Source organism: Enterococcus silesiacus, assembly GCF_001886225.1.
In the GTDB taxonomy this organism is placed as follows: Bacteria; Bacillota; Bacilli; order Lactobacillales; family Enterococcaceae; genus Enterococcus_L; species Enterococcus_L silesiacus.
Genome location: NZ_JXLC01000030.1, coordinates 1 through 53,901 on the forward strand (window position 1 = coordinate 1; position 53,901 = coordinate 53,901).

The 53,901-nt window shown below is 36.9% G+C and carries 58 protein-coding genes and 1 riboswitch; of the genes, 14 read left to right on the top strand and 44 right to left on the bottom strand.

Annotation, left to right across the window (positions count from 1 at the left end; translation table 11 throughout):
- Positions 1 to 36 precede the first annotated feature (36 nt).
- The 5 genes from rpsA to RV15_RS15965 all read right to left on the bottom strand — a co-directional run bounded on the left by rpsA (position 37) and on the right by RV15_RS15965 (position 5,331).
- Positions 37 to 1,248, bottom strand: coding sequence for a 30S ribosomal protein S1 (gene rpsA / locus RV15_RS15945; RefSeq protein WP_071879003.1), 1,212 nt, complete (start codon positions 1,246 to 1,248; stop codon positions 37 to 39).
- Between the two features lie 211 nt (positions 1,249 to 1,459).
- Positions 1,460 to 2,128 carry a (d)CMP kinase gene (gene cmk, locus RV15_RS15950; protein WP_071879004.1) on the bottom strand — a complete coding sequence of 223 codons (669 nt, stop codon included), beginning with the start codon at positions 2,126 to 2,128 and terminating at the stop codon, positions 1,460 to 1,462.
- A 125-nt stretch (positions 2,129 to 2,253) separates the two neighbouring features.
- On the bottom strand, positions 2,254 to 2,781 hold the full coding sequence (locus RV15_RS15955; protein WP_071879005.1) for an SAG1386/EF1546 family surface-associated protein: 528 nt from the start codon (positions 2,779 to 2,781) through the stop codon (positions 2,254 to 2,256).
- Positions 2,782 to 2,860: 79 nt separating this feature from the next.
- The gene (locus RV15_RS15960; RefSeq protein WP_083429222.1) at positions 2,861 to 4,303 is read right to left on the bottom strand and encodes a RecQ family ATP-dependent DNA helicase; all 1,443 of its coding nucleotides are present in this window, start codon (positions 4,301 to 4,303) and stop codon (positions 2,861 to 2,863) included.
- Positions 4,300 to 5,331: a YpbB family protein gene (locus RV15_RS15965; protein WP_071879006.1), complete on the bottom strand. Its 1,032-nt coding sequence runs from the start codon at positions 5,329 to 5,331 to the stop codon at positions 4,300 to 4,302. The genes RV15_RS15960 and RV15_RS15965 overlap by 4 nt, the downstream gene beginning before the upstream one ends.
- Positions 5,332 to 5,370: 39 nt before the next feature.
- Here RV15_RS15965 and RV15_RS15970 point away from each other — a divergent pair, with 39 nt between their 5' ends.
- Positions 5,371 to 5,583 (top strand): ferredoxin, encoded by a 213-nt coding sequence (locus RV15_RS15970; protein ID WP_071879007.1) that lies wholly within the window; start codon positions 5,371 to 5,373, stop codon positions 5,581 to 5,583.
- An 80-nt stretch (positions 5,584 to 5,663) separates the two neighbouring features.
- Here the strand turns inward: RV15_RS15970 and RV15_RS15975 are convergent, their stop codons facing one another.
- From RV15_RS15975 to RV15_RS16020, 10 genes are all read right to left on the bottom strand, one after another.
- Positions 5,664 to 6,386 (bottom strand): alpha/beta hydrolase, encoded by a 723-nt coding sequence (locus RV15_RS15975; protein WP_071879008.1) that lies wholly within the window; start codon positions 6,384 to 6,386, stop codon positions 5,664 to 5,666.
- A 138-nt stretch (positions 6,387 to 6,524) separates the two neighbouring features.
- Entirely contained in the window at positions 6,525 to 7,133 is a 609-nt protein-coding gene (locus RV15_RS15980) for an ECF transporter S component (protein WP_071879009.1), read from the bottom strand.
- A gap of 515 nt (positions 7,134 to 7,648) precedes the next feature.
- A riboswitch (FMN riboswitch) is annotated at positions 7,649 to 7,773 on the bottom strand.
- Positions 7,774 to 7,930: 157 nt separating this feature from the next.
- Complete coding sequence (locus RV15_RS15985) at positions 7,931 to 8,647, bottom strand: pseudouridine synthase (RefSeq protein WP_010761429.1); 717 nt, start codon at positions 8,645 to 8,647, stop codon at positions 7,931 to 7,933.
- Positions 8,648 to 9,265, bottom strand: a complete 618-nt coding sequence (gene scpB, locus RV15_RS15990) for an SMC-Scp complex subunit ScpB (RefSeq protein ID WP_071879010.1) — start codon at positions 9,263 to 9,265, stop codon at positions 8,648 to 8,650.
- Positions 9,262 to 10,041 carry a segregation/condensation protein A gene (locus RV15_RS15995; RefSeq protein WP_071879055.1) on the bottom strand — a complete coding sequence of 260 codons (780 nt, stop codon included), beginning with the start codon at positions 10,039 to 10,041 and terminating at the stop codon, positions 9,262 to 9,264. The genes scpB and RV15_RS15995 overlap by 4 nt, the downstream gene beginning before the upstream one ends.
- Before the next feature lie 44 nt (positions 10,042 to 10,085).
- On the bottom strand, positions 10,086 to 10,448 hold the full coding sequence (locus RV15_RS16000) for a GNAT family N-acetyltransferase (RefSeq protein WP_071879011.1): 363 nt from the start codon (positions 10,446 to 10,448) through the stop codon (positions 10,086 to 10,088).
- Positions 10,449 to 10,480: 32 nt separating this feature from the next.
- Complete coding sequence (gene xerD, locus RV15_RS16005; RefSeq protein WP_071879012.1) at positions 10,481 to 11,371, bottom strand: site-specific tyrosine recombinase XerD; 891 nt, start codon at positions 11,369 to 11,371, stop codon at positions 10,481 to 10,483.
- A 163-nt stretch (positions 11,372 to 11,534) separates the two neighbouring features.
- Positions 11,535 to 12,467: an alpha/beta hydrolase gene (locus RV15_RS16010; RefSeq protein WP_071879013.1), complete on the bottom strand. Its 933-nt coding sequence runs from the start codon at positions 12,465 to 12,467 to the stop codon at positions 11,535 to 11,537.
- A 126-nt stretch (positions 12,468 to 12,593) separates the two neighbouring features.
- Positions 12,594 to 13,223, bottom strand: coding sequence for an NUDIX hydrolase N-terminal domain-containing protein (locus RV15_RS16015; RefSeq protein WP_071879014.1), 630 nt, complete (start codon positions 13,221 to 13,223; stop codon positions 12,594 to 12,596).
- A 131-nt stretch (positions 13,224 to 13,354) separates the two neighbouring features.
- The gene (locus RV15_RS16020; RefSeq protein WP_071879015.1) at positions 13,355 to 14,446 is read right to left on the bottom strand and encodes a DUF871 domain-containing protein; all 1,092 of its coding nucleotides are present in this window, start codon (positions 14,444 to 14,446) and stop codon (positions 13,355 to 13,357) included.
- A 177-nt stretch (positions 14,447 to 14,623) separates the two neighbouring features.
- Between RV15_RS16020 and RV15_RS16025 the strand changes: the two genes are divergently transcribed.
- The 3 genes from RV15_RS16025 to RV15_RS16035 all read left to right on the top strand — a co-directional run bounded on the left by RV15_RS16025 (position 14,624) and on the right by RV15_RS16035 (position 16,315).
- Positions 14,624 to 15,379 (top strand): peptidylprolyl isomerase, encoded by a 756-nt coding sequence (locus tag RV15_RS16025; protein ID WP_071879016.1) that lies wholly within the window; start codon positions 14,624 to 14,626, stop codon positions 15,377 to 15,379.
- 106 nt (positions 15,380 to 15,485) lie between these two features.
- A complete protein-coding gene (locus RV15_RS16030; protein ID WP_071879017.1) occupies positions 15,486 to 16,010 on the top strand; it encodes a P-loop NTPase family protein in 525 nt (174 codons plus the stop codon).
- A gap of 89 nt (positions 16,011 to 16,099) precedes the next feature.
- Positions 16,100 to 16,315, top strand: coding sequence for a hypothetical protein (locus RV15_RS16035; protein ID WP_025869005.1), 216 nt, complete (start codon positions 16,100 to 16,102; stop codon positions 16,313 to 16,315).
- Between the two features lie 80 nt (positions 16,316 to 16,395).
- Here RV15_RS16035 and RV15_RS16040 read toward each other — a convergent pair whose 3' ends face one another.
- Both RV15_RS16040 and RV15_RS16045 read right to left on the bottom strand, forming a co-directional pair.
- On the bottom strand, positions 16,396 to 16,770 hold the full coding sequence (locus tag RV15_RS16040; protein ID WP_071879018.1) for a YxeA family protein: 375 nt from the start codon (positions 16,768 to 16,770) through the stop codon (positions 16,396 to 16,398).
- A gap of 207 nt (positions 16,771 to 16,977) precedes the next feature.
- Complete coding sequence (locus RV15_RS16045; protein ID WP_071879019.1) at positions 16,978 to 17,508, bottom strand: TetR/AcrR family transcriptional regulator; 531 nt, start codon at positions 17,506 to 17,508, stop codon at positions 16,978 to 16,980.
- 302 nt (positions 17,509 to 17,810) lie between these two features.
- Here RV15_RS16045 and RV15_RS16050 point away from each other — a divergent pair, with 302 nt between their 5' ends.
- Positions 17,811 to 19,139 carry a DUF1576 domain-containing protein gene (locus RV15_RS16050; RefSeq protein WP_071879020.1) on the top strand — a complete coding sequence of 443 codons (1,329 nt, stop codon included), beginning with the start codon at positions 17,811 to 17,813 and terminating at the stop codon, positions 19,137 to 19,139.
- Positions 19,117 to 19,455, top strand: coding sequence for a hypothetical protein (locus tag RV15_RS16055; RefSeq protein WP_071879021.1), 339 nt, complete (start codon positions 19,117 to 19,119; stop codon positions 19,453 to 19,455). Before RV15_RS16050 ends, RV15_RS16055 begins: the two co-directional genes overlap by 23 nt.
- 57 nt (positions 19,456 to 19,512) lie before the next feature.
- Here the strand turns inward: RV15_RS16055 and RV15_RS16060 are convergent, their stop codons facing one another.
- The 4 genes from RV15_RS16060 to RV15_RS16075 form a co-directional block, all read right to left on the bottom strand.
- Complete coding sequence (locus tag RV15_RS16060; RefSeq protein WP_071879022.1) at positions 19,513 to 20,058, bottom strand: TIGR01440 family protein; 546 nt, start codon at positions 20,056 to 20,058, stop codon at positions 19,513 to 19,515.
- Between the two features lie 109 nt (positions 20,059 to 20,167).
- The gene (locus RV15_RS16065) at positions 20,168 to 20,413 is read right to left on the bottom strand and encodes a KH domain-containing protein (protein ID WP_010761444.1); all 246 of its coding nucleotides are present in this window, start codon (positions 20,411 to 20,413) and stop codon (positions 20,168 to 20,170) included.
- Positions 20,414 to 20,424: 11 nt separating this feature from the next.
- Positions 20,425 to 20,700 (bottom strand): 30S ribosomal protein S16, encoded by a 276-nt coding sequence (rpsP, locus tag RV15_RS16070; RefSeq protein WP_010761445.1) that lies wholly within the window; start codon positions 20,698 to 20,700, stop codon positions 20,425 to 20,427.
- A 515-nt stretch (positions 20,701 to 21,215) separates the two neighbouring features.
- On the bottom strand, positions 21,216 to 21,809 hold the full coding sequence (locus RV15_RS16075) for a DNA-3-methyladenine glycosylase I (protein ID WP_083429223.1): 594 nt from the start codon (positions 21,807 to 21,809) through the stop codon (positions 21,216 to 21,218).
- Positions 21,810 to 21,948: 139 nt separating this feature from the next.
- Between RV15_RS16075 and RV15_RS16080 the strand changes: the two genes are divergently transcribed.
- From RV15_RS16080 to RV15_RS16090, 3 genes are read left to right on the top strand one after another with little or no spacing between them, the layout of a single operon-like run.
- Positions 21,949 to 22,329, top strand: a complete 381-nt coding sequence (locus RV15_RS16080) for a GntR family transcriptional regulator (protein ID WP_071879024.1) — start codon at positions 21,949 to 21,951, stop codon at positions 22,327 to 22,329.
- A gap of 2 nt (positions 22,330 to 22,331) precedes the next feature.
- On the top strand, positions 22,332 to 23,231 hold the full coding sequence (locus RV15_RS16085) for an ATP-binding cassette domain-containing protein (RefSeq protein ID WP_071879025.1): 900 nt from the start codon (positions 22,332 to 22,334) through the stop codon (positions 23,229 to 23,231).
- Positions 23,228 to 24,397, top strand: coding sequence for an ABC transporter permease (locus RV15_RS16090; RefSeq protein ID WP_071879026.1), 1,170 nt, complete (start codon positions 23,228 to 23,230; stop codon positions 24,395 to 24,397). The genes RV15_RS16085 and RV15_RS16090 overlap by 4 nt, the downstream gene beginning before the upstream one ends.
- A 63-nt stretch (positions 24,398 to 24,460) precedes the next feature.
- Here the strand turns inward: RV15_RS16090 and ffh are convergent, their stop codons facing one another.
- The 4 genes from ffh to RV15_RS16110 are packed head-to-tail and all read right to left on the bottom strand — an operon-like array spanning position 24,461 to position 27,387.
- Positions 24,461 to 25,879, bottom strand: coding sequence for a signal recognition particle protein (gene ffh, locus RV15_RS16095; protein WP_071879027.1), 1,419 nt, complete (start codon positions 25,877 to 25,879; stop codon positions 24,461 to 24,463).
- Between the two features lie 4 nt (positions 25,880 to 25,883).
- Complete coding sequence (locus RV15_RS16100; protein WP_071879028.1) at positions 25,884 to 26,222, bottom strand: putative DNA-binding protein; 339 nt, start codon at positions 26,220 to 26,222, stop codon at positions 25,884 to 25,886.
- Between the two features lie 50 nt (positions 26,223 to 26,272).
- The gene (locus tag RV15_RS16105; RefSeq protein WP_071879029.1) at positions 26,273 to 26,917 is read right to left on the bottom strand and encodes an NUDIX hydrolase; all 645 of its coding nucleotides are present in this window, start codon (positions 26,915 to 26,917) and stop codon (positions 26,273 to 26,275) included.
- Between the two features lie 2 nt (positions 26,918 to 26,919).
- Positions 26,920 to 27,387 (bottom strand): 2-thiouracil desulfurase family protein, encoded by a 468-nt coding sequence (locus RV15_RS16110; RefSeq protein WP_071879030.1) that lies wholly within the window; start codon positions 27,385 to 27,387, stop codon positions 26,920 to 26,922.
- Positions 27,388 to 27,532: 145 nt separating this feature from the next.
- On the opposite strand from RV15_RS16110, the gene RV15_RS16115 reads away from it, so the two are divergent.
- Entirely contained in the window at positions 27,533 to 28,246 is a 714-nt protein-coding gene (locus RV15_RS16115; protein ID WP_071879031.1) for a response regulator transcription factor, read from the top strand.
- Complete coding sequence (locus RV15_RS16120) at positions 28,243 to 30,000, top strand: sensor histidine kinase (protein WP_071879032.1); 1,758 nt, start codon at positions 28,243 to 28,245, stop codon at positions 29,998 to 30,000. Before RV15_RS16115 ends, RV15_RS16120 begins: the two co-directional genes overlap by 4 nt.
- Positions 30,001 to 30,062: 62 nt before the next feature.
- On the opposite strand, the gene RV15_RS16125 is transcribed toward RV15_RS16120, so the two are convergent.
- Positions 30,063 to 30,971: a phosphate ABC transporter substrate-binding protein PstS family protein gene (locus RV15_RS16125; protein ID WP_071879033.1), complete on the bottom strand. Its 909-nt coding sequence runs from the start codon at positions 30,969 to 30,971 to the stop codon at positions 30,063 to 30,065.
- A 136-nt stretch (positions 30,972 to 31,107) separates the two neighbouring features.
- On the bottom strand, positions 31,108 to 32,277 hold the full coding sequence (locus RV15_RS16130; RefSeq protein WP_071879034.1) for a pyridoxal phosphate-dependent aminotransferase: 1,170 nt from the start codon (positions 32,275 to 32,277) through the stop codon (positions 31,108 to 31,110).
- Positions 32,278 to 32,472: 195 nt separating this feature from the next.
- On the opposite strand from RV15_RS16130, the gene hisC reads away from it, so the two are divergent.
- Entirely contained in the window at positions 32,473 to 33,531 is a 1,059-nt protein-coding gene (gene hisC, locus RV15_RS16135) for a histidinol-phosphate transaminase (protein ID WP_071879035.1), read from the top strand.
- 93 nt (positions 33,532 to 33,624) lie between these two features.
- Here hisC and RV15_RS16140 read toward each other — a convergent pair whose 3' ends face one another.
- From RV15_RS16140 to RV15_RS16220, 17 genes are all read right to left on the bottom strand, one after another.
- On the bottom strand, positions 33,625 to 34,515 hold the full coding sequence (locus RV15_RS16140) for a LysR family transcriptional regulator (protein WP_071879036.1): 891 nt from the start codon (positions 34,513 to 34,515) through the stop codon (positions 33,625 to 33,627).
- 14 nt (positions 34,516 to 34,529) lie between these two features.
- Entirely contained in the window at positions 34,530 to 35,231 is a 702-nt protein-coding gene (locus RV15_RS16145; RefSeq protein ID WP_071879037.1) for a carbonic anhydrase, read from the bottom strand.
- Between the two features lie 185 nt (positions 35,232 to 35,416).
- On the bottom strand, positions 35,417 to 36,052 hold the full coding sequence (pyrE, locus tag RV15_RS16150; RefSeq protein WP_071879038.1) for an orotate phosphoribosyltransferase: 636 nt from the start codon (positions 36,050 to 36,052) through the stop codon (positions 35,417 to 35,419).
- Positions 36,049 to 36,768: an orotidine-5'-phosphate decarboxylase gene (gene pyrF, locus RV15_RS16155; RefSeq protein ID WP_071879039.1), complete on the bottom strand. Its 720-nt coding sequence runs from the start codon at positions 36,766 to 36,768 to the stop codon at positions 36,049 to 36,051. The genes pyrE and pyrF overlap by 4 nt, the downstream gene beginning before the upstream one ends.
- A complete protein-coding gene (locus RV15_RS16160) occupies positions 36,765 to 37,694 on the bottom strand; it encodes a dihydroorotate dehydrogenase (RefSeq protein ID WP_071879040.1) in 930 nt (309 codons plus the stop codon). The genes pyrF and RV15_RS16160 overlap by 4 nt, the downstream gene beginning before the upstream one ends.
- Positions 37,691 to 38,473, bottom strand: coding sequence for a dihydroorotate dehydrogenase electron transfer subunit (locus RV15_RS16165; RefSeq protein ID WP_071879041.1), 783 nt, complete (start codon positions 38,471 to 38,473; stop codon positions 37,691 to 37,693). Before RV15_RS16165 ends, RV15_RS16160 begins: the two co-directional genes overlap by 4 nt.
- A gap of 95 nt (positions 38,474 to 38,568) precedes the next feature.
- Positions 38,569 to 41,748, bottom strand: a complete 3,180-nt coding sequence (gene carB, locus RV15_RS16170; protein ID WP_071879042.1) for a carbamoyl-phosphate synthase large subunit — start codon at positions 41,746 to 41,748, stop codon at positions 38,569 to 38,571.
- Entirely contained in the window at positions 41,748 to 42,827 is a 1,080-nt protein-coding gene (locus tag RV15_RS16175) for a carbamoyl phosphate synthase small subunit (protein WP_071879043.1), read from the bottom strand. Before RV15_RS16175 ends, carB begins: the two co-directional genes overlap by 1 nt.
- A 2-nt stretch (positions 42,828 to 42,829) precedes the next feature.
- Positions 42,830 to 44,113 carry a dihydroorotase gene (locus RV15_RS16180; protein WP_071879044.1) on the bottom strand — a complete coding sequence of 428 codons (1,284 nt, stop codon included), beginning with the start codon at positions 44,111 to 44,113 and terminating at the stop codon, positions 42,830 to 42,832.
- 9 nt (positions 44,114 to 44,122) lie between these two features.
- Positions 44,123 to 45,049: an aspartate carbamoyltransferase catalytic subunit gene (locus RV15_RS16185; RefSeq protein WP_071879045.1), complete on the bottom strand. Its 927-nt coding sequence runs from the start codon at positions 45,047 to 45,049 to the stop codon at positions 44,123 to 44,125.
- 236 nt (positions 45,050 to 45,285) lie between these two features.
- The gene (locus RV15_RS16190) at positions 45,286 to 46,572 is read right to left on the bottom strand and encodes a solute carrier family 23 protein (RefSeq protein ID WP_071879046.1); all 1,287 of its coding nucleotides are present in this window, start codon (positions 46,570 to 46,572) and stop codon (positions 45,286 to 45,288) included.
- 33 nt (positions 46,573 to 46,605) lie between these two features.
- A complete protein-coding gene (gene pyrR / locus RV15_RS16195) occupies positions 46,606 to 47,163 on the bottom strand; it encodes a bifunctional pyr operon transcriptional regulator/uracil phosphoribosyltransferase PyrR (protein WP_071879047.1) in 558 nt (185 codons plus the stop codon).
- A gap of 423 nt (positions 47,164 to 47,586) precedes the next feature.
- Positions 47,587 to 48,492, bottom strand: coding sequence for an RluA family pseudouridine synthase (locus RV15_RS16200; protein ID WP_071879048.1), 906 nt, complete (start codon positions 48,490 to 48,492; stop codon positions 47,587 to 47,589).
- Complete coding sequence (lspA, locus tag RV15_RS16205; protein WP_071879049.1) at positions 48,479 to 48,955, bottom strand: signal peptidase II; 477 nt, start codon at positions 48,953 to 48,955, stop codon at positions 48,479 to 48,481. Before lspA ends, RV15_RS16200 begins: the two co-directional genes overlap by 14 nt.
- A gap of 6 nt (positions 48,956 to 48,961) precedes the next feature.
- Positions 48,962 to 49,663, bottom strand: coding sequence for a CBS domain-containing protein (locus tag RV15_RS16210; protein WP_071879050.1), 702 nt, complete (start codon positions 49,661 to 49,663; stop codon positions 48,962 to 48,964).
- The gene (locus RV15_RS16215; RefSeq protein WP_071879051.1) at positions 49,663 to 50,046 is read right to left on the bottom strand and encodes a hypothetical protein; all 384 of its coding nucleotides are present in this window, start codon (positions 50,044 to 50,046) and stop codon (positions 49,663 to 49,665) included. The genes RV15_RS16210 and RV15_RS16215 overlap by 1 nt, the downstream gene beginning before the upstream one ends.
- Before the next feature lie 139 nt (positions 50,047 to 50,185).
- On the bottom strand, positions 50,186 to 51,856 hold the full coding sequence (locus RV15_RS16220) for a formate--tetrahydrofolate ligase (RefSeq protein ID WP_071879052.1): 1,671 nt from the start codon (positions 51,854 to 51,856) through the stop codon (positions 50,186 to 50,188).
- 183 nt (positions 51,857 to 52,039) lie between these two features.
- Here RV15_RS16220 and RV15_RS16225 point away from each other — a divergent pair, with 183 nt between their 5' ends.
- Positions 52,040 to 52,240, top strand: a complete 201-nt coding sequence (locus tag RV15_RS16225; RefSeq protein ID WP_025869040.1) for a cold-shock protein — start codon at positions 52,040 to 52,042, stop codon at positions 52,238 to 52,240.
- A 257-nt stretch (positions 52,241 to 52,497) separates the two neighbouring features.
- Positions 52,498 to 53,712 (top strand): IS110 family RNA-guided transposase, encoded by a 1,215-nt coding sequence (locus tag RV15_RS16230; RefSeq protein WP_071879053.1) that lies wholly within the window; start codon positions 52,498 to 52,500, stop codon positions 53,710 to 53,712.
- The last annotated feature ends 189 nt before the right edge of the window (positions 53,713 to 53,901 follow it).

A 53,901-nucleotide genomic window follows, 5' to 3' on the forward strand; every position in this document is an offset into this window, starting at 1 on the left:
CTTTACCAACATTAGTTGACAAAGAGCCATTAAAAATTATTCTGAATCAGTATCTTGTGCTTTTAGAGCATCACCTAAGATATCACCCATTGTGAAGCCAGTATTTTCTTCTGGTAACTCATATTCTTGAACATCTTTGGGTTCTTCTTGAGATTCTGGTTTTGCTTCTAAAGCTTTAATACTTAATGCAATACGGTGTTCATCAGGATTAACTTCCAATACTTTCACTTGAATTGCATCACCTTCTTGTAGGACTTCATGAGGTGTTGCAATATGTTTGTGTGAAATTTGAGAAATGTGAACTAACCCTTCAACACCTGGGAATACTTCAACAAATGCTCCAAAACTAGTTAAACGTTTGACTGTTCCATCAAGAACAGATCCAACGGCTGCTTTGTTTTCGATATCCTCCCATGGTCCAGCTAAAGTTTCTTTGATTGATAGAGAAACACGTTCTTCGTCAGGATTGATTGAAAGAATTTTGACTTTTACGTCATCCCCTACTGTCAACACGTCACTTGGTTTCCCAACATGTTGATGTGCAATTTCAGAAACGTGGACTAATCCATCAATACCACCTAGATCAATAAATGCTCCAAAATCAGTTAGACGAGCGACTTTTCCTTCTACGATATCGCCATCATGAAGAGTTGCTAAGATATCTTTTTTCTTCGAGTTTTTCTCTGCAGCTACAACAGCTTTATGAGATAAAATCAAACGGTTTTCTGAAGGTTCAATCTCAATAATCTTAAATGTTAATGTTTGTCCTTTGTATTCTGAAAAATCAGCAACAAAATGGTCTTCTACCATTGATGCCGGAACAAATCCACGCACACCAACATCAACAACTAAACCGCCTTTTACAACATTTGTAACGGGGGCTTCGATGATTTTACCAGCTTGGAAATCTGCTTCGATTTCTTCCCAAACTTTTTTAGCATCCAAACGACGTTTAGAAAGTAAATAACTGCCATTTTCTTTATCTTTACCAATTGATGTAATGACAACTAAATCTAAGATGTCACCAACTTTTACTAATTCGTTGATATCTTCTACTTGTGTAGTTGATAATTCTTTTGCTGGTACAACCCCTTCAATGCCTGCACCTTCAATACCAACAACAACTTGTTTGTCCTCAATTGCAAGTACTTCACCTTTAACGATGTCGCCAACACTTACTTCTTGGACACTATTCATTGCATCTTCCATTGTTTCGTTGCTGATTTCCACTTTTTTGTCTTCTGTCATGAAATTATCCTCCTATGCCACCAAAAAATTCGTAAAAAACTGACCTACTCCTTTAATAGTACGGGATTTTGGTCAAAAAATAAAGCGATTTCTCTCATTTTCTTTTTTTTCTTTGAAATAAGAAGTTATTTTCTTGCTTTAAGACAAAGAAAGTATCACTTTCACTCAGTCATACTTTCTTTGCAGCTATTTTATTACAACATATAAACCTTTAACTTTTTGCTGCGATGACTTCTTCGATCGCTAGTACAACCTCTTCTATGTTCATTCCAGTTGTATCGATTTTCACAGCATCTGCTGCTTGTTTTAAAGGCGATACTTCTCTAGTTGAATCGAGATAATCCCGATGTTCGATTTCTTTTTTCAAGGTGTCAAAGTCAGTCGTAATTCCTTTTTCTTGATTTTCCTTAAAGCGTCGTTCAGCGCGTTCTTCTACACTGGCAACTAGAAAAATCTTAACCTGTGCATCAGGCAATACTGCTGTGCCAATATCTCGACCATCCATAACGACTCCGCCTAAACGTCCGATTTCTTGCTGTATTTCCACCATTTTATTTCGAACAGCCGCATGTTTTGCAACAATAGAAACTGCATTTGTCACATTTGGTTGTCTAATCGCTTCCGTCACTTCGATTCCATCAATAAAAACGAGCTGCTCTTTTTCCGCTTGCTTGAACGAAATCGTATGTTCAAGACATAGTGTTGCTAATTCTTGTTCATTTTCAAAATCGACGTTTTGTTGGATTGCCAGATAGGTTAGTGCGCGATACATCGCCCCTGTATCACAATAAATGTAATGCATTTTTTTTGCTAAAATCTTAGCTACTGTACTTTTACCAGAAGATGCTGGCCCATCGATGGCAATACTGATCTTTTTCATAACGAACTCCTTTGTTTATCACATAGTAAAAGAGTCTGGTACAAAACATCGAGTGTTTTGCTTCAGACCCTTAAAAGGAAAGACTGAGCGAAAAATTGGTACCGTCTCACTCTTTACTTAATTTGCTATTTAATACGCAATGATTGTCCGGGTTGTAACATTGAATCCATGCTTAACCCATTCAATTGTAATAATTCTTCTGTTGTGATACCATTTCTTGCTGCAACTTGATTTGGTCCTTCTCCATTCAGAACTTCTGTGTAAGCTTCAGCTACTTCACTTGTTGGCGTTGTTTCTTGTATTACACTGCTTTGTCCCTCAGCTACAGATTCTGACGACGCTGATGTTGATGCTTGTGATGATGGTTGCGTTGAACTGTTTTTTGTTGATGATTGTACCACGACAGATGATGATGGCTTACTTGTTTCTTTGTTGTCGTTAGGTTTGTCTCTCATCACATAAAGATACGTTCCCACGGGTAAGGTGATGATCAATAGTAATAAGATAACTAAAATTGTCAGAAAAACCGTATTGCCTTTTTTTTGTTGACGTTTTTCTGAACGGGAACCTCCACTGTTCTTATCCGTATCATAAATTGATTGCTCCCAAGGTTCACGAGCTCCTGATGGCTTTTTCTTATCTTTTTTACTCACGTATCGTTCCTCCTAAAATTCTCTCGTTTGCTATTATACCACAGCTTTTTGTCAACTGCAGTCTAAAAAAAGATTATTTTCATTCTTTAAATAATCTTATCAAAATGTCCTCCCATTGTTCGGAGATTTCGTTTTCTTCTGGTGATTGTACTATTTGCTCTTTGTAATTGTCAAAGGATAAGCCGCATCGATCACAACAATTTTCTTGTTTAGTTTGATCTATTTTTTCTGAAAAATACTGCTGAATGAATGTACGACGGCACTTTTCTTCGTTAATATAGTTTAACATAACGCTTAACTGCTGCTGACGTTCTTTCTCTTTTCTTAATAATCTCTGTTCCAACTCTTCGATTGTGTATTCTTTTTCTAAGTATCCTTGTAGCCATTTTTGTTGAATTTCATTTAATTCAGGTAATAAATTTTCGTGTTTTTGCAAATTGTTGACATTCAGCTCATTTAAAAGTTCTCGATCCAAACGACTTTCTGATTGAAAGTAGTAATGGATGGATTCATCCCCTTTTTGATAAAGCAAAATCGCTAAACTTGCTTGCCCATCGCGCCCTGCACGACCAATTTCTTGAACATAGTTTTCTAGACTATCAGGGCAATCATAGTGAAGCACAAAACGTACATCTGGTTTATCGATCCCCATACCAAAAGCATTTGTTGCGCATAAAACATCTAATTGATTCGAGACAAATTGCTGTTGTAAAAGACTGCGTTCATTTGCTGTTAAACCGCCATGGTAAAATGCCGATTTTACATTTGTCGTATCTTTGATTAATCGATGGATCTTCTCAGCTGTTTTTCTTGTTGCGCAATAAATGATGCCTTTATTGCGTAGTTGTGTCAGATAAGAAATCAACCTATCATCTTTTTCCGCGATTTGTTCCACAATCAAACCAATATTCGGCCGATCGACTGAGAAAATCACTTCAGAAATTTCCTTACGCTGCGTAAATACTTGCTGAAGTATCTCTTTTTTTACGGCGGGCGTCGCGGTTGCTGTCAATGCCAGAGTCAATGGATAACCGCATTCTTCTTGTATTCCAGCCAACTTGGTATATTCTGGTCTAAAATCGACGCCCCATTGGGACACACAATGAGCTTCATCTATTACAAACAAAGCAATTTTCAAGCTGGCGATTTTATGTCTGACCTCTTTTTGTGTCAAGGTTTCTGGACTAATTAAAACAAACTTATACTCGCTTAAATGAGCTAATACATATTGCTTTTCTAAAAAAGACAGGCTACTATTTAATGCGATTACTCGTGTCTCACCCTTTTTTTGTAGTTGAGTCACTTGGTCTTCCATTAATGATAATAATGGGGAAACAATCAGCACAGTTCCTTCGATCATTTGACCAACAAATTGATAACATAAAGATTTTCCCGTTCCTGTAGGCAAAACCGCTAGTGTGTCTTGCTTTTTTAACAGATGCTCGATGACAGCTTTTTGACCTGGCTTAAATGTGTGAAAACCAAAATTTTCAAATAGTCGTTGCTCTAAATCCATCTTCATCGGTTCGCTTCTCTTTCTTCTCTCAGTTTTTGGATTTGATATAAACGAAACTCAAAATAATCTAGTGCAGGATTGAGTTGTTTTAACGATCGATAGGACCAGTCTTGATAAGGAGGTGAACATTCTAATAAAAAATCAGAGGTCTTTGTTGTTATAAAAGAGTCAAAAGGAAAGTCACCTGTTAACGCTAGTTCCATCAGATGATCTTTGATCGTGCTGACTTTTATTTTTCTCTGTTCAGCTAGCTTTTCTACTGAATCTAGCCGCTCTAGATACGCTTTTGTTTCGTTCATACTTTTATTTTCATTTTGCTTAATCATTTGTAGGATTAATGCTTTTAAAAAACTACCATCTGGCATCTGTTCGATTGTAGACAATAAATGATGTAGTTTTTCTTTTGAAAACATAAATCGGTCAAACGGATTCCCCTGATCATCAGCTAATTGAAACGCTGTTTTGCCGATTTGTTGATAACCAGAGAATTGCTTTACAAAATAATTTGCTTCTTCATCAGATAAACAAGAAAAAATTTGAGTCCATTCTTGCTTGACCGTTTTAATCAATTCGACTTTTGGCATTGATTTTATATACATTTTTACTTGTTTTTGGTACAATGGCGATTGCTCAAGAGGGATATAGTTTTTATTTGTATAGGATAAATGAGAGACGACTTGTACCGTAAATTGTAGCAATCGCCAAATCATTTCGTCTGTCTTACCAAAATGATAATTGTTGATCCAAGAAAAATTGGTTAGATACCGATGCGTGTCTAGCTGCCCTTTGGTTGTGATTTGAACTTCGCCATCGACCGTTTGTCGCAATAATTTTTGCTTAATCAGGTCAGCGATTATATTATTGAATTGCACTTCTGATAACGCTGGAAAAAGCTGAAAAAAATGTAAATTTTCATATAAAAAACCATATAGTAACACTGAACTAGTCCGTTTGCCTTTTAAAAGATGATACAATGTTGAGGTTCGTGCCTTGTATCCGTGCTGAAATAACGCTAAAATAAAGAAAGGTTCCATATTTCCACCTCTTTCAATGATAGAATAGGATGTGCTCATATGTTATGTAAAATAATTCCTGAAAAATGTATTGCTTGTGGTCTGTGCCAAGTATATGCACCAGAAATTTTCGATTATAATGATGATGGAATCGTCATTTTAAAAAATGATAACGAAGCTTATCAGGAGTTTGTTCCTGAAAGTGAAAGAAACAATGCCTTAACAGCGTACCGCAAATGTCCTGTTCGTGCAATAGAGATTACAGAAAAATAATGAAAATCAGCTTGTTTCTTAACTCAATAGTAAAAGGAGAAAATACTTATCGAAAGACTTTATTTTCTCCTTTTATTGTTTTATTTGATCGTTTTTAGCCATTCAATCAACAGATTGGCGACTTCTTGTTGTTGCTCGTCGTTATTAATCTGAGCTGGCTTGTCGCCTTTTTGTTCACCGTAACTGCCGAATCCAGCATGGTTTCCACCTTTGATTTCTTCAAAAATAGTTTGTTCAGGTAAGTCTTTTTTTGCCTGATCATAGGATTGCCAATTCAAAACACCATCAACAGAACCTGTCACTGACAGTACTTGTCCTTTAAACTTTGTAAGACTGCCTTTTTCGTCAGGATAACTTGCTAGGAAAAATACACCTTTTAATGCATTATTGTCTTGCTCAGCAGCAAAGCGACTAGCCATAACACCACCTAGTGAATGTCCGCCAATCACGTAACTGGTTAGATGATTAGAGCGAATAACTTCTTCTGCTTTATTTTGGCCTAAAACAGCTAGATTCAACGGTTCTTTTACTAGGTAGACTGAAAATCCGGCCTCTGCTACCTTTTCAGCCCAAATGCTATAACTGGCACTTTCAACCAAAGCTCCCTGATAAAAAATCAGAGCGGGTTTCTCTTTATCCCCTTTGAAAAATAGTGTACCATTTTCATTGCTTGCTTTTTGAGATGCTTCTACAGCCATTGTCGTAGGTGTATAGGTAATGGTTTTTATGTAGAATAATCCCACCAAAATCACTAATACAAATACTCCTAAAAACCAAAGTAGTCGTTTTTGCCATTTTTTCATTTTATTTCTCCTTTCGTTTTTGATTCATTTATTTTATCAGAAATTTTTCTATAACTAGAATTTTTTGTTTTGACAATAAAAAAACATAGCGCAAAACAAATCGTTCTACTCTATGTTTATTCAGTTTATATGCATGTTCTATTTCGTTATTGTCTTTTTATTACTCAGCTGATATTGTTTTCTGGAAAGCCAAGGTAAAAGCTTTGCATGCAGGACTAAGAAAACAGCACTCACAATTGCACCTTTGATCAGGTTAAAAGGAACAATGCCAATCGTAACATATTTTGCTAACGACATTCCTAAGAATTGACCTGCTGATACGCCAAACAGTTTTAAATAAAGAGGTGTGATCACAAAATAATTTGCGACACCCATGAAAACAGTTAAAGCGATTATTCCTGTAGCGATACCTAAAATTTTATTTGAAAGCTTGTCGCTTCCTCGTCTGAAAAAATAATACATTGGTAATGTGAAGACAATCGTTGCAAAAAAGCTAGCGGTGTCCCCTACTAAATTTTGTGGTGATGCTCCAGTTGTAAATAGATGCAGTGCAGATCTTATAAAAGCCGTACTGATTCCAGCTAATGGCCCAAATAAGAACATACTGATCATAACGGGAATGTCGCTAAAATCAATTTTCAAAAAACTTAACGACGGTATGATCGGAAACGCTACAAACTGTAATACCACACCGATTGCTGCTAACATTGCTACACTTACCATTTTTTGTACCTTGTTGTTTCGCATATGAAATCCTCCTGTTTAAGGACCCATCTTCAAACGAACTTCTCTAAATTGACTTTTCAGTGATTGCTCTTGATTTGCTGTGAGATGTTGCTTGGTCGAACGATATGATTTGTATCGCTATAGATTGCAAAGCTATTCCCAATTTTATTGGTAAGTGCTTAACAGTTATTGAACGTACGACAACTCACCCATATTTAGTTTTAGTTAAGTATGGTGTGTCAATACGAAGGAAACTTCTCTCACGTTGTACGCCTTGTACTGTTCAACATCTGCTCTGTCCTTTGGTCAATCGCGGTCCTTCAATTCTTAGAGCTTTAGCTCTTAGAGATTGATGAGATCGAAACGAAGTGCAGTGTTTCAGTATGAAGGTGACTTCTCTCGCTTTGCTCGCCAAGTACTGTTCAACATCTGCTCTGTCCTTTGGTCAATCGCAGTGTTTCACAGCAAAAACTCTATTTTCCAGCAGGGAAAATAGAGTAGAGTTATCTTATCTGAAAAATGCCAATTCAAATAAGCCCTATCTTCTTTATCCAGACTTTACTGTCGGTATTGGAATTTCACCAATTCAGCCACTTCAAATGAAGTAGGTCGTGGACTATAACCACCGGTCGGGAATTGCACCCTGCCCCTGAAGACGAACCTTTATTAAATTTTTGTACAACTCAAGTATACAACCTTTTTAGAAAAAAGCAATATTTATGTTCAGAACGTCACATGTAAATGATCTGTACTCGCTGTTTTTATTGCAAAAAAGAGTACGTTAAAACGAACCTATCGTCTTAACGCACTCTAAAAAATTATTTTGATTGATTCATTAAAACACTGATTTCTTTTTTATTTAGATTACGGTATTCACCTGGACGTAATCCTTTTAACGTTAGATCGCCATATTTTTCTCTCTTTAATTTTTGAACTGGGTAACCCACAGCCTGTAGCATTTTTTTCACTTGATGGTTACGCCCTTCATGAATTGTCAATTCCACTATGCTTGTGTTTGTTTTAAGGTCAACGGATATGATCTCAAAAGCCGCTGGCGCAGTTTTATACCCTTCGATTTTCATGCCCTTAGTCAGCGGAAGTAAATCATGTTTCTTAGCTAATCCTTTAACTTTTGCTACATACACTTTATCGATTTCGTGACTTGGATGCGTCAATTTTTGAGAAAATTCACCATCATTCGTTAGTAATAACAATCCTGAAGTATCATAATCCAATCTACCAACAGGATAAATCCGTTCTTTAATGTGAGAGAAAAAGTCCGTAACAACTTTCCTACCCTTATCATCAGAGACAGCCGAAATAACCCCTTTAGGTTTATAGAATAAATAATAACCATACTCTTCCTTATAAATCGGTACATCGTCTACTTCAACCTTGTCGTTTTTTCCGACTTGAGTTCCTAATTCACGAATGATTTTCCCGTTTACTTTTACACGTCCATTGACAATATACTCTTCTGCTTTTCTACGTGATGCAATTCCTGCATGCGCAATTACTTTTTGAAGTCTTTCCATTTAGTTTTCTTCCTCCGCTTCCTTTGTATCCGTTGTTGGTTCTTCTTTATTTAATTCTTTGTAACGGTCGAAAAAGAGGTCTAAAGGTAACTCTTCTGCGATTTCTTCTTCCATTTGATGGATGTCCGGCAACTCTTCTAAAGATTTCAAGCCAAAATAATCCATAAAATAAGGTGTTGTTCCATATAAAATAGCTCTGCCGGGACCATCTACTCGCCCCTTTTCTTCAATCAATTGACGAGCAACTAATTTTTGCATGGAGCCAGCTGACTGTACTCCCCTGATTTCATCTACTTCTACTCTTGAAATTGGTTGCTTATAGGCAACAATCGACAAGGTCTCAAGAGCTGCTTGAGATAGAGAATTAGAAATCGGTGATTGCGCATATTTTTTCAACAATGGTGCAAATACCTTTTTAGTAGATAGGACAAAATGATTGCCAACTTCTAAAATATTTAATGCTGCTTGTTTATCTGATGCATAGCGTTCTTTTAAAGCGGTCAAGGCTTCATATGTTTTGGCAGTGGATAATTCTAGTAAATAAGATAACTCTTCTAAACCGATTCCTTCTTCACCAACAACAAATAAAATCGCTTCGATTTGACTGATTGTGGTCACGCTGTTTCCTCCGTACTTGATTCAATTTCTTCAGACGTATTGTATAATAAAATAGTACCGTAATTGTCCTCTTGCTCTACGTGAATAACTCCTTTTTTCATCAATTCCAACAAAGCCATAAAAGTAGTAACAACCTCTTGCTTAGAATATGAAGTGAAAAATGATTCAAAATTTATTGGTGTATCACGAGCAATTTGTCGCATTTTTTGTGAAATTACTGTAATTTTTTCTTCAATCGATACATCATCACCCGCAACTGTTGTCTCAACTGGTTGTCGGCTTTTTTTCTTTTCCAACATTGCATGAAACGCTAAGAATAAGTCAATCGTATTTAATTGATTCGGCGTAAGTAAAGGATTGTCGTCCTTATACTCATCAATATCCATTGGTTCTTTTGTATAATACAGACTTCTTTCCGATTCTTTTTCATGTAAAAGGCCCGCTGCATATTTGAATTTACGATACTCTAATAACTGGGCAACCAAAGCATCCCGTGGGTCTTCGCCATCAAAGATTTCATCGTCTTCTGTCATTTCCAACTCTTGTTTGGGCAAAAGCATCTTACTTTTAATGGCCATCAAGGTTGCTGCCATTACGATATATTCTCCAGCAATCTCTAGCTCCAACGTTTTCATCGTATGGATATAGTTCATATACTGTTCCGTCACTGCAGCAATCGGGATATCGTAAATATCTATCTCCAATTTTTGGATTAAATGCAAAAGAAGATCCAGCGGTCCTTCGAATACATCTAATTTTACATTAATTTCCTGCAAGTTCATCCAACTTTCTTTTTCAGCTCTTTAGTTTACCATAAAATTCATGACTTGTGTTCTTTCCACTTAGATAAATAAGCAGATGTGGCTAAGGTCCCGTAAATTTTCATTTCTGGGTACAGTTCTACCACTTCATTTAATAAATCAAAGCCCACCTTTTCACCTCTAAAAGAAGGATTGATCGATATATCATGTATAATCATTGCTTCAGACGTTTCTACTTCAATTCCCACAATCCCCTGAATATTTTGTTCGCCCGCAGGTATCCAAAAAAGCAAATGCAAATCAGCTTCTGTTTCATACATATCTATTTCTTTCAACTGTGACTGATATTCAGTCAGTTTTTGATGGAAGCTTAATAATCCCATTGCAATTTTTCGTTGCTCTTTTCGATAATACGTTAACATGATCTCACCTTCTTTCTTCCAATTTTTACAAGTTAGGCTCTTGGAAAGTGCTGTTTATACACGTCAGCCATTCGCTGTTTGGTAATATGCGTGTAGATTTGAGTTGTAGATATATCAGCATGGCCCAAAAGCTCCTGAACAATTCTCAAATCAGCACCATTTTCCAATAGGTGTGTGGCAAAGCTATGCCGTAACGTATGCGGTGTAATATTCTTATTGATTCCAGCCGCTTGAACGATTTGTTTCAAATTTTTCCAAACCCCTTGACGAGACAAAGGTTTGCCGTGGTGATTGACAAATAAATGCGTTTCATTTTGATTTTTTTTAATTAAAAAAGGGCGTGCTTCCTCCAAGTACTTTTCGATCCACTGAATGGCATAATCACCTAAAGGAATGATACGTTCTTTATCGCCCTTGCCGATTGTTTGAAGTAACCCCATTGCTAAATGCAGGTCACCAATTTTCAAGTCTACCAATTCAGTCACTCGCAAACCAGTTGCGTACATGACTTCTAAAATCGTTCGGTTTCTTACCCCTAAAGGTTTTGTGGTATCAGGTGTTTCGATCAATAAAGTAACTTCTTCAACTGAAAGTGTACTTGGAAGCTTTTGAGCTTTTTTTGGTGAATCAATATGCTGCATCGGATCGTGATCCGTGATTTGTTCTTGTCGTAAAAATTGATGAAAACCTCTTAAACTGGAAATCATACGGATGATTGTTGCCGACGAGTTATTCTCATTATGTAGTATCTGCAGGTATTCCATAATAATATAGCGATCAATCAGTTGCCAAGAGTCGATTTTTTGCTCTATAAGAAAAGCTATATATTTATATAAGTCCCGTTCATAGCTTTTTCTTGTATTAAGAGAAAGCCCGCGTTCTATTTGTAAGTAATGCAGATAGTCAATCACTTGTTCTTCCATCTATTTTACCTCATTTCTTTTTATTATCATATCAAAGAATTCTAACAAATGTATAGTAAAATCAGTGAGAATATTTTTTAAATAAAATTTTCTTTCTAAAACAATTAAACTTCTCTGCTTGAAAAAATCGCCACCAGCTGTTTAAACTGTGTGACGATAATGGTTAATCTACATATTGTGTTAAAAAGCTCTCAACTTTCGCTTTATACGCTTTTGGATCAACGGTATAGGCTTTTGCATGAGCAGCACCTTTTACAACCAATTTTTCTTTTGGTACATCTGTAGCATTATAGACTTCATCCAACATTTCAAATGGCACAAACTTATCTGCATCACCATGGATAAATAGCATTGGAACTTTATTTTTTTTCAGTTGCGCAACTGAGCTTGCTTCCCCGAAGAAATAACCAGCACGAATTTTAGTGATCAAACTTGTAACAGGAACTAATGGAAATGAGGGAAGATTAAACATATCTTTTAATTGATAAGCTAATTCCTCATTTACGCTAGAATAGCCACAATCTTCAACGATTGCTTTGACATTTTTCGGCAACTTCTCGCCACTTGTCATCATCACTGTGGCACCACCCATACTAATACCGTACAAAGTAATTTGTGCATCATTACCGTTTTCAGTTAGCACTTGATCGATCCACTGAAGGTAGTCTTTTCGCTCTGGCCAACCAAAACCAATATAATCTCCTTCACTTTCTCCATGTCCTCTAGCATCCGGCACTAAAACATTATAGCCCCAATCATGGTACATTTTAGCAAAACTGGCCATTGTTTCAGCACTACCCATATAGCCATGAGCCATAATAACATTTTTATCTGTTTTTTTATCAGCTGGTAAATAGATTGCTTTTAGCTTTAAATCGTCTTTGGATGTCATTGTCCAATAGGTTCGATTATTTTTGTCTTTAAACCATTTTTCCTGTGGTGTTTTCGCTTCAACATCTGTTCCAGGAGTACCACCTGCTAGAAAATCTTTTTCTGATGGAACAACTGCGTAATTGTAGAAATACATCCCAGCTCCCGTCAACACAATTACAACCAATACGACTATAGCTATCAAAATTTTTACGATTCGATTCATCCCACTGCTCCCTATTTAATAGTATTATTTGATCAAATGGGCTTAGTCTAACTCAAACACCATAAATAATACTAACTTTTTTCAAATTCTTAAATAGTATAATGTTTTATTGGGATTTTCGCAATATTAATCACAAATTATGGTCTTTTTCTCGTTTTGATAATCAGCAAAAATCATTTCAAAATTGTCAATGATATTTCGATGTTTAGAAAGAGAAAGCAAATAAATTTCTTGTAGTGAAAAGTACCCCACATCATTGGTCTCGACACCTGTGGCTAATAGTTCATTTTGAGGTTCACATCGAATGAAAAACTTATAAGTATACGTCAGTGCTGGCGGAAAGTCATGTTTTGATTTATCCAATACAGCAATGAGCCTCTTCGCCTTAACCGTTAAACCCGCTTCTTCTAAGGTCTCCTTTTCAGCAATCTCGCTTGGTGAATAACCAATATCAGCCCAGCCGCCTGGCAAAGACCAAGCGTTATCACTTTTTTCTTTTACTAATAATAATTTTCCTTCTTGATTGAAGACAACTGCTCGAATATCTACTTTTGGCGTAGCGTACCCTTCATCTTGATCAACAAGAATTGCTAAATCCTGATTTGATAGATTAAGATACAATATACTCATTAGTTCTTTGGTTACTTGAGATAGTTCTTCGTAGCGTTCTTGATCAAAAATATCTTTTCCATACTTTTTACCTGTTTGTGCAATACCTTGAAGCTTTGCTACTAGCAGACTTAATTCTTTTTCCATCGATACACCTCGTTTTCTTCTATTTTAGCGATAGAGTAATTATTTAAAATAGTTTAGGAAAAATCTTAAGAAAGAAAAAAGAGATTAAGTAAAAGGATTAGCTCCTTTCACTCAATCTCAAACTTACTTTATTATTTATTTTCAATCAATTTAAAACTAGACCAAGGTTTTAAGAAGTCTAATAAGAATAACTCATCTTCAGAGATACGACCCACAACATTCACTCGTCCGTCATTTTTCATTTCCTTTAACGCGATTTGGGTTTCGCCTTTATATTGACCATAATCAACATTATCAATCAATACGTCTCCTTTTGTCATATCATTTGTATTATGAGCTGGAAATGCACGATCTTTAAAATGAATCCTTGTCATAGTAGAACGTAAAATATATTCTGAACGATCACCACGATAAGAATGAAGACTTGTGAACAAGACTTCTCTTTCGTCGGCTGTAATGTCTTGTGCAACATCGACTTTTACAGATGGGTATTCCGCATTAAATGCCTCTGCCATTGCCTTAAGTTCTGCTTCTGATGCATAAGCATTTCCAACTAAGATATCATCGATTAAACCTGTCAATACTAAATGTTTCACTTGAGTAGCGATTTCTAGATCACGATGGTCTTCTAATGAACATAATCCATCTTGTGTTGGCCAAGGACCAAAAGTTGCATCATGAGAGTTCACAAAAGCCATAGTATTCAAGTTATATTTCCTGAATTTTTCAGAACAAAAAACAAAATGATCGTAGCCTAAACCAGAATAACGATGCGGATAAAAATTGTGCGAACCTAATAAATTATCCGTATTCGGTGAATAGCTCATAATATTATCAACATAGCTTGTTCCTGTACTCATGTTAATTTCGATTTTAATGCCAAAAGGATTACGTGTCATTTTTGCTTCTTCGGCGCCAGTAAAGCCAACATCCAAACGTACGCCGTAAGCGCCCATCTCGTCAAAAAATGATAAGTCATCATAAGAGATTTCTAATTGTTCAAATAAGGCAGGATTGATATCAACCATGACTTCCATTCCAAGACTATTGGCATAATCAACAACTTTTTTAAACTCTGCTAATACCTTTTCTTTGTCTTCTGTAATTTGAAGTAAACTTGTAAAGACACGTTTAAAACCATATTTATGTGCTAAGTCTAGATAAGCTTTGTCCTTTTCAAAAGTTGAACGTTCTGGATAAATAGAAATACCTAATTTTCCCATTATTACTGCCTCCTAAGATTTGTATTGATTATAATGTATCCATTTTCATTATAGCAGAATAAGAAAAAGTGGTCTACACCTTTTATGAATCTTAAAAATTTCCCATTTTGGCTGGCAGTTCGATAGATGATTTGTTATTATGAGATGTAACTATTTTTGAAAGGAAGACTTAACTTTATGAAAACAAAAAAATTCATTGCTGCAACAGCTCTTTTAGCAACATTAGTATTATTTGCAGCTTGTGGACCTAACAAGGAAAAAGCAGCAGATTCTTCTGCTACCTCTTCAACTGAAACAAAATCATCTGAATCGGTTGATTTGAATTCCCTAGAATTACCACAACTATCAGATACTGTTAACGAAGATGAAGATTTAGTTGAGATGGTCACGACTGAAGGAACTATTGAAATCAAACTATTTCCTAAACAAGCACCGAAAACCGTTGAAAACTTTATGACACATGCCAAAGATGGTTATTATGACAATGTTCTTTTCCATCGTGTTATCGAGAATTTTATGATTCAAGGTGGCGATCCTAAGGGGGATGGAACTGGTGGAGAGAGCATTTGGAATGGTTCGTTTGATGATGAAATCTCAAATCAACTTTATAATATCCGTGGTGCATTATCAATGGCCAATGCTGGTAAAGATGAAAAAGGAAATGGTACGAATGGCAGTCAATTCTTTATTGTACAAAATACTGATGACATGTCCGATGGCTTACTAAAAGATGATTATCCAGAAAAAATCATTGATGCTTACAAAAAAGGTGGTACACCCCACTTAGATGGTAAACACACTGTTTTTGGTCAAGTAACAAAAGGGATGGACGTTGTAGATAAAATCGCTTCAGCTGAAACTGCTGATCAAGACAAACCTAAAAAAGACATCCGAATCGAAAAAATCAATATTTTACAAGAAGCAAAAAAATAGAGTAATAAGTAGCTAGAACAAAAGCATTTATTCGGATATAGAGCCCTGGACAAAACTGACGTTTAGTTTTATTCAGGGCTTTTTCTTTAAAGTATGGAGGAAAGCTATGAAAAAAATCTTGATCGCTGGACCTGTTGGCAGTGGTAAAACAAGCTTTGCCAAACAACTATCGACAGAAAAAAAGATTACCTACTATGAATTGGATAATCTTATTTGGAATCGTCAGCCAACTGGAGATAAACCTTACTCAGAATTAGAGTCTACCAAACAGCTGCAGACTATTTTGGCGAAAGAAAGTTGGATCATCGAAGGGACGGCAACGAAAGAGTGGATCAAACCGGCGATAGATGATGCAGATATTGTTTTATTATTGCTACCACCTTATTTCACTCGAGTTTACCGAATCTTCAGTCGCTTCATCAAACAAATAACGAATAAAGAAGTAGCTCATTATAAGCCTACACTTAATTTATTGAGAATGATGTTTGTTTGGAATCACCATTTTGAAACAAAAAATATTTTTGAATTAAAAAAATTGGCCGACCTATCGGATAAAAAATTGACCATTTTAAGAGACTCTGATGCCTATTCTTGCTATAAACGTGAGATTCTTAAAACAAATGAATTGTGAAATTTTTTCTTTCCATATCTTCATATATCACTGAAATGCTATCCATTCTGATGATAACGTGGTACTGTTAACAAAAGAGGTGAAAGCTAGTGACGTTTAATCCACAAATTGAAACGCTCATTCTTGAGGCTTCCAATCGGAAATCCCCTCACTTTGTAGCAAACGTAATCAATTTCCAGCAATTTGACCAAGAAGACGTAAAAGACACTGCACAAAAATTAATTGATGATGGACGAATTCAAGCTACAATCCATTTTCATTATAATGATTTATGTACAATTGACTTTATACCTCAGGCTATTTGAACAAATTGATTGCAAAAAAAAGACTGCCCATTTATATTCCGACAAAACAAGTTCGGATTGTAAGTGGGCAGTCTTTTCGTTTATTTATTCAATTGTTGTAGTGCCTTTTTAGGAATAGTCTCTTCAGTAACTTCCTCATAGGTTTCTACGTGTGCACCTTTATTGTAAATTTTCAAATAGCGATCCGTTGTTAGTTCATGATCTGCAGTAAAGGTCAGCTCTTTACTATTGCCATTCTTGTCAACTGTTTGTTGTGTGTAAGTTGTAATCCCATATTTATTGATACTATCAGCTCTTTTGGTTTTGACATAAACTTCTCCATTTGTGACTAAAGGGTTTAATTGATCGATGGTGCCTGAAAGCTCATCTGATTTATTTTGCGTGTATAGTTTAGCTCCAAAAAGAGCAGCACCAGAAAGTATAGCTAGTACAACGATTGCTTTGATTATTTTCAAGTTATTTCCTCCAAAATTCATTTAATAAACTTATTTTAGCAACAAAATAACTAAAACAAATCAGTCAAATATACGAACTCTTCTTAATACTTTTGGCATAGAAAATTATCGGTCGCTGTATATAGAATGTAGTTATATCAATGATTTCCGTCCTACATTGTATCTGCTAAACACCTCATGCTCTGCTCTTAACACTAACATATCTTCTCACTCAACAGCCTCAAATGCTGAAATCAATTGCTCTTTTGATAACGTTAATATGCCTGAAATACTAAGTGAGGCCATTCCAGTTGCTACAATCCATAACTTCATATGAAGCTTCTCCAACAGTTCTTTGGATGTTGCAGCATACTTCTCATCTGCTTGAATGAGTCTCTGAAATGAATCAAACGATAATTTTTGTAATTCCTGTCCATAAGAATGATGGTCGACAAATAAAAATAGATATAAATTGGTATTTGTTTGTGCAAAGTCAATATAGTTCAATCCAAAATTTGCTAAGTTATTTGAGGTTTGCTTTTTAGAAAAGAATTCAGTGTCTAAAAACTCATGTATGTTTTCCAATAACGTCAACTTCAACTCTTCCATGTTTTTAAATTCAAGATAAATAGGTTGCGTCGAGATTCCCATATGCTCTGCTACGTTTCGCGCTGTGATCGCTGAAAAACCTTTTTCTGTTAATAATTCTTGTGCAGACGCTAAAATGTGCTGTTTTTTATATACTTTTTTTCTTACCAAAATAAACCCTCCTTTTTATTTAAAACCTAAACGAGCTTTGCTATCCTTTCGGAGAAATTGAGCATACGTTATGTCACGAAACCAATGTTCATTTTTCCAGAGATCAGCTGGTAAAGCTAAACAATGATTTTTAATTTTGTATTTATTCTTTCATTTTACACTCTTTTAGTAGTTCGTTTTCTCAATAATTATGTGTATCTGTAAAAAACATGATAATTTGTCAAACTTCATCGGAATTTTATTGACCAATGCTTGTTTCACGGGCTATAGTTATATTATTGATAGAAAACGGGGGTATTTTTATGGCTAAAAATAACAGCCAAAGACTTTTATTACATACTGACAAAAAACAGTTGGAAATAATGGATACGAATAAAAATTATTTTTTACTGATAGGATATTGTTTTATTTTAATTATTATTGGGCTTCTTAGTGAACCTATCTCAACTTTATTAGCTGGTATGGTTCGAATTTTAACTTCGCCTAGTAATTTATTGACTGATTATATTGAACTTGGCACATTTGGCAGTGCATTTTTAAATAGCGGTCTACTTACACTCATCAGTGTTCTGCTGGCAAAAAAAGAAAAAATTCCGATCAACGGCCCTATGATCGCCGCTTTATTTACTGTATCTGGCTGTTCTTTTTTTGGGAAAAACTTGTATAATTCAATTCCAATTATTATTGGTGGACTATGCTATGCAAGAATTGTGAAAAAACCATTTTCACAATTTATCGTCGTTAGCCTGTTTGGTAGTGCTCTCTCCCCTATTATCAGCTATCTCACCTTTGGTCTTTCTTTGCCCTTAGTTCTTTCGTTTCCTTTAGGCTGTTTCGTTGGTATTTTCATTGGCATGATTTTACCACCTTTGGCCTCACATGTTCTGACTTTTCATCAGGGCTTCTCATTGTATAATGTTGGCTTCACTTCTGGCCTTATTGCAATGATGTTTACAGGGATTTTAAGAATGTTTGGTTGGAAAATCGAAGGTAAGAACTTAGTTTCAGTTGATTATCATTCAAAACTGCTTATTTTTCTATTATTTTTGTTTTTATTACTGTTTTTCGTTGGTTTTTTGGTCAATCATTTTTCACTGAAAGGCTTAAAAGAAATCAGCAAAACTTCTGGGAAATTAATCACTGACTTTATTTCTATCGCAGGTGTTGGAGCCACTATGATGAATATGGCGCTGATGGGGTTGTTACTTGTTGGTTATACGCAGATTAGTCACTCGACACTCAACGGACCGATCGTAGGTGCCATTTTATCTGCAGTTGGCTTCAGTGCTTTCGGTAATCATCTTTTAAATAGCTTACCATTATTGGTGAGTGTCTTTTTAACGGCCCAGTTGTCTTCTGTTTTCGAAGTAGATCAAACGACTGTCGTACTTGCAGGAATCTTTGGTACAGGTCTAGCCCCGATTGCTGGATATTATGGTATTACTTTTGGTTTGCTTGCAGGATTTTTACATATGTCGCTGGTCACAAATGTTAGCTATCTCCACGGTGGACTGAATCTTTATAATAATGGGTTTTCTACTGGTTTTGTGGCGGCTGTCATGGTACCATTACTTGATAATATTTTACAGATTAGAAAGGTGAAACAACATGCAAGAAAGAGAAAAGGCTAAACGAATTGTAGACGAATTATTGACTTACTTTTTTTCGAATGATATAACCAAGATTCAGATTGGACTGGATTTTACTTCTGAAGGTTTTCGTATCAAAATTAAAGGTAAAACTGAAGAAGAACCAGAGAATGTCCTACATTTATTAGAGTTATTAAATACACCCAGAGATCTAAGTATTGAGTGTTATTATGATGAATTACTCGGTATTACCCATCATGAAGAAGAAGATTATCACCTGCTAGGTTTAATGATTGACGAAGCAGAAATTAGTTTTGATTCACCTGATTTTGAAATTAACGTATTTAGAAAAAAATAACCATTGAATAAAAAAAGACGAGATAACCTGTGAATGGATCGGCTATCTCGTCTTTTTTCATTCGTAAACCGCACGAGTGCCGCCAATTAATTTAGGCCGTGTGCGTAAATAAGTAGTATGAGCTCCACCTATTTCTTTGATTGAAGTGCGGACTGGCACTTGGACATGTTGGATATGCATACCGATCGAGGTGTCTCCAATATCTATGCCACCTTGCGCCGTGACTTTTTCTATAACGACAGGATTTTGGAATAGTTTAAACGCGGCAACTGCCGCAGCTCCTCCTGCGTGAAGAGCAGGTACAACCGAAACGATCTCAAACTGATGGCGTTTGGTGATTTCCTTTTCAACAACGAGCGAACGATTGATATGCTCGCAACCTTGCACTGCGAAATGAATCCCTTTTTCATCTAAAATATCTTTGATTATTGAAACAATCATTTTGCCGATCTCCAAATTAGAGTTTTTACCAATCATGCCTCCAGCAACTTCACTGCTGCTACAACCAAGTACAAAAATGTCACCTGTTTCTAATTCTGTTTGTGCAAAATATTCCTCAAGACCTTGTAATAGTTGTTCTTGATAGCTTTTTAAGTCACTCACTTACTTTTCCTCCATTCTGTCCTCTATTTTAATCTATAGTAGCTGATATTTAACAATTCGTCAAAATGGATAAAAAAACACCCAAAAAATTTGGGTGTTTTACTTTGTGCTATTTACCATCGACGATATTCAAACGAACTTTTTTCGGCCCATCCACACGTACACTGTATACAATCGTACGAATTGCTTTTGCAACACGTCCTTGTTTGCCAATGATACGACCAATATCTTCAGGTGATACAGTCAAATTATACTCTAGAAAAACATCAGATTCTTCTATTTCTAATTTAACTAGCTCAGGTTGACTGACTAATGGGCGAACGATAGTTAAGACTAACTCTTTCACATCTGTCATCATCGGTCACCTTATTTCTTTTCAAGTTTAGCTTCGTGGTGTTTTTTCATAACGCCTTCTTTTGAAAGGATGTTACGAACAGTATCTGAAGGTTGAGCACCTTTAGACAACCAGTCTAAAACTAAATCTTCTTTTAAAACTACTTCTGCAGGATCTTTTAAAGGATTGTAAGTTCCAACAGTTTCGATGAAACGTCCATCACGAGGAGAACGAGAATCTGCGACTACAATACGGTAAAAAGGACTCTTTTTAGAACCCATGCGTTTTAAACGAATTTTTACTGACATTTTATATATTACACCTCCATTAACTTAATCACAAATGTTAGTTTACCAGATTTAAAGCAAGCTGTAAAGAGTTTTTTCTTTACACCCTAAAAAAAGCATTAAACCGCTGAATTTTGGCACTTTAAGCTAAATATGCTATACTTATTTTACCTTGGCAGGGGCAATCAACAGTTGCTTAACAAAAATAAGCTATGAACAATATTGAAGTTTTTTTTCTCTAGTTCATAGCTTATTTTTTATCCGTTCTTATTTGATAGCTCATAGACATAATAATCAAATAACGTCTGCTCCTCAAAACCTATGGAGCGATAGAGATGAAATGCTACTTCATTCGTTGATTCAACTTCTAACTAACTGTTGTTGCTTGTTCTTTTTTAGCCGCTATTTTTTTATTAGGGGAATCGATTAATTCATTTAAATCGCACTGTCTACCTCATCGGTTTTATCTATGTTAATATCGAATAATTGGTTTGTAATACAGCCGTTAGCGTAATTTTTAAACTCCCCTCTTTTGATCACTTTGTACCATCCTCGTCTAAAATATGGGTGCTATTTTCATATCTAAAGCAACTCGTCACATGATCATTGATGACCCCAACCGCTTCCAAAAAAGCATAGATAATCGTGCTGCCAACAAACTTAAAGCCTCTTTTCTTTAAATCTCCCGTGATTCTATCAGATAAATCATTCGTTGTTGGAATATCTATTTGGTCATGATAAGAATTTTTTAAAACACTATGATTATTGAACGCCCATAAATAGTTGGAAAAAGTCTCAAATTCATTTTGGATTTCAATAACTTTTTGAGCATTATGGATTGTTGCTTCGATTTTTCTGCGATTACGGATGATTCCTGGGTTATCCAACAATTCCTCAACCTTTTTTTCATCGTAAGCAGCAACTTTTTTTATGTCAAAATAATCAAAAGCTTCATCAAAATGACCTTCTTTATTTAAAATAGTTTGCCAGCTTAGTCCAGCTTGGTGAATATCTAAGATTAGTTTTCTAAATAAACGCTGGTCGTTATGTATTGGAACGCCCCAAACTGTATCATGATAGTGTTTCATTTCGTCGTTAGCTTCTGCCCAAGAACATCTTTGTTTCACCATTTCCCCTCCAACCATTCAGCCTCAATTTTTTATGCTACTTCTTTATTTTAACAAAATTTCTGAAATAATGTTTACAACCTCAACTGTACTATGTATACTAGTACACAACAAACACACTTTTTTTAGAAAGGAGACATTTATGGTTTCTATTGATAAAACAAGTAGTAAACCTTATTATGAGCAACTCATGCTAGGTATCAAAGAAGACATTTTAAGTGGAATACTTCAGTCTGGTGACCGCCTACCTTCTGTCAGAGAAATGGCCCGCCAACTCATGATGAATCCTAATACAGTCAGCAAAGCTTATAAATTATTAGAAACACAAGAAGTGATCGTTACTGTCAAAGGTAAAGGAACTTACGTGAAAAAAATCGATACCGAGCTCCGCGATGACTATCAGATTCAAAAAATAAAAAAGAAATTTAATGAGTTGATTATTGAAGCAAATTATTTAAACGTTTCTAAACATGAACTAAGTCAATGGTTGGATGAAAGTGATCAGCACTTGAAGGGGGAGTAAATATGAAAATAGAGAATTTAGAAAAAAGAATTGATCAAAAAGTTATTTTGAAAGAGCTCAACTTGACATTCAATAAAGGAGAAATCACTGGCTTGATTGGTCGAAACGGTTCTGGTAAAACCACTTTTTTTAGATCCGTTGCAGGACATTATGAATTGGATCACGGGAAGATTCTTATTGACCAGGAAGACATTCAAGAAAATAAATTACTCAAGCAAAAAATTTTTTATATTGATGAACAATACAATTTTCTTTCAGGCTATACATTGAACAAATTGCTGCTATTTTACCAAAATGCCTATGCTGGTTTTAATAAAGAAAAATATTTAACTTTAACTAAAAAAAATAATCTGAATCCTCGTTTTAAGTATCGTTCGATGTCTAAAGGGATGCAAGGACTTTATAAGATGATTTTAGCTATCTGTTCTAATGCAGATTACTTGTTACTAGACGAGCCTTTGGATGGATTAGATATTATTGTTAAAAAGAAGGTTTTAGGCATTCTTTTAGATGATGTCAGTGAAAATAGTCGTTCAATCATTATCTCTTCTCATAATTTAAATGAGCTGGAAAGTATTATTGATCGTGCGCTAATTTTGAAAAGAAACCACATCCAACTTGATTATCACTTAGAAGTTCTAAGAGAACATGCTCGCAAAATACAAATGGTCTTTAAAACAAAGAAAGTGCCTCAACTTGTTAAAGAAAATAGCCGCCTGCTTCACTTTCAAGGACGGGTCGTTACAGCGATCTTTGAAAACTATACCCACGAATTAAAAACGTTGATTCAAGCAGAACAACCGATTTTATTCGAAGAACTGCCTTTAACCTTAGAAGACGTCTTTGAAGCGAACCTTGCCAATGAAGAAACCGACTACTCTTTACAAGGAGAAACGTTATGAATAAACAATTAATGACTATTTTGAAAAAACGTTATGGACTGGTTCTAATGATTACAAGTCTTTCAATTATTTTGTTTTATACCTATATGGGTGTCAGTGATCTTAATCATTGGAAGGATACGAACACTTATTATAACTCCGAGCAATACTTAGATGATTTGAGAGGCATGTCAGAAGATGATAATCCAAGATATACTGGACTATCGCTTAAAGAGCGCCAAGAGTTAGATAAAAAAGAAGGATTGAATTTATTTTATCAAGTAGATTCGTATGATGAACAGGGAAAACTAGAGACTACTTCTCCAAACGATGATTCTTACTTTACAATGTACTTCAATGAAAATCCGCTTCTTTTGCTAGCGATTGTTGTAGCTGCAGGATTTTTTGTATTTTTTGTTGATTTAAGAACATCCTTCAATGAATTTCTTTTTTCACTAGGTGTCTCCAAACGTAGAATCTATTTCTCAAAGTTTGCCTTGATCTCACTACCGCTATTAGGCAGCATACTTCTAGCTAAGATTTTGTTTGTTAGTATTATTACAACAGGAATTCCAGCTGAGTATGTCAATATAAGTATGATGGATTTGTTAGCGAATGTTTTAGCTAGTTGGACGACATACATTCTTTACTTCTTTATCGCGGCATTTATCGGTTTGGTAACAGGCAATCTGATTTTAGGTCCTCTTACTGCTCTTGGCTTCTGTTTATCATTAGAATTTTTCATTACAGCTGTCATCAATGCATGGTATTATTTTACCAAGACAACAACGGATCTCTATGTAACGAATAAATTCTTTGTATATACTGTAGAAAAGGCCCCTATATCGATATTGCCAGTTATTGTGGCTATTGTCTTGCCATTGTTGGTACTCGCTGTTGGTTCATATCTGTTTCCTACGCTTACTTTGGAGAAAAAAGGAAACTATTTGCTGTTTGACACGCTTAAAATCCCAGTTGTTATTGCTATGGTCATTTATGTTCCTATTGTTCTTGTATTTAACCACGGATACTATAGCTATGAAAATGGCGCTTCCCCAATTCCTGGTTTGTTGATTTACGGAATAATTACTGCTTTAATCGGAAGCTACCTTGTTTTTAGGAAAGAAATCCACGGATCAATCAATCGGAGAAGACAGGTGAAAAATAGCAGTAACGTTAAATCATAGCGTTACAGTCACATTCATAAAAAAGTTGAGCAAAGTCATTAGACTTTGCTCAACTTTTTTGTATTATTTTTTCTTCTTTTTCTTCTTCTTGTTTTTCTTCACCATACGATTCATGGCCATTTTTCCTAATTTACCTTTGATACCGCCACCAAGCATTTGATCCATACCAGGGATATCCATATTCCCTTTAGACATTTGCTGCATCATTTTTTTAGATTCTTTAAATTGTTTGATCATCCGATTGACTTCAACAACATTATTACCAGAACCAGCAGCAATTCGACGACGGCGACTTGGATTCAAAAGATCCGGATTTTCTCTTTCAGCTGGCGTCATTGAAAGAACCATCGCTTTTTTACGAGCCACATCTTTTGGATCGACTTTGACATTTTCTAAACCAGGCATATTATTCATACCAGGAATCATCTTCAAGAGATCTTCGATTGGTCCCATGCCCATTACTTGATCGAGTTGTTCAATAAAATCATTAAAGTCAAAGCTGTTTTCTTTCATTTTTACTGCAAGTTCTTCAGCTTTTTTCTCATCATAATCTTGTTGGGCTTTTTCAATCAATGTCAGCATATCGCCCATGCCTAAGATTCGGCTAGACATACGATCTGGATGGAAAATTTCTAAATCTGTTAGTTTTTCACCAGAACCGATAAATTTGATTGGTGCACCCGTCACAGAGCGAATAGAAAGTGCCGCACCGCCTCGAGTATCCCCATCAAGTTTTGTGATTACAACCCCTGTAATCCCTAATTGTTGATTAAAACTATCTGCAACGTTGACCGCATCTTGCCCTGTCATTGCATCAACAACAAGTAAAATATCATCTGGTTGTGCTACTTCTTTAATTTGTTTTAATTCATCCATCAATGCCTCATCGACATGCAGACGCCCTGCCGTATCAATCAAAACATAATCATTTTTCTTTTCTTTAGCTAGTGCCATTCCTTGACGAACTATTTCAACTGGACTAACATCAGTACCCATATCAAAAACAGGTACATCTAATTGTTGTCCTAACACCTTTAACTGATCGATCGCCGCTGGACGGTATACATCGGCTGCAATCATCAGTGGACGGGCATTTTCAGTTTTAATCAAATGGTTCGCTAATTTACCACCAAAGGTCGTTTTACCAGCCCCTTGCAAACCAACCATCATGATCACGGTCGGAATCCGTTCAGACTTGTTCAACCCAACAGTTTCGGTACCCAATGTCGCTGTTAATTCTTCATCGACGATTTTAACGATTTGTTGCGCTGGTGAGAGGCTCTCTAGCACTTCCACCCCTATTGCACGTTCACGTACACGTTTAGTAAAATCTTTGACTACTTGTAAATTTACATCGGCTTCTAATAAAGCCAAACGTATCTCTCTCATCATTTCTTTTACGTCAGCTTCAGATACTTTTCCTTTACGACGTAATTTGCTCATTGCCTGTTGCAGGCGATCTGTTAAACTTTCAAAAGCCATAATCTCATTCCTCTACTTCTTGTATTTGTTCTATATAACGGGCAATCGTTGTATCTTTCGGATAGGTTTCGTTTACGTAGCTTTTTAATGTCTCTAGTAATTCTCCGCGTACGATATAGTCGGAAAATAAATGAAGTTTTTTTTCATACTCTTCCAAAATTTTTTCTGTCCGTTTAATATTATCATAAACCGCTTGGCGACTGATATCATATTCTTCAGCAATCTCACCTAAAGAGAAATCATCCGCATAATACATCTCCATATAATTCATTTGTTTTTCTGTCAACAAAGTGGAGTAAAATTCAAATAATGCGTTCATTCGATTGGTTTTTTCAATTTCCATAGTTGTTGCTCCTATCTTCAATCCCTTTTAGGTTACCGATTTCAGAGTGATTAGTCAATAGTTCTTATTTGATTTTCAAGGATTTTTTCAAAAGATTCGATCAATCGATCATAATAACTTTGCGCATTTACGCAAAAATCTTTTTTAGAGAAGTGTTCTGTTATGATTTTTTGCTGTTTATTTTCCTGAGTATAGCCTGTCAAAGTAGCTTCAGCGCTTGGATCAGTGAACAATTTCTTTAAAAGCGTTAAAGAGATCGGAAATAAACTTGCTACTTCCTCTTCCTGAAGTTTAAATTCTCCTAATAAAATTTCTCGTTCTACCAAATAAACATTCGTAAATTCATTATCAATAAAATTCTCCAAATGGATTTCTACAGGGAAAATACCTAAAAAATGAGCCTGATCACTCGAAATATCCATTCCTAATTCTTCTTGTACTTCTCTAAAACCATCAATCACAGTTTCTTGCGCTAATAAGTGTCCAGCAGCTGTAATGTCCAATTGATTGGGAAAATCTTTCTTTACGGATGAACGTTTTTGAAAATAGATAATCAGCTCATTTTCTTTCATTGTATAAAACCAACAATGAAAGGTTTCGTGCCAAAGGCCTTGGGCATGAGTCTCTTGCCGTGTTGCCGTGCCGATTAGCTGATAATTTCTGTCAAAAATTTTTAGTACTTCACTTTCTGACATCCTTATTCCTCACGATCAATCACAGATTGCCAATCATTTTCTGAAATCACTTCAAGTCCTTGGGAGACAAAATAAGCCGTAGCAACACCTATCCCATCACGATGATTTCCTGAAAAGGTACCATCATAAATACTCTTACTGCCACAGGACGGACTGTTTTCTTTTAAAATAATTGTTGTGATATTGTATTCAACCAGTTTTTGATAGGCAATGATCGCTCCTTGTTTGAATGATTGGGTCATATCTTCCCCTGTTTTAGTGAGGACTACGGCTTTATCATTCCAGACATCAAACCCATCTCCCCCTTTGATTTCAGCAGGTTCTCTAGGAATTGGTAAACCACCTAGAACTTCAGGACAGACGCTGATTGCTTGACCGTTCGCTATTAATTGTTTTAAGGCAGTGATTTCTTTTGCTTGTCCATCATAGCGGCAGCAAACCCCACCAAGACATGCACTGATTCCTATCATTTGCTTCCCTCATTTCAATCTTTATTATTATACCATTTCTTTGGCTTTGAAAGTAGTTTTAGAAACATTCCATAAAGTTTTTGATACCTGTGAATCTGTGCTAAAATAACCTTGTGTTTATTTCGTATTTAAAGGAGCTAAATAGATGAAGAAAGTACTAGTCGTTGATGACGAACCGTCAATTGTCACGCTATTGACATTTAACTTAGAAAAAGACGGCTATGAAGTAATGACAGCTGTTGATGGAGCAGTCGGTTATGAGTTGGCTTTGTCTAACCAATTTGATTTTATTATTTTAGATGTTATGCTGCCGAATATGGATGGCTTAGAAATCACGAAATCACTGCGCAGAGAAAAAATCGATACACCCATTTTGATTTTGACTGCTAAAGATGATCAAGTTGATAAAATCATTGGACTAGAAATCGGTGCGGATGACTATCTAACCAAACCATTTAGTCCCAGAGAAGTTTTAGCCCGAATGAAGGCTATTTTCCGAAGATTAAAACCTGTTTCAAATAAATCTGAAGAAATGACGGAAGCCACTAAAGCACCACTGGTCTTAGGTGAAATCAGTGTAGACGAACAAAATTACGAAGTGACAGTCCGAGGTCAAAAAATCGAGCTGACGCCAAAGGAATTTGAATTACTTGTCTACTTTATCAAACGGAAAGATCGTGTGATCGATCGTGATACTTTGCTAGACCGAATTTGGAATTATGATTTTGCAGGTCAAAGCCGCATTGTTGATGTGCATGTCAGTCATTTAAGAGATAAAATAGAAATCGATCCAAAGCGTCCGGCTTACTTGACCACAGTTAGAGGATTTGGCTATCGTTTTCAGGAGCCTAAAAAATGAAAAAACGGCAACGTTTTGAATATTGGATCGTCGGAATCGTGATGTTTGGCCTGTTTGTCGGCAGTATTTTTTTAACAAATTATTTTTTCAAAAAAGAATTATTATCACAGCAAGAAGAGTACTTACAAAAAAAGGGAACCTTGATTCTCGATCAGCTCTCACCCGACTTGTTTTTAACGCAACACTTTTCAGAGCAAGAAAAAAAGCTCATTGAGCATTATTCAACAGACAAAAATGAGCGGTTGACGTTAATGAACGGGAAAGGAACGATTTTCTATGATAGTATCGATCCAACACTGCATGACTCAAGAAATAACAGACCTGAAATAAAAGCGATTCTTTCAGGGGCTGATTTTGGTTCTGCTTTGAGAAAAAGTACGACTTTAAAAGAAGAATTGCTCTATTTAGCTTTGCCAGTTGATAAAGACGGACAACTGGTCGGTATCTTACGCATGTCAGAAGAAACAACACAGTTTTCCAATAGTATCCAATCATTCAAACGATATATTTTATTCACTCTCGGGCTGTTATTTTTGATTATTACAGCATTTGTTTTTCTACTGCTGCATCAAAAAAACGAACCGCTCGTGACTGTCCTACCCGTATTAAAAAAAATCGTGAAATATCCGGATGAAGCCCGCTCGATCATTCAAGATTCTCCTGAATGGAACGAACTGTATCAAACAGTCAATCTTTTGAGCCAGCAAATGAGTCAAACGTATTTAGCTTATACCTCCACTGAAGAGCAATTTCATGCTTTATTGGATGAATTGATGATCGGTGTGTTTATTATTGATGTGGACGGCAAATTGCAACTGATCAATCCTAAAATGGTGGATATTTTAATGATCGCTGAAAAGGATGCTGGTAAAGAGTATTTTGAGGTGATTAATGAACCCGCTCTGATCCATTTGATTCATCAAGTCATCACTGAAAAAAGTTCGATACATCAAGAAATCAAGTTGACTGATTCATTGAATGAAACTATTTTAGATATGTCTTTAAGATTTATAGAAGAAGATGGCAATGACTATCAAGTTCTTGGAATCGCTTATGACTTGACTCGTGTCAGACAGTTGGAAAAAATGCAAAAAGATTTTGTTAGTAACGTTTCGCATGAATTAAAAACACCTGTTACCTCTCTGTTAGGCTTTACGGAAACTTTATTAGATGGAGCGAAAGATGACCCTGAAACACTATCGCAATTTCTAGAAATCATGCAAAAAGATGCGTTGCGTCTGCAACAACTGATTCAAGAAATTTTGCAGCTTTCTCGGGATGGCAAAAATATCTCTTATGATGATCAAGAAGTTGTTTTACTTCCTTTTACACAAGAGCTGCTACGCTCGTATCGCAAGACAATCAAAGAAAAACAGCTCACGATCAAAATTCTTGGCGATGAAACAACAACTTATACGACCAAATATGAACTGTTCTATCCAATCGTTAAAAATTTGATTGAAAATGCGATTCAATATTCTAAATCAGATGGAATAATTACAATCGATTTTGGTTATGCTGAGACCTTCTTTTTTGAAGTGAAAGATTTAGGCATCGGTATTAGCTTAGAAGACCAGGAACGGATTTTTGAACGCTTCTATCGGGTTGATAAAGCGCGTAGTCGTCATTCTGGTGGGACTGGTTTGGGCTTATCGATCGTACACAATTATACGGAATTATTAGGTGGAACGGTAACGATCGATAGTCATTTAGGTCTCGGATCAACTTTTACAGTGAAGCTACCAAAAAATTAGTAAACAAAAAAAGGCTGACGTTATTTACGTTTAGCCTCTTTTTGACTCTTTAGGGGAAGAATTTATTTTTTAGTGATTGTTCCAGAAACGTCTCTTTCAACTTTCATCGCGGTCATTGGTAAGTAACCCAACTCTTTCACAACGCCTTCTTGTACATCATCTGTCAGCATAAAATCTAAAAACGCTTTAACATCATCATCCGGTTGTCCTTTGGTATACATGTGTTCGTAAGACCAAATTTTCCAAGAATTATCTGCAACATTTTCCTCAGTTGGTTTTACATCATCAATGCTTAAGGCTACTGTTGAATCATCCATATATGAAAAAGCAAGATAACTGATTGCTCCAGGTGTTTGTGCAACGATTTGGCGCACTGTTCCTGAAGAGTCCTGCTCCTGTGATTGGATAGCTGTTGCCCCATCTAGACCCCATTTTTCGAAGGTTGCTCGTGTACCACTTCCGCTAGGACGATTGATCACAGCAATCTCTTGATCTTTACCACCTAAGTCTTGCCAATTTTTGGTCTTTCCAGTAAAAATGTCGATCAATTCTTGTTTGGTAATATTTTTCACACCGATGTCTTTGTTGACAACAGGCCCCATACCAACTACTGCCACACGATGGTCAACCAGTTTCGCCGCATCGACACCTGATTTTTCTTCGGCAAAAACATCAGAATTACCAATTGTTACAGCGCCATCGGAGACTTGAGAAAGTCCTGTTCCGCTGCCGCCACCTTGTACTGAAATCGTATAATTTGGATGATCCGCTGTAAATTGATCTTTCGCTGCATCCACTAATGGCTGTACTGCCGTTGAGCCTACCGCTACGATTTTAACAGGTTGAGTGCTATTGGCACCACTATCTTTTGATTTATTACTACTATCACTAGTCGCGGCTCCTTGATTGCCGCATCCTGCGACTAAAAGTCCTACACTTAATACAATTGCTGATAATAAACGTTTCTTCATCTTTACACGTCCTTTTCAATTAGTTACAAGATCAGTTTAACAGCGGTGTGTTAATTCTGTTTCAACGTTCTGTAAATAATGAGTAAAGGAATGTAAAGGTTATGTTGAGAAAGAAAACAGTCAAACGACTGCTCGTTTAACTGTTTTCTTTGATATAATAACCGATTCGTTTCATCGCTTCTTTTAAAGTAGCTAAATCTGCCGCATAGCTGATACGGACATATCCTTCCGCTTCTTTCCCGAATGCCACTCCTGGAATAATTGCAACTGCTTGTTCATGCGCAAGCGCCACACAAAACTTCATTGAATCTTGTTCATAACCTTTAGGAATTTTAGCAAAAATATAAAATGCGCCATTCGGTCGAGCGACTTCAAAGCCAAAAGAAGTCATTTGTTCATAAACAAAATCTCGGCGCTCACGATATTCTTCTTTCATCACAGCCGCATCGTTCATCCCCTCAACTAATGCCCTAACGGCAGCTTTTTGAGAAATGGTGGACGCTGCTGTCACTAAATATTGATGTACTTTGATTATTTCAGCAATCAATTTTTCAGGACCAAAGATAAATCCAATCCGCCAACCAGTCATCGCGTGTGATTTTGATAAACCATTGATCAAAATCGTTTGTTCTGGAATAAACTCCGCAATTGATACGTGCTGATCTTCATAGGTCAATTCACTGTATATCTCATCACTGATTACGAAAATCGGATAATTTTTCAGTACAGCTGCAATTGCTTTCACTTCTTCACGATTATACGTCACCCCAGTTGGATTACTTGGATAATTTAGAATGATTGCTTTAACTTGATCACCATGCTCCAACATTGCCGCTTCAATCATCGCAGGGGTCAAAACAAAATGGTTTGAAGTAGTGTCAATATAAATAGGTTCTGCTTGAGCTAACGTTATTACCGGTTCGTACCCCGGGTATATTGGTGCCGGCATCAAGACTTTATCACCTGGTTCCAAAATAGCTAATAAACTTGCTGAAATTGCCTCGGTTGCACCTACTGTTACTAAGACTTCAGAAGCTGGTTGATAGCTAACACCATATTTTTCTTTCATAAAAAATGTGGCTGCTTCGCGAACATCAGTCAAACCTGACATACCAGAATAATGTGAAAAATTAGCTTTAATTGCATCATGAGCAGCTGTTTTTACATGTTCCGGGGTGTTAAAATCTGGCTCTCCTAACGTTAATTTTATGATTCCTTCGATATCTGTTACTTGCTCGTCGAATTGGCGAATCATCGAAACAGCGATTTTATCTACTCGTTTGTTAAATCTTTTTGTTAAATCCATCAAACCATCCCCTCTTATCTAATCGAATCATTGTGTTCCAATGTTATTTTTCTTAATGGAATTATAATAGCATAATTCCGCTTAAAATGAAATTTGTATTTCAATTCCCTGTTTTTTCTTTCTAAATTCACATTTTACTCTTGCGAAAGCCTCTCCTCTTCTTTATAGTTAAGTGAAATGAAGGGAGAGAGCCAGATGAAAGGTATTCGAAAGATTACACCTTATGTTCCGGGAGAACAGCCAAATTATTCGGATATGATCAAGTTAAATACTAATGAAAATCCCTATCCACCGTCCCAAAAAGTCGCCGAGGTATTAAGAAATTTCGATGTTGGGCAATTAAAACGTTACAGCTCCATTGATACCCTCTCTTTAAAAAAAGCTTTAGGAGTGAAGCACAACTTATCTCCTGATCATTTCTTAATCGGTAACGGTTCAGATGAAGTCTTAGCTTTTTGTTTCCTCGCTTTTTTCAATAGTCCTGATCCAATTTTATTTCCAGATATTACGTATGGATTTTATAAAGTTTGGGCTGATTTATTTCAAATTCCATTTAAAGAGATACCGTTAAACAATCAGTTCGAACTAGTTGAAGAAGACTACAAACAGCTAAACGGCGGTATAATCATAGCTAATCCCAATGCACCTACAGGTTTATTCAAACCTCTTGCAGAAATCGAACGTATACTAAAAGAAAATCAAGAAGTTATTGTAATCATCGATGAAGCTTATATTGATTTTGCCGATCAATCTGCTGTCACACTTTTAGATAGTTACCCAAACCTGATCATTATACGAACATTTTCAAAATCAAATTCTTTAGCAGGTTTAAGAGTTGGTTATGCCATTGGCAATCCACCCTATATTCAAATTGCAGCAAGTATTAAGTCATCCTTCAATCCCTATTCTGTTGATAGGTTGGCTGAAAAATTAGCGACTGCTGCCGTTGAAGATGAAGAGTATTACGTAGGAATCACTAGAAAAATTTGTGAAACAAGAGAATGGTTTGCAAAAAAAATTGAGAACTCAGGTTTTTCTTCATTGTTTTCAAAAACAAATTTTGTATTGATGACCCATCCAGATTTAAAAATCAAAAAGCTGTATGATTATTTAGAAACACAGAATGTCTTTGTCCGTTATTTTCCAGAAATCCAACGTTTGAACAATTACTTACGCATTTCGATCGGGACACAAGAAGAAATGGAACAGGTGTATCAATTGCTAAGTAGCTATTTAGACAGGAATAAAGCGTAATTGAAATAACTCCAAGAAACCGGATATCTTGGAGTTATTATTTTAATTAAACATAGTCAAACTTATTTCATTCTTAGTTATATTACTGTTCCTTTAAAACAACTGTTTCAGTTCTTTTATGAAAAATTGGCCAATCATACTGATCGTCTTATTTTTTTGATAGAGGACACAGATTTTATTATTCGTACTATCTGCCAATGGAACCAAACGAATTTCTTTTTTAGTAAAACCTGTCACAACACCTGAGCCTGAAGCATAGGCATCTGTCTCTACCAGTAAATTCATCAAAGTTCCTCGATCATTTGTATAGATCACTGTTTCTTGTTCTTGATTTTCAATCAGATCTTCTGAAAAATAGGCAAAGTTACTCCCTTCTTGGGTAAACCGAACTTGAGGATAACAACAGAGCTGTTCTAATTCAATTTCCTTTTGCTTAGCTAAAGGATGATTTTTACCAAGAAAGATATGTGTTTTGAAGCTTCCAATAACTTCGTAGGTTAAGTTCGCTTGCTCTAAATAGCGTTCGATTCCAGATTGATTCTGACTATTTAAATAGATAATACCTAGTTCGCTATGATAACTTTTCACATCTTCAATCACTTTTAGTGTGGTTGTTTCAAATACGCGAAAATTTTTATATTGGTCTTTGAATTGCTGAATCACTTTTCCTATGACCTCACCCAAGAAATCATAATGTTGAGAAGAAATCGAAAAACGCTCACTTTTCGTCACTTCTTGATAACGATTTTCAATCATTTCCATTTGGGTCAATATTTTTTCTGCGTGCTCTAAAAAGGTCAATCCTTCTTCTGTCAGAGAAGCACCTTTATTCGTACGTATAAATAACGTTACCCCAATTTCCTCTTCTAATTCACGAATCCCATTAGAAAGACTTGGTTGGGTGATAAAAAGTTTCTTCGCTGCTTCCCGAAAACTACCATTGTTCGCAACAGCTACCACATATTTCATCTGTTGAATATTCATCGATATCCTCCGTTTTATTCAGAAAAATAAATTTTACGCCCATTTAATGCTTGGACAGGACGATTATTGAATGACAACATCCCTTCGTCGATTCGTTCGAAGAAGTCACGGTCCATTTGTTGAATAGAATCAAATACAAACCAATGAACAGGTCCTTTTGTCGGCGGCGTAGTGAGTGAGCCCAAATAATGAAAATGTGATTTTTGCTCAGGTAAAAAAATCGAAGGATTAAACCATTGCTGATGGGTTTCTGCGTTCCATTCAAGGGTAGTCTGATTTTTTGAAAATTTATTTTCCTGTGCTGTAATCGTAAACAGGCACCCAACAACCAAATTATCACCAGAATTATTCATATGAACAAGATGAAATTCCAAAGGTGAATGTTCTCCATCAAACGTATGCTCGCTTGGTGTATGAAAGTGAATATCAGTCAAATAATACTTTTCATCTTCAAAAACGATATAGCTTTCCGTATTCGGTGGAACAAAGTGAAACGTATTTTTAAATTCTTTTTCTGTAAATTCTTCCGTTTTATAACAAAAATCAATTGCTCTATTCGTGGCATCGCCATTGATTAAATTTTTTGATAGATTGACGGGTGATTGGTACGGGTACTTAGCTCCAAGTGAAAACCAGTCACAAAGTGTATGCCAATGTTCTGGTCCACGCTCTCCTTCGTATCCCCATTCCACGTCCATATTTCGAATATTTTTCATCAAACCCCACCTTCTGATTTTATCGTTTGAATAACTGTATACTAATTATTATTAACAGTCAATTTTCAATAACTGCTTTGTTCTTTTTTACTTCAAATTATAACATATCTGAATAAATCGAGCGATCAAGAAAAAAGCATAACTTTTGAATCAACGATCAAAAATTATACTTTTTATAGTACGTACTATTTATTTAACCAATTTTCAGGATCTTGTTTCCACTCTTTTAATAGTGCGACATCTTTCTCTTCAATATAGTTCGATTCTAACGCTGCATCGATCAATGTTGAATAGTTCGTCAAGGTAATCAAATCCATCTTGTGCTCTTCAAATTGGGCTTTCCCTTTTGGCAATTCATAAGTAAAGATCGCTGCCACACCAAGAACATCAGCACCCTCACGTTGTGCTGCAGCAGAGGCTTCTAATACACTGCCTCCAGTCGAAATCAAGTCTTCGATCACAACCATTTTTTGGCCTTTAAAAATACGCCCTTCAATTTGATTACCTTTCCCATGTTCTTTCGCTTTACTGCGAATATAAACCATTGGTAAATCTAAAATATCTGCTACCCAAGCGGCATGAGGAATCCCAGCTGTTGCTGTTCCTGCAATGACTTGCACATCTGGATAAGTGGCTTTGATTTTCTCTGCTAAACCTTTAGCAATGTCTTTACGTACAACCGGGTAACTCATGGTAATTCGGTTATCACAATAAATTGGACTCTTGATGCCGCTCGCCCATGTAAATGGTTCATTTGGGCTTAAAAAGACGGCTTCGATTTCCAATAAATCTTTGGCAATTTTTTTTGCTGATTCTGTCATTTGTTTGCTCCATTCCACTCATTTTTTATTTGTCGGTATGCTTTATAAGGTTCCTTAGCTTGTGTGATTGGTCGGCCAACTACAATATATGTTGAACCGATTTTTCTAGCATCAGTTGGCGTCACAACACGTTGTTGATCCCCAACTTCACTGCCACTTTGACGGATTCCTGGAGTTAAACACACAAATGCATCACTTGTCGCCTTGTGAATGTCAGAGGCTTCTAATGCAGAACAAACGACACCGTCCAGCCCTGCTTTTTCGGTACATTTCGCATAGTGGATCACGCTTTCCTTTAAAGGCACCTCAATCAATTGATCTTGTTGCATCTCTTTTTCACTTGTTGACGTAAGTTGGGTCACAGCAATTAAAATAGGTGTTTTGGCTCCAGTTTGTGTTCCTTTTGCTAGACCTTTCTTTGCCGCTTGCATCATCGTGATGCCGCCAGCCGCATGGACATTCGTGATATCGACACCAAGTTTAGCCAGACCGATCATTGATTTTTCAACTGTATTTGGAATATCATGTAATTTTAGATCAAGAAAAACAGCATGACCTAATCCTTTCAACCAACGGACGATCTCTGGTCCTTCTTGATAAAACAGTTCCATTCCTACTTTAACAAATAAGGATTCTTCTTTAGGGAATTTAGCTAAAAAATCTTCTACTTCTATTTTTGAAGGAAAATCTAAAGCGATGATTGGTCGTTGACTCATAGATTTTTTTCCTCCCGAACGTCTTTGATTAGTTGTTCCAGTGATTCGATGCCCAGTTCTGCCATTCTTTTAGGTAACTCATCAATTAATTTAGGGCAAATATACGGATCTGTAAAATTAGCCGTTCCAACAGCCACCGCACTCGCTCCAGCCATAAACATCTCTAAAACATCATCTACTGTTTGAACACCACCCATACCGATAATCGGCAAGTTAGAAATGTGAGAAACCTGATGAATCAAGCGAATGGCAACTGGCTTGATTGCAGGACCTGACAAGCCACCTGTTTGATTAGCTAAAATCGGACGACGAGTTTTTAAATCAATTCGCATCCCTAACAATGTGTTGATCATCGAAAAACCATCTGCGCCACCTGCTTCAATTGCTTGAGCAACTGGCACGATGTCCGTCACATTTGGAGAGAGTTTCACATAAATTGGCACTTTTGCCACTTTTTTCACTGCTTGCGTTAATTGAAAAGCCACATCTGGATCTGTTCCAAAAGCAATACCACCATGTTTTACATTTGGACACGAAATATTTAGCTCGATTGCCTTAACATTCGGGGCATCCCCAATTTTACTGCAGACTTCAACATAATCTTCTTCACAGGCTCCGGCAACATTAGCAATAATCGGTACATCGTATGCTTCTAAAGCAGGGAGTTTTGTATTCATGACTACATCCAAACCTGGATTTTGTAAGCCAATCGCATTTAGCATGCCACTCGGTGTTTCTGCCACTCTTGGTGTTGCGTTACCAAAACGTGCTTGCGGCGTCGTTGCTTTGATCATGATCGAACCAAGTTTTCCTAGATCATAATATTTAGCATATTCCTCACCAAACCCAAAACAACCACTAGCAGGCATAATCGGATTTTTTAATTCTAAACCAGGTATACTGATTGCTAACGGATTTTTCATCATAATACCACCTCGCTGGCTCTAAAAATCGGCCCTTCATCACATACTTTGACACTTTTTGTGCCAGTTTCGTCATCTGGCACATGACACACGCAAGCGTAGCACGCGCCCATGCCGCAGGCCATTCGTTGCTCTAGAGAAAGAAAAACATTGGGGTTGTCAGAAAATACTTGTGCGACCATTTTTAACATTCCATTGGCTCCACAAGCATATACTGCATCAGGCTGCTCTTTTTGAACCGCATCCAATAAAAGATTACCAACATTTCCTTCAACGCCAAATGAACCATCGTCAGTCGCAAAACGCGTATCCCCTAAAGCGATAAATTCATCTTGAAAATAGACGACTTCTTTAGAAGCATAGCCAAGAAAATGAACAACTTCGATTCCTTTTTGCTTTAATTGCTTGGACAGCTCGTACATTGGCGGAATCCCAATCCCACCACCAATCACATAGGCTTTTTGTCCAGCAGTCAAACAATCAACGTCAAAACCATTGCCTAATGGCCCCATAACATCTAATGTATCACCTGTTGAAAGTTCGGCAAAAACTTTGGTTCCATCACCTTCTGTTCGATAAATGATCGTACAGGTCTTTGCTTCTTTATTTATTTGATTAATACTGATTGGTCTTCTTAAAAGCATATCTGCCCTAGGAACTTTTATATGGATAAACTGACCAGGTTTTTCCATTTCATTGACTAAATCACCTGTCAAAGTCATTTGGAATATTCTAGGCGCTAATTGTTGTTGAGAGATGATCGTCATTATTTCCTGTTTCATTCATTCCACTCCTTTACAACATGTGGTTGAGAAAAAAGCCTCTATCTTCTCTTACGTCCCAAAAGGTCTGCTTTTTTCTCACTGTTTATTTAAATTTAGATAGACTCAGTTGAAAATGCTCGTGATTCAAGTACTTTCAGGATCGCTTCAGCTGTGTCTAATGAAGTAAACAATGGAACGCCATGTTCTACAGCTTCACGACGAATCATAAATCCATCTTGATTTAGATCTGAACGATTTTTATCCATTGTATTCACAACAACTTGAGCTTCACCGTGGCGAATCAGGTCTAGAACCGTTTCCCCGCCTTGATTTATTTTAAGAACGGTTTTCACTGACAATCCATTTTGTGCTAGGAAATCTGCTGTACCTTTTGTTGCAACCAAGCTATAACCGATTTTGTTGAAGCGTTTTGCTAAAGTTAGCGCTTCTTCCTTCGTTTCATCAGCTATAGTGAACAAGACTGCGCCGAAACTTGGCACGTGTAATCCTGAAGCTTCGAAAGCTTTATATAATGCTTTTTCTAGACTATAGTCAGAACCCATTACTTCACCTGTTGATTTCATTTCAGGACCTAAGTATGTGTCGACTTTTTGGAGTTTAGTGAATGAGAAGACTGGCGCCTTGATGTGTACTTGTTTGCTTTCAGGATATAGCCCATCTTGATAGCCTAAATCTGTCAGTTTTTTACCAAGAATGGCTTTTGTTGCTATTTGAGCCATTGGAATTCCTGTGATTTTACTTAAAAATGGCACTGTTCGACTTGCTCGAGGATTGACCTCGATCACATAAACTTTTTCCTCGTGAATAACAAATTGAATATTCATCATACCGATACAATTTAAACCAATTGCCAGTTTTCTTGTATAATCAGCAATCGTTTGTTGAATCTCTTTCGCTAAAGTTTGTGGTGGATAAACGGCCATTGAATCTCCTGAATGGACTCCTGCACGTTCAATATGTTCCATAATACCTGGAATCAAGACTGTCTGACCATCACAAATTGCATCAACTTCACATTCCTTACCTAATAAGTAGCTATCAACTAATACTGGATGTTCAGGTGAAGCTTTTACGGCGTTACGCATATAATCTTCTAGGTCTTTTTGATTCTCAACAATTTCCATTGCTCGTCCGCCAAGGACATAGCTAGGACGAACTAAGACAGGATAACCGATTTTATTGGCTACTGCCACCGCTTCTTTGGCGCTCGTTGCAGTATCTCCTGGCGGCTGAGGAATATCTAGTGCCTGCAATGCTTGCTCAAATAAATCACGATTTTCAGCTCGATCTAAATCTTCAATCGATGTCCCTAAAATTTTCACACCCTGTTTCACTAATGGCTCAGCTAAATTAATGGCCGTTTGACCACCAAATTGAACGATCACTCCAGTTGGTTGTTCTAATTCGATCACATTCATCACGTCTTCTAATGTTAATGGTTCAAAATAAAGTTTATCTGAAATCGAGAAGTCTGTTGACACTGTTTCAGGATTACTATTCATAATGATTGCTTCATAGCCTGCTTCTTGGATTGCTTTTACTGAGTGAACTGTTGCATAGTCAAATTCCACACCTTGCCCAATTCTGATTGGTCCTGAACCCAGAACTAGTACAGATGGTTTCTCCGAGCGAATACTTTCGTTTTCATATTCATAAGTGCTGTAAAAATACGGTGTTTGAGATTCAAACTCTGCAGCACAGGTATCAACCATTTTATAAACAGGAAGAATTTTTTGTTCGTGACGATAGTCTGCAACGGCTTGCTCGTTCAACTGCCATAGTTCAGCAATTTTTCTATCGGTAAACCCGTTTTGTTTGGCTTCTTTTAAAAGTTCGACATCTTTGATGTTATTTGCTAATGCGGTTTCCAACTCAAAAATGTGAAGTAGTTTATCTAGGAAGAATAAATCAATTTTGGTAAGCATGGCTAAATCTTCGATTGTGAAACCTCGACGAATCGCTTCTGATAGATAAAATAATCGATCATCTTGAGCTTTCACGATTTTTTCAGTCAATAACTCATCACTGACCTCTTGTATTTCTTTCAGTTCATTGTGATAGGCACCGATTTCAAGAGAACGCACTGCTTTTAATAGCGACTCCTCAATGTTACGACCGATTGCCATGACCTCGCCAGTGGCTTTCATTTGAGTCCCTAAACGGCGTTCACCTTTTTCAAACTTATCAAATGGCCAGCGCGGGATTTTTGCAACAACATAATCCAATGCTGGCTCAAACTCTGCATAAGTCGTTTCTGTGACTGGATTTTTCATTTCATCAAGCGTTAGACCTACAGCAATTTTTGCAGCCAATTTAGCGATTGGATAGCCTGTTGCTTTACTCGCTAATGCTGAGGAGCGGGAAACACGTGGATTGACTTCAATCACGTAATAATTGAAACTATGCGGATCTAAAGCTAATTGAACATTACAGCCGCCCTCTATTTTTAACGCTCTAATGATTTTTAAAGAAGCATCGCGAAGCATTTGATATTCATGATCAGATAGCGTTTGACTTGGTGCAAATACTATCGAGTCACCTGTATGAATTCCAACTGGATCGAAATTTTCCATGTTACAAACAACGATTGCATTATCAGCAGAATCACGCATCACTTCATATTCGATTTCTTTAAATCCGGCGATACTTTTTTCAATCAAGCACTGAGTAGCAGGAGATAATTTCAGACCGTTTTCAGCGATGATTCGCAGTTCTTCTTCATTATCGCACATGCCACCGCCTGTACCACCTAAGGTAAATGCAGGACGTACAATGATTGGATAACCAATTGTATTGGCAAACGCTACGGCTTGCTCAACAGTATTGACGATTTCACTTTCAGGAATTGGCTGATCTAAGTCCTCCATTAATTTCTTGAATAAGTCACGATCCTCTGCTTGATCGATCGCGTCTAATTTTGTTCCTAACAATTCCACTTTCAACTCATCTAAAATACCAGAAGCTGCTAATTCCATTGCCATATTCAGTCCTGTTTGGCCACCTAATGTCGGCAATAATGCATCTGGACGTTCTTTTCGTAAAATACGAGAAACAAATTCTAGCGTGATGGGTTCAATATACACTTGATCTGCAATTTCTTTATCTGTCATTATCGTTGCTGGATTTGAGTTGACCAAAACAACTTCATATCCTTCTTCTCTTAAAGCAAGACAAGCCTGTGTACCGGCATAGTCAAATTCTGCGGCTTGTCCAATAATGATTGGACCTGAACCGATAACCATGATTTTTTTGATATCTGTTCTTTTTGGCATTAGTCTTGCTCCTTCCATGCATCCATTAATTCCATAAATTCATCAAACAAATGAAGTCCATCGTGCGGACCTGGCGCCGCATCAGGATGATATTGCACTGTAAAAGCTGGGTATTGACGATGTCTTACGCCTTCAACAGAACCATCATTTACTTCCACGTGGGTCACTAATAACTTTTCAGGATCGACCGTTGTTTCATCGACAGCATAGCCATGATTTTGTGAAGTAAAATCGATTCTTCCTGTTGCAATTTCTCTAACAGGATGATTTAATCCCCGATGACCAAACTTCATTTTGTAGGTATCTGCTCCATTCGCTAAAGCAAATAGTTGATGCCCAAGACAAATTCCGAAAATTGGTACTTTTCCTTGAATAGCTTGAATCATTTCAATTGCTTCTGGCACATCTTTAGGATCTCCTGGTCCATTTGTTAACATCACGCCATCTGGCGAAAGCTCTAAAATCATTTCAGCCGTTGTGTTGTATGGTAAAACAGTCAAGTTACAATGACGTTTTGATAACTCCCTTAAAATACTATGCTTCAAACCGAAATCAACCACAACTACATTACGGCCGATGCCTGGACTTGGGTATGGTTTTGTTGTTGATACTTGAGCTACTTGATTTTTAGGCAAAACCGTTGCTTTTAGCTGATCAAATTCATGAGTTAAATCATCATCTGCATCAACAAAAGCAGCTTTCATTGTTCCAACGGAGCGCAGTTTTCTTGTTAGCGCACGCGTGTCAATTCCTGAAATGCCTGGAATTCCTTTTCTTTTCAAGAATTCATCCAATGTCATTTGAGCACGCCAGTTTGAAGCAAGTCGGGCATGTTCTTTGACAACTACACCTTTACACGTTGGGGAGATTGACTCATAATCATCGCGATTGACACCATAATTACCAACCATTGGATAGGTAAATGTAATAATTTGACCATTGAAACTTTGATCAGTGATTGTTTCTTGATAGCCTGTCATGCTAGTTGTAAAGACAACTTCTCCAACAACATTAACATCTGCCCCAAGCGCTTTTCCTTCAAAAACGGTTCCGTCTTCTAGTATCAATAGTCGCTTCAAAATTATGCATCTCCCTTAGACCAAGCTGATTGCCCATCAACAAACGTCATTAATGTATTTCCCTTAACTTTCCAGCCAACAAATGGGGTGTTGACGCCCATTGATTCAAAGTCTTTGTCATTAATGGCCTCTTCCAACTCTAAATCAAAAACTGCGATGTCTGCTTGAGCACCGATTGTCAGTGTCCCAGCATCTAAACCAAAAATCTCAGCAGGTTTTGTTGCCATCCAATTGATTACTTGCTCTAATGTAAATTTTCCTGTTTCAACAAAGTGTGTATAAATCAATTGGAATGCCGTCTCGCTTCCTACAATTCCGAATGGTGCTTTTAAGAAAGTTTGATTTTTTTCTTCTAAGTCATGAGGCGCGTGATCTGTTGCGATACAATCAATCGTGCCATCCATTAGCCCTTCGATCAAGGCATCACGATCAGATACTGCTCTAAGTGGCGGATTCATTTTCCAAAAACCATTATCTTCTGGGATATCTTCATCGATCAAAATCAAGTGATGCGGCGCAACTTCGGCTGTCACATGAATTCCAGCACGTTTTGCATCACGAATCACACGGACACTTTCTTTTGTTGAAACGTGGCAGACATGGTAATGTACGCCTGTTTCACCGGCTAAAACAACATCTCGAGCGATTTGTGAAGCTTCCGTAGAACTTAAAATTCCTGGTAAGCCTAATTTTTCCGAAATCTCTCCTTCATGCATCACTCCGCCAAAAAGGAGTGACTCATCTTCTGTATGAGCCACGATCGCCATGCCATTTGCTGCAGCTTCTTTCATGGCAAGATACATTGTACCTGCAGTTTGTACACCTACACCATCATTTGTAAATGCAAAAGCGCCAACTTCTTTTAAGGCTTTTTGATCGGTTAATGTTTCACTTCGTAGTTCTTCTGTGATTGGCGCATATTGTAGCACTTTTACCACAGCGTTTTTTTCAATGATTTCATAAACCTCTTTTAATTTTTCTGCAGTATCAGGTACAGGATTTAGGTTAGGCATCGCGCAAACAGTTGTATATCCGCCTCTTGCAGCTGATTTACTCCCCGTTTCGATCGTTTCTTTATAAGTAAAGCCCGGTTCTCTTAGATGAACATGCACGTCAACTAATCCTGGCGCTATCAGTTGTCCTTTAGCATCATAGACTTTTTCAAAGGTACTTTCTTCAAAAAATTCTCCGATTGCTCTGATCTTGCCATCTTCAATCCAAATTTCTGCTGGTATCAATTGATTGTCTTTTTTTATGATTTTGCCATTTTTGATAAGTGTTTTCATGTTGTTCACCTATGCCTTTCCATGTAATACTGCTTCTAAAATTGCCATTCTCATATACACGCCGTTACTCATCTGTTGGATAATTCTGGATTGAATTCCTTCAACTAAAGAATCTGCCAGTTCAACATCACGATTGACAGGCGCTGGATGCATAATGACCGCATGCTTTTGAAGTCGTTTGGCTCGCTCAACAGTTAAACCGTATTGCTGATGGTACTCTTCTTTTGAAAACATTTCAGATCCATCATGACGTTCATGCTGCACTCTAAGCAGCATCATCACATCGACTGTTTCAACTACTTCATCTAAAGGCATATAATGTCCATACGCTTCAAATTGCTTGTCGTACCACTCTTCTGGTCCTGAGAAAAAGATCGTCGCACCTAGCCTTTTTAGCATCTGCATGTTTGATTTGGCGACTCTAGAATGCGTAATATCACCAACGATCGCAATTTTTAATCCCTCAAAGTGTTTAAATTCTTCATAGATTGTCATCAAATCTAGTAGACATTGGGTGGGATGTTGACCACTACCATCTCCACCGTTAATGATTGAACATTGAATCGTTTTACTTTGGATCAGTTCATCATAATAATTTTCTTCTCCATGCCGAATGACGGCCACATCAACTCCGATTGCTGACATTGTCAGCACTGTATCATAAAGCGTCTCACCTTTTTTTACCGAGCTCATACTCTCTTCAAACTCGATCACTTCGATCCCTAATTTTTTTTCGGCAACATCAAAGCTCTTATGCGTTCGCGTACTGTTTTCAAAGAACAAGTTTGTTGCAAAGTATTGTTTCTTCTCAGGCTGCCAGGTCGCTCCTTGTTTAAACTCTTGCGCACGATGGATCAAACCCATAACTTCTTGATCGCTTAATGCTTCGACAGTTAAAAGATGTTTTAAACTGATACGTTCAGATGTGATGATCATTCGTTTTCCTCCTTATATATAGGTAACAACGTTCCGCTTCGCTTCACCTTGTACTTTTCAACATCAGTTCATTTTATTCACTGTGTTTCAAAGCAAATACTGAGCAGGCTCGTTCAACTCCGACTGAAAAATAGGAAAATCAGAAGGTGGCGCATTTCGCCACAATCGGATTTTATCTTTTTTTCGAGGAGTTAGCCTGCGAAGCTAGATAACAATAGTAACAACGTTCCGCTTCGCTAGTTAGACTTTTCTTCACTACGTGCAGTTTCAGGTAAAATCAGGTTTAGAATAATTCCTAAGACTGTGGCTAATGCCATTGATGATAATTCAAAGGTATCTAATTTAAAGACTAAACCGCCAATTCCGATAACTAGGATCACAGAGGCAATCAGTAAATTCTTTTTCTTATCAAAGTTGATTTGATTGTCAATCAGGATTTTCAACCCGCTGGCTGCAATTACCCCGAATAAGACGAAGCTGATACCTGAGATAACTGGACCAGGGATACTTAAAATGATGGCACTTAATTTCCCAACAAAACCAAGTCCAACAGCGAAGACTGCTGCTCCTGCAATAACGAAGACACTGTGTACTCGTGTAATTGCTAGAACACCGATATTTTCACCATAACTTGTAACAGGAGGTCCACCGACTAAGCCAGCTACGATTTGCGCAGCACCGTCACCCATCAATGTTTTTGATAAACCTGGGTCTTGGAAGAAGTTTCGCTTCGTTAATTTATTTAAAACCATCAAGTGTCCGATATGCTCAGTCATTGTTACAAATGCGATTGGTGCCATTGTTGTGATAGCATTTAAATGTAGCTTTGGTTGGTATTGAACAAAAGGTATTTCAAAGTTTGGCATAGCAAACCAAGCCGCATTTTTGATTGGTTCGATGTCTACGATGCCAAATAACAACGCAACGAGATACCCACTGACGATTCCCAGTAAAATTGGAATCAAGCCGAGAAATCCTTTGAAAAACATGTTATAAAAGATTGTTAATCCAAGTGTAATTAAAGCAACTGCGATGAATTTAAAGTCATACTCTCCGTTGTTGAACATAGCATTATTAGCAGCATTGGAAGCAAGCCCTAATCCAATAACCATGACTACCGGTCCTACTACGATTGGTGGTAAGATTTTATCTAACCAAGCTGAACCGATTTTACTTATGATGATCGACACGATCACGTAAACCAAACCTGTTGTGATTGCACCTTGAGCGATTGCCGGATAGCCATCACTTTTCATCAACATCTGCATCGCTGCGATAAATGCGAAGCTACTTCCAAGATAAGCTGGAATTTTTCCTTTCGTTACGAATAAGTAGACGATCGTTCCAAGCCCCGAACTGACTAAGGCAATTCCTGGATCGATTCCTACTAAAATTGGCACTAAAACTGTGGCACCGAACATTGTAAATAAATGCTGTAAACTTAAACCGATCCAATGTGCTGTCTTTGGTCTATCGTGAATATCTAGCACTGCTTCTTCATTGCGAAATTCTTTTTCTGTCATCTCAACCTACCCTATCTTTGCTATTGTATTTGACTACTCTTCTGTACTTGCGATCAAAATCCGATCTGCGCCATCTTTTTCTTCCACTTCAACAATGATTTCTTCTGCCATTGAAGTCGGAATATTTTTCCCAACATAATCCGCTCTAATCGGAAGTTCTCTATGTCCTCTATCCACCAAGACTGCTAATGAAATTTTTCTAGGTCGACCAAGATCCATTACGGCATCCATTGCTGCTCGGATCGTTCGTCCTGTAAAAAGAACGTCATCGATCAAAATCACTTCTTTGCCTTCTAATGAAACGGGGATATCAGACGAGTGTAGTTCTGGTTCTTCTAATGAACGTTCTTTCATTGATTGTCCGTCCATATCGTCGCGGTACAACGTAATATCCAACTCACCTACTGGGACTTCAATATTTTCCAGTTGTTTTAAACGTTCAGCGATTCGCTGAGCGATGTAGATTCCACGGGTTTTGATCCCTACCAAAACGATATCTTGGATTCCTTTATTTCTTTCAATGATTTCATACGTAATTCTTGTTAATGCGCGTTTCATTGTGACTGCATCAACGACTTCTTTTCTTTGCATTTTTATCTCCTCCTGAAAATGTAATTTTTGCTAAAGCCTTATGAACAACCTTTTTCAGTTTCAAGGCGTTACATTTGTTCTTTTTCATGTATACCTGTTTTTCCTAATTATAAGTAGTTGAGCCTTTTTTGGGGCCACTAGTAAGATTGCTTCTCTCACTTCGTTGGCCAAGTATTTTTCATTATCTGCTCGGTCAGCTTCTTAGCCAGTCACAATGATGAAAAACAAAAATCCTCCTACCCGTGTTCGGATAGGAGGATTGAATTTATCTATACAAAGATACCATTCAGTTCACACAGATTTTTTCTAAGCGCACCTAGATAGTATTCTGCATGTTTCCTTCTTAGCCTCACAGGACTACTCTTAAAGGATTGCTTATTTAATTTTCTTTCTAAAACAGTGTACCTTTTCTGATAGAATAAATCAATCATTATTTCTTAATTGCTCTAAAGTTTTTTCAAAAAGATCTGGTAAAGGGGCTTCAAAAACCATCATTTGGCCAGTTGTAGGATGTTTAAAGCCCAGTACTTCAGCATGTAAAAATTGACCATTGCCTTTTAATGTTTTTCTTGGTCCATACAGTGGATCGCCTGCAACTGGAAATCCAATATATTTCATGTGAACACGAATTTGGTGAGTACGTCCTGTTTCTAACTGCAGCTGAACAAGCGTATAACCTTCAAATCGTTCTAACACTTCAAAGTGAGTCACTGCTGGCTTGCCACCTTCGATTACAGCTTGCATTTTCCGATCATTTTTTGAACGACCGATCGGTGCATTGATTTCACCTTTATCATGAGAGATTTCGCCATGGACTAAAGCAACATACTTTCTAAGTGAGGTTTTATCTTTCAATTGTTCAGCTAAAGCAATATGTGCTTTATCATTTTTAGCGACCATCAATAAGCCTGATGTGTCTTTATCAATACGATGCACAATGCCTGGACGAATGATGCCATTAATCGAGGATAAGTCCTTTATATGATATAACAGCGCATTAACTAGCGTTCCATGCTGATGTCCTGCAGATGGATGAACTACCATACCTTGAGGTTTATTGACAACTAAAACATCGTCATCTTCATACACGATTTCAATTGGAATATCTTCTGCCAGAACATCAAGTTCTTCTGGTTCAGGTACATTGATACTTATTTCATCATTTTCTTTGACTTTATAATTTGGGCGGGTAATTTCACCGTTGACTGTAATATTTTGATCTTTTAACCATTGTTGAATTTGTGAACGGGAATGATTTTTCAATAAATCGCTTAAAACTTTATCAATCCGGCCCTTTTCTTGTTTTATTTTTACATTAATTTGCTCCATTTTTTCCATCCTTCGCTGCTTTTTCGTCTAAAATTAAATAAATAAAGATACATATCACACCAATAACTAGCACAGAGTCCGCGACGTTGAATATAGGAAAGCTAATAAATTCTGTTTGGAACATATCAACAACATAACCTAGACGAATACGATCGATAAAATTTCCGACTGCTCCAGCTAAGACTAAGCTCAAACCAACTGTAAACCACTTACTTCCATTGATATTTTTAACTAAAATATACAACACTACAGCAACTACGATCACTGTGACGATATAAAAGAACCACATTTTTCCTTCTAAAAGACTCCAAGCGGCCCCAGTGTTACGAAGATTCGTAAATGACATAAATCCAGGTATAAACTCCTTTGTTTCTCCTAATTGAATATTGGTCACCGTTAAATATTTGACCCACTGATCTAAACCGACCAGAACTGCACTGATAATTAGATAAACTGCTAGCAACGGCTTTCATTCCTTCTCTAAATTATTATATAAATCTCTTGGACGGATAATGCCCAGTAAACTGCCATTTGGATTCCCATCTTTTGTGATCAGGATTGCCTCTAGTCTGACTTGGGTCACAAACATCTCTTCAACTTGAAACACAGTCGTCTCTTTACTGACAAATTGATAGTTACTCTGCTTATAATTACTCAACAAAAGTTCAGAAGCTTTTCTTCCTTCTAATTGAATGTCTCCTTTTGAACTTTCGACCGCTAACCAAATTCCTAAGCCGCGAACAGTAATCAAGCCTTTAAAAATGCCATCATCATAAATTGGAAATTGTGAATACTGCTTACGAGCAACAATCGATAAGATTTCTTTGATTGAAATATTTATATCAAATCCTGTCACTTTCTTCGCAAAACGCGGGAGAACTTTTTCTGGACTGATCAATGCTTGTTCGATTTCCAACATTCGGGTGACTGCCCACGCGTTGGGTTCTGCTATCACAAAATCGGTTGAAATCCGTTCATGAACAATCGCATTTCTTAATTGAGCCATTTGCAGTAGGTCATCTTGAAAAAGCGAGATTTGGCTGTCTTTTTTTCTAGATAGTCGGCGAACCATTTCACTAAAACCCATATTCGTTGGGTTATTTAATTGTTCACGAAACCATTTCTCAATACGATTGAAACTGCTTAAAAATTCTTCCGCTCTTTCACCCATCACATTTTCTCCTTAATGACATACGCTTTGTTTAACATAGAAAACACAAAAATAAAATAAATAACGAGTAACAACATAATTCCAACAATATTCAAATGCAATACAGGAATTAAAAACATTCCAACAAAGAGTATAACATAAACTAAGATCAATGTTGGATTCATTGTTATTTCTAAATCAAGCGTGTGTCCCTGATCGTTCACCACAAAAGGTGCACTCTTTAAGAAGAAAAACTTCACTTGTATTGTACACTTTGATTCCTTTATTTCGACTTGTTTCGTTTCATTTTGGTTCAAATAAAACCATTTTTCCTCATTTTTTCTGACCTCGATCGGACTACCCATTCCATAAAATCCGGTATTTCTAGTACAACGAATATTCATGCTGATCCCTCCTCGAGCTTTAGTTTAAAGTATATAACAAAAACTACCAGACTGGAAGAAAGAAGTTGACTGGAATAAAAATAAGTGACATAAAAAAACAAACAGCGATTAAAAATAGCCGTTTGTTTTTTATTATAGATTAAAATAACCCGATTGCGTTACCATCTTTATCAACATCCATATTCAGTGCAGCAGGTTTCTTGGGCAAACCTGGCATCGTCATGACATCTCCTGTCAGCGCTACGATAAAACCTGCACCAATTTTAGGTACCAACTCACGAATCGTGATCGTAAATCCTACTGGGCGTCCTAGTTTTTGCGGATCATCCGATAGAGAGTATTGGGTTTTCGCCATACACACAGGTAGGCGATCCCAGCCATATTTTTCAAAAGTGGCAAGTTGATTTCGTGCTTTTTTGGAGAATACTACATGATTTCCGCCATATATTTTCGTCACGATCGTTTTAATTTTATCTTCTAAATTCATACCATTTTGATAAATCGTTTTAAAATCAGCAGTCTGCTCTTCTATCACTTGAGTAACACGTTTTGCTAATGCTACGCCACCTTGCGCACCTTTTTCCCAAACACTCGTCAATTCAACTGGCACGTCTATTGATTGGCATAATTCACGTAAGGCAACAATTTCGTTTTCACTATCATTGATAAACTCGTTTATAGCAACTACGACTGGCAATCCGTAACTTTTTATGTTCTCAATATGCTTTTGTAAATTTGAAAACCCTTTGGCCATAGCCGAAACATCTTCTGTATTTAACTCTTTTTTATCCACCCCACCATGCATTTTTAGCGCACGAATCGTCGCGACGATTACAACTGCATCTGGTGCTTTTTTTAAGTTAGGTACTTTAATATCTAAGAATTTCTCTCCACCTAAATCAGCACCAAAACCAGCTTCAGTCACAACATAATCCCCAAGTTTCAATGCCGTTTTCGTTGCTATTATACTATTGCAGCCATGAGCAATATTTGCAAATGGTCCGCCATGAATAAATGCTGCCGTGCCATATATAGTTTGGACTAGGTTAGGTTTGATCGCCTCTTTCAATAGCAAGGTCAACGCTCCTTGAACGCCTAAGTCGCTAACAGACACAGGTTCACGATCAAACGTATAGCCGATAACGATATTTCCCAGTCTAAACTTCAAATCTTCTAAATCTGCTGCTAAGCATAATATCGCCATAATCTCACTAGCAACGGTAATATCAAAGCCATCTTCACGTGGCATCCCTTGAGTTGGACCGCCTAAGCCTACATTGACATGACGCAACGCGCGATCATTTAAATCTACAACCCTTTTCCAAATAATTCTTCTCACATCAATGCCCAGTTCATTTCCTTGTTGAATGTGGTTATCCAACAGTGCTGAAAGTGCATTGTTGGCAGTTGTAATGGCATGCATATCCCCTGTAAAATGCAAGTTAATCTCTTCCATTGGTAATAATTGAGCGTATCCTCCACCTGTCGCTCCGCCTTTGATGCCCATAACAGGTCCTAATGAAGGCTCCCGTAATGCAATCACAGTCTTCTTACCGATCAAATTCAGCGCATCACCTAACCCGATTGTGACAGTTGATTTTCCTTCGCCTGCTGGTGTGGGATTGATAGATGTGACTAAAATCAGTTTTCCTTCTTGATTTTTTGACAAGCGCTGGATCGTCGAAAAATCGATTTTGGCTTTGTATTTTCCAAATAATTCTAGATCATTGTTTGTTAAATCAATGCTTTGCGCTACCTTTTTGATAGGTAATAAGTCAATCGCTTGAGAAATTTCTATATCTGTCTTCATAAAACACCCTCTTTTCCCGAACTATAATTATATATAATTCGAATTCGTTCAGCTATTTCTTATTATACCGTTAAGTACTACTCATTTCCATCAGAATAATAGCTTTTTTACAAAAGATTGACGAGCTCCTTTTTTCACTTTATAATGATGCTAGACTTTAGAAAATAAAGGAGCGTGATTTGAATGGAAAAAGGGTTCGTCAAGTGGTTCGATAATAGAAAAGGTTACGGCTTTATTGGTTACAATGAAGACGAGGAGATCTTTGTTCATTTCACAGCAATCGAAGAAGATGGCTTTAAGTCATTAGAAGAAAATCAAGCCGTAGAATTTGAAGTAATGGAAGGTACACGTGGTTTACAAGCCGCTCATGTGAAAAAAATATAGAAAACATACAAGATTAGAGGGTAAACTTATCGACGGATGAGTTTACCCTCTATTTGCCTATTTTTAGGTTTATAGTAAGGAGTGAAAGGAAGATCGACCATAACCTCTTGGACTTCGAGTCCCTACAAAAAAACGGTCTCCTTCACTGTCATTTTAAACTCTGGTTTAAGTATGTTGGGCTTCGAGCTCGTGTAAAGGAAATTAGGAACGAAATGAAACAGTGAAGAACCTTTCAAAAAAAGAAAGAAGATGAAAACATGGCTTATGTACTTGCATTGGATGTTTCTATGGGCAAAAGTTATAAAGTGCTTTATAAAGAGGAGCTTTGTCTCTCCCAAGGAGAGATTACTCATACCAGATCTGGTTTTGACTACTTGCTTCAAGAAATTCAACAGTTACCCGAAACACCCAGTATCGTCTTTGAATCAACAGGCGTTTACTCAAGAGTAATTGAAACTTTTTGTCAAAATAATCACTTACCCTATTGTCTATTGAATCCCTTAGAGGCAAAAAAACAGCTTGATAGTGGGTTGCGTGTTCTTAAAACAGATAAGCAAGACGCTCATCGTCTTGCACAAACTCACGGTCAATATGAACGGAAGATCAAACAACACCAACCAGTTATTTATGAAGAATCCCATGATTTAGCTCGCTTTTATCAAGAGGTAGAAACAGAAATCAAGCGACTAAGAATGTACTTACACACAGCTCTTCAGCTTACTTTTCCAGAACTAGAAATCCTTTTTTCGAGCCGCTTATCAAAACTATCTCTAAATCTTATTGAACTGTTTCCTCATCCAGAATACTTAGCTGGATTGAGTCAAACGCAGGTGAAAAATATCTTGAAAAAGAGCACAGACAAACGACTCTCTGATAAAAAAGTGTTAGAAAAAGCGCAACAGCTCCTTTCATTGGCTTCTAATTCCTATCCAACGACCACAAAAACGAGTATTCAAGTGCAGAAGGTTCAGTATTATGCCCATCAGTTAAAAGAGCTTATCCAATCAAAGGAAACATTGTCTAAGCAGCTTATTGAACAAACCAAACCATTATCTGAGTTCGAACTTTATCAAAGTGTTCCAGGCATCGGTGAAGTATCTGCCGCTTTACTTATTGGTGAAATTGGAGATATTCGCCGATTTGAAGCCCATAAGAAAGTCAATGCTTTTGTTGGGATAGATACCCGTAGGTATCAATCAGGGAAATACCTTGCCCAAGACCATATCAATAAACGTGGAAACCCGAAAGCTCGGAAAATTCTTTATTTCACTGTAAAAAATATGATCCGCCAACAAGCTGCCGCTTCGAATCATATTGTAGATTACTATTACAAATTAAAAACGCAACCTCTACCCAAAAAGGATAAGGTTGCGACCGTAGCCTGTATGAACAAACTACTGAAGTGTCTCTATTCCATGATTAAGAACGAGACAAAGTACGACTATGCGTACACGGCCTCTAAGGACCAATAAGGCAAAGCCTTATAAAATAGAGTATAACACCCTGATTGAAAAAAATACAGACTCGTCAGGGTTATTTATTACGGAGTTTAGTCTAAAATACTTCCTTCGTTTACAAACGTTTAAACGATTTTTCCTTATTTCCTTATTTTCTACTTGACTAATCGTAGGAAGAGGTTGGGACAGAAGCGTCTAATCCCG

Excerpts from the sequence above, each read along its gene's own strand:
- rpsA (WP_071879003.1), bottom strand. The coding sequence starts at position 1,248 with ATGACAGAAGACAAAAAAGTGGAAATCAGCAACGAAACAATGGAAGAT.
- cmk (WP_071879004.1), bottom strand. The coding sequence starts at position 2,128 with ATGAAAAAGATCAGTATTGCCATCGATGGGCCAGCATCTTCTGGTAAA.
- RV15_RS15960 (WP_083429222.1), bottom strand. The coding sequence starts at position 4,303 with ATGAAGATGGATTTAGAGCAACGACTATTTGAAAATTTTGGTTTTCAC.
- RV15_RS15965 (WP_071879006.1), bottom strand. The coding sequence starts at position 5,331 with ATGGAACCTTTCTTTATTTTAGCGTTATTTCAGCACGGATACAAGGCA.
- RV15_RS15970 (WP_071879007.1), top strand. The coding sequence starts at position 5,371 with ATGTTATGTAAAATAATTCCTGAAAAATGTATTGCTTGTGGTCTGTGC.
- RV15_RS15975 (WP_071879008.1), bottom strand. The coding sequence starts at position 6,386 with ATGAAAAAATGGCAAAAACGACTACTTTGGTTTTTAGGAGTATTTGTA.
- RV15_RS15980 (WP_071879009.1), bottom strand. The coding sequence starts at position 7,133 with ATGCGAAACAACAAGGTACAAAAAATGGTAAGTGTAGCAATGTTAGCA.
- RV15_RS15985 (WP_010761429.1), bottom strand. The coding sequence starts at position 8,647 with ATGGAAAGACTTCAAAAAGTAATTGCGCATGCAGGAATTGCATCACGT.
- RV15_RS16000 (WP_071879011.1), bottom strand. The coding sequence starts at position 10,448 with ATGTTAACGTATTATCGAAAAGAGCAACGAAAAATTGCAATGGGATTA.
- xerD (WP_071879012.1), bottom strand. The coding sequence starts at position 11,371 with ATGGAAGAACAAGTGATTGACTATCTGCATTACTTACAAATAGAACGC.
- RV15_RS16010 (WP_071879013.1), bottom strand. The coding sequence starts at position 12,467 with ATGAATCGAATCGTAAAAATTTTGATAGCTATAGTCGTATTGGTTGTA.
- RV15_RS16015 (WP_071879014.1), bottom strand. The coding sequence starts at position 13,223 with ATGGAAAAAGAATTAAGTCTGCTAGTAGCAAAGCTTCAAGGTATTGCA.
- RV15_RS16020 (WP_071879015.1), bottom strand. The coding sequence starts at position 14,446 with ATGGGAAAATTAGGTATTTCTATTTATCCAGAACGTTCAACTTTTGAA.
- RV15_RS16025 (WP_071879016.1), top strand. The coding sequence starts at position 14,624 with ATGAAAACAAAAAAATTCATTGCTGCAACAGCTCTTTTAGCAACATTA.
- RV15_RS16030 (WP_071879017.1), top strand. The coding sequence starts at position 15,486 with ATGAAAAAAATCTTGATCGCTGGACCTGTTGGCAGTGGTAAAACAAGC.
- RV15_RS16050 (WP_071879020.1), top strand. The coding sequence starts at position 17,811 with ATGGCTAAAAATAACAGCCAAAGACTTTTATTACATACTGACAAAAAA.
- RV15_RS16055 (WP_071879021.1), top strand. The coding sequence starts at position 19,117 with ATGCAAGAAAGAGAAAAGGCTAAACGAATTGTAGACGAATTATTGACT.
- RV15_RS16065 (WP_010761444.1), bottom strand. The coding sequence starts at position 20,413 with ATGACAGATGTGAAAGAGTTAGTCTTAACTATCGTTCGCCCATTAGTC.
- rpsP (WP_010761445.1), bottom strand. The coding sequence starts at position 20,700 with ATGTCAGTAAAAATTCGTTTAAAACGCATGGGTTCTAAAAAGAGTCCT.
- RV15_RS16075 (WP_083429223.1), bottom strand. The coding sequence starts at position 21,809 with ATGGTGAAACAAAGATGTTCTTGGGCAGAAGCTAACGACGAAATGAAA.
- RV15_RS16080 (WP_071879024.1), top strand. The coding sequence starts at position 21,949 with ATGGTTTCTATTGATAAAACAAGTAGTAAACCTTATTATGAGCAACTC.
- RV15_RS16085 (WP_071879025.1), top strand. The coding sequence starts at position 22,332 with ATGAAAATAGAGAATTTAGAAAAAAGAATTGATCAAAAAGTTATTTTG.
- RV15_RS16090 (WP_071879026.1), top strand. The coding sequence starts at position 23,228 with ATGAATAAACAATTAATGACTATTTTGAAAAAACGTTATGGACTGGTT.
- ffh (WP_071879027.1), bottom strand. The coding sequence starts at position 25,879 with ATGGCTTTTGAAAGTTTAACAGATCGCCTGCAACAGGCAATGAGCAAA.
- RV15_RS16100 (WP_071879028.1), bottom strand. The coding sequence starts at position 26,222 with ATGGAAATTGAAAAAACCAATCGAATGAACGCATTATTTGAATTTTAC.
- RV15_RS16105 (WP_071879029.1), bottom strand. The coding sequence starts at position 26,917 with ATGTCAGAAAGTGAAGTACTAAAAATTTTTGACAGAAATTATCAGCTA.
- RV15_RS16110 (WP_071879030.1), bottom strand. The coding sequence starts at position 27,387 with ATGATAGGAATCAGTGCATGTCTTGGTGGGGTTTGCTGCCGCTATGAT.
- RV15_RS16115 (WP_071879031.1), top strand. The coding sequence starts at position 27,533 with ATGAAGAAAGTACTAGTCGTTGATGACGAACCGTCAATTGTCACGCTA.
- RV15_RS16120 (WP_071879032.1), top strand. The coding sequence starts at position 28,243 with ATGAAAAAACGGCAACGTTTTGAATATTGGATCGTCGGAATCGTGATG.
- RV15_RS16125 (WP_071879033.1), bottom strand. The coding sequence starts at position 30,971 with ATGAAGAAACGTTTATTATCAGCAATTGTATTAAGTGTAGGACTTTTA.
- RV15_RS16130 (WP_071879034.1), bottom strand. The coding sequence starts at position 32,277 with ATGGATTTAACAAAAAGATTTAACAAACGAGTAGATAAAATCGCTGTT.
- hisC (WP_071879035.1), top strand. The coding sequence starts at position 32,473 with ATGAAAGGTATTCGAAAGATTACACCTTATGTTCCGGGAGAACAGCCA.
- RV15_RS16140 (WP_071879036.1), bottom strand. The coding sequence starts at position 34,515 with ATGAATATTCAACAGATGAAATATGTGGTAGCTGTTGCGAACAATGGT.
- RV15_RS16145 (WP_071879037.1), bottom strand. The coding sequence starts at position 35,231 with ATGAAAAATATTCGAAATATGGACGTGGAATGGGGATACGAAGGAGAG.
- pyrE (WP_071879038.1), bottom strand. The coding sequence starts at position 36,052 with ATGACAGAATCAGCAAAAAAAATTGCCAAAGATTTATTGGAAATCGAA.
- pyrF (WP_071879039.1), bottom strand. The coding sequence starts at position 36,768 with ATGAGTCAACGACCAATCATCGCTTTAGATTTTCCTTCAAAAATAGAA.
- RV15_RS16160 (WP_071879040.1), bottom strand. The coding sequence starts at position 37,694 with ATGATGAAAAATCCGTTAGCAATCAGTATACCTGGTTTAGAATTAAAA.
- RV15_RS16165 (WP_071879041.1), bottom strand. The coding sequence starts at position 38,473 with ATGAAACAGGAAATAATGACGATCATCTCTCAACAACAATTAGCGCCT.
- carB (WP_071879042.1), bottom strand. The coding sequence starts at position 41,748 with ATGCCAAAAAGAACAGATATCAAAAAAATCATGGTTATCGGTTCAGGT.
- RV15_RS16180 (WP_071879044.1), bottom strand. The coding sequence starts at position 44,113 with ATGAAAACACTTATCAAAAATGGCAAAATCATAAAAAAAGACAATCAA.
- RV15_RS16185 (WP_071879045.1), bottom strand. The coding sequence starts at position 45,049 with ATGATCATCACATCTGAACGTATCAGTTTAAAACATCTTTTAACTGTC.
- RV15_RS16190 (WP_071879046.1), bottom strand. The coding sequence starts at position 46,572 with ATGACAGAAAAAGAATTTCGCAATGAAGAAGCAGTGCTAGATATTCAC.
- pyrR (WP_071879047.1), bottom strand. The coding sequence starts at position 47,163 with ATGCAAAGAAAAGAAGTCGTTGATGCAGTCACAATGAAACGCGCATTA.
- RV15_RS16200 (WP_071879048.1), bottom strand. The coding sequence starts at position 48,492 with ATGGAGCAAATTAATGTAAAAATAAAACAAGAAAAGGGCCGGATTGAT.
- RV15_RS16210 (WP_071879050.1), bottom strand. The coding sequence starts at position 49,663 with ATGGGTGAAAGAGCGGAAGAATTTTTAAGCAGTTTCAATCGTATTGAG.
- RV15_RS16215 (WP_071879051.1), bottom strand. The coding sequence starts at position 50,046 with ATGAATATTCGTTGTACTAGAAATACCGGATTTTATGGAATGGGTAGT.
- RV15_RS16220 (WP_071879052.1), bottom strand. The coding sequence starts at position 51,856 with ATGAAGACAGATATAGAAATTTCTCAAGCGATTGACTTATTACCTATC.
- RV15_RS16225 (WP_025869040.1), top strand. The coding sequence starts at position 52,040 with ATGGAAAAAGGGTTCGTCAAGTGGTTCGATAATAGAAAAGGTTACGGC.
- RV15_RS16230 (WP_071879053.1), top strand. The coding sequence starts at position 52,498 with ATGGCTTATGTACTTGCATTGGATGTTTCTATGGGCAAAAGTTATAAA.